The organism is Allobosea sp. NPDC003192, from assembly GCF_050275675.1.
Taxonomy (GTDB): Bacteria; Pseudomonadota; Alphaproteobacteria; order Rhizobiales; family Beijerinckiaceae; genus Allobosea.
On sequence record NZ_JBNNPK010000022.1, the window covers coordinates 1 to 54,550 of the forward strand.

Consider the following 54,550-nt stretch of genomic DNA (forward strand, 5'->3'; position numbering starts at 1 on the left):
ATCTGCTGATGGAGGTCTACGCGGCCGAGAAGGCAGGCATCCGTGCCGTGCCGAGCGGAGACCTTGCCCAGGATCTCATCGATCACACGAGCGCGCTCTGGGGGTTCTGGTGCGGTACGCCCTCGGGGCGCACCTTCCGGGCACTCCTGGCGGAGGCCCAGAGCGATCCCCACGCGCTCGCAGCGCTGCGCGAGAAATTCCTGCCCGAGCGGTTGCAGGACGTGCGCGGCCTCTTCGCCGCTGCGGCTGCGCGTGGCGACATCCCGGCCGATGAGATCGAGGCCAGGCTCGCGCTCTATATCGGCTTCAACTGGTTCTACGTGCTGACCGACCAGCTCGAAGCCGGGCAGGCCTCGATCCCGGCGGCGATGAGGTTGATCGCGGCGCCGACGCCGCGCTGAGATCAGGCGCTGGCGCCAGTTGCTACCATGTTGCGGCTCTTTGCGTCCCACACCGTCACCAGCCAGATCGCGAGGCCCGCGAGCGCGAGGCCGGCGCCGACCCAGCCGGTCGAGGTCCAGCCATAACCGGCAGCGATCGCCATGCCGCCGAGCCAGGGGCCCAGCGCGTTGGCGGTGTTGAAGGCGCTATGGTTCAGCGCCGCGGCCAACGTCTGGGCGTCTTGCGCGACATCCATCAGCCGCGTCTGCAAGGGCGTGCCGAGCCCGCCACCACAACCGATCATGAAGGCGACCACCGAGATCGCCCAGATATTGCCGGCTGCAAAGGGGTAGAGAGCCAGAGAGCCGGCGGTCCAGATCAGGATGATCGCGATCGAGGCCATCGGCATCCGGTCCGCCAGCCAGGCGGCGGCCAAAGTCCCGAAGGTCAGGCCGAGGCCGAAGATCGCCAGCACGACCGGCACCATCGCCGGTGCGACCTGCGTCACCTCGATCAGCGTCGAGGCGATATAGGTGTAGACCGCAAACAGTCCGCCGAAGCCGACCGCGCCGATGGCGAGCGTCAGCCAGACCTGGCGATGGCGCAGCGCACCGAGCTCGCGAAGCGCGCTGGCGCCAGGCTGCGGCTTGTCCTTGGGTGCGAACAGCGAAATCAGGATCACCGTGGTCAGCGCGAGCGCCGCGACGACGCCGAAACCCCAGCGCCAGCCGAGCACCTGGCCGAGCCAGTTCGCCAGCGGCACGCCGAGGATCGTCGCGATCGTCAGCCCGAGCATCACCCGGGCGACGGCGAGTGCGCGCCTGTTCGCCGGCACCAGCGAGGCTGCGACCAGCGCCGCGACGCCGAAATAAGCGCCGTGCGGCAAACCACTGAGGAAGCGGAACAGCAGCATCCAGCCATAGCTCGGGGCGAGCGCCGAGAGACCGTTGCCGAGAGCGAAGGCCGCCATCAACGCGATCAGCAGCGTACGGCGCGAGAGCTTCGTCGCCAGCACCGCGATGATCGGGGCGCCGACGACGACACCGGCCGCGTAGACGCTGATCACATGCCCGGCCGTCGGTTCGTCGATCCCCAGGCCCGCCGAGAAATAGGGCAAGAGGCTCATCACCGCGAACTCGGCCGTGCCGATGGCGAAGCCGCCCATCGCCAGCGCGAGCAGGACGAGGCCGACACGCGGCGCGGCAGTGGAGCGGGCAGGGCGCGCGAACGCATCTCCCGTGCTCGAGAGGCTCATGACGATATCCGGAGATGGATTGTTTTATGGCGCCGCGCGACACCGCGCATTGCACTGCAGCATATGCTCAGGTCATGCGTGAATCGCAAGAATTTCTTGGCTCAACTCAGCGCGAGGAAGATCGCCATGCGGTTTTCGCATGGCTTTGCGCTACTCCTCCAGCAGCGGGTAGCCCTCGAAATCCTTCAGCGCCTTCAGCGCGAAGGTGGTCGCGATCCGGGCGATGCCGAGCTGATTGTCGGCGAGCCACGCTCCGGTCAGTTCCTCATAGGCGGCGAGCGAGGGCGCGACGATGCGGGCGAGGTAATCGGCCTCGCCGCTGATCACCAATAGCTCGACGACATCGGGGCAGGCGCGCAGCACCTTCTCGACCCGTTCGCGTCGGCCGACCGAGTGATCACGCAGCGAGATCTGCGCGAAGGCGATGATGGCGTGGCCGGCGAGCTCGGGCGACAGCCTTGCGCCATAGCCGGCGATCAGCCCGGAGGCTTCGAGCCGGCGCATCCGCTCCAGGCAGGGCCGGGCCGAGAGCCCGACCCGTTCGGACAGGGCCTGATTGGTGATCCGGCCCTCCGTCCGCAGGATCGCGATGATCTGGCGATCGATCGCGTCGAGCTGGAGCGCCTTGCGCTTCACAGCCTGCCCTTGCCGGCGGCCCGCGCCTCGGCGATCAGGCAGAGCTCGAGGAACAGCACCTGCGCCGCGCATTGCGCCGTGTTGCTGGTCGCATCGTATTGCGGGGCGACCTCGACCACGTCTGCTGCGACGATGTTCTGCCCCTTCAGGCCGCGCAGGATGGCGAGTGCCTCGCGCGGCGTCAGGCCGCCGACCTCGGGCGTGCCGGTGCCGGGCGCGAAGGCCGGGTCGAGCGAATCGACGTCGAAGGAGACGTAAGTCGGCCCGTCGCCGATCACGGCGAGCGCCTTGGCGATGACCGCGTCGAGCCCCATGCGGTCGACTTCGTCGGCATGGATCACGGTCATGCCGGACTCGTAGGAGAACTCCCAGAGATATTCGGCGCCGCCGCGGATGCCGATCTGGATCACGCGCTCGGGATCGAGCACGCCGTCGAGCACCGCCTGCCGGAACGGCCCGCCATGATGGAACTTCGAGCCCTCATAGGGGCCGGATGTATCGCAATGGGCGTCGATATGGACCATGCCGACCGGGCGCTTCTCGCTGACGGCCTTCAGGATCGGATAGGTGATCGAATGGTCGCCGCCGACGCCGAGCGTCGAGACCCCGGCCTTCACGATCTGCTTGAAGGTCGCCTCGATGTCCTCGTGGCAGCTCTCCAGCGAGTAGCGCGAGCGGAACGGCACGTCGCCGATATCGGCCGCCTTGATCAGGTTGAACGGGGCAGTGCCGTTGACATGGTCCATCGGCCCCATGCGCTCGACGGCGCGGACAGCACGCGGGCCGAGGCGGGTGCCGGCGCGGTTGGTGACGCCGAGATCCATCGGCAGGCCGATGATCGCGACGTCGAGCCCGCCGAGATCGGGCCTGCTCAGGGCGTCCGGCCGATAGGGCGCGTTGATGAAGGTCGCGACGTCGGAGAACGGCCATTTGCGCCGGTCGCCCTGGAACTGCCCGGCGGCGACCTTGGCAAAGCGCGGATCATGGATGTCAGCGCCGCTCGCCCCGGCATAGCGCGCCCTGAGTTTCGCGAGTTTATCCTGGTCCATCGCTTGATCCCCGAGGTTTGAGCCAGCCGCGATAATGGGCGAGCAGGCCGAAGAAGGGCAAAGTGAGCTTCACGTCGAAACGGAAGCAGCCGTCCGCGTCAACCGTCTCATACGCCTCGGCTGACGGCATGAGAACGCGCGGCAAGGGCAGGCCGAAGACGCGCCAGGCGGCGATCGGCAGCGCAAGGCGCTCGCGGTCCCCCGCCGCAGCGAGCGTGAAGGAGAACGGACCGAAAGCCTCGCGCAGTTCGCCTGTCCGATCGAGGCTCAGGCGAGAGTGGAAGCGCTGGCCGGCGAAGTTGCGGGTCCAGATTTCGGCGGCGTCGTCGAACGAATCGCCTCTGGTGACGCTGACCGTCACCGGTAATTCGCTTCCTGCAGCGGGCAGGCCGAAACAGCGACAGAACAGTTCGATCGCTCGCCCCTCTCCACGGGTGACCTCGGCGCGCCCGTGCCAGACTGTCTCGGCATCGTTGGCGTGGAAGGCCCGGATAGCCGCCGGCATCATCGCCACAGCCTGCGCGCCGAGCACCGTCTCGAACAGGGCAGGGCCGACGCTGCGCTCGTCCTGGCTGGTGCTGATCGCGTAGGGCGTCATCTCGGTCTCGATCATGGCGAGGTCGAGCACCTCTGCGGCCGAGCGCGCGCCGGGGGCGATCACATCCGCGAGCAGCGCGCGCACAGCCGCGGCGGCCGCCAGCGTCGGCACCTGAGGGCCATCATCGTTCTCTGCCAGCAGCGACCAATAGGCGCGGCGTGGCCGCCCCTTTGCGTCGATGCCGGAAATGGCGACGCGCATGCCGCCGCGATCGGAGGTCCAGAGGCGGGTGACCTTCCGGGCTTTCACGAGGTAGGGCACGAGTGGCGCGAGATCGGCGACCGAGCCCCGGCGTCGCAACCAGGCGAGCAACGCCAGGCCCCATTGCTCGACGCCGGCTTCGAGTCCGGCGGAGAAGCTGACGCGGGAACGCACGGAGAGACCGGGGCCGAGTGTCTCGGCATCGACGGTTTCCACCGGAGCGACCCGGCGTGGGCCGAGGCCCGGCATGTCGATGACTTCGCCGACGCCCCAGGCGGGGATCGCCTGCAACTCGCCTTCGCGCCAGATCGGCACCGGCGTGCCGGCATAGCTCAGGATCGCGGCGATGACCGAGGGGCCGACTTCGCTGCGCCCCCCAGGCGTGATCGCGATGTCGATGCTGTCGAGGCGCTCCCAGCCTTCGCTCAGTTCCCGCGCTGCGGCGGCCGAGAGCGCCGGCGTCGAACTGGCACCTGCGAGCGCGACGAGGCCACGTTCCTTCGCCAGCGCATCGAGTTGCGGTCCGTAGCCGGTGATATAGCCGCGCGCATCGGCGAGATCGACCGCATGGGCGCCGAGCAGCAGCGCCGCGGTCGGCACCTCGTAGCCTTGCTGCTGGAACGGCCCGGAGGCGTCGATCACCAGCCAGGGCTGCAATGCGGCGAGGGCAGCCACGAGGCCCTTGTCGCGGTCGAGCGCGACGCCGCTGATCGGCGCGCTTGCCTTTGCCGCCAGCTCGCGGGCCAAGGCCAGGGCCTTGTCGGCGCTGCGCGAGGTCAGCACCAGATCGAGGCCGTCCATGCGCGAGAGATGGCGCGCCAGCCGCCGGCCGAAGACGCCGGTCGCGCCGATCAGCACGACGCGTTTCATGGGCTCTCCGGCAGGGTGAAGCGATGGCGCGTCGCCGGATCAGGCATTTCGCAGGACGCTTTCTGGCCGAAGAGCCGGTAGCGGTTGCGGGCGATGCGGTCGTAGAGCCAGTCGCGCCAGCGCTTCGGCAGCACCCGTCCGAGCAGGAGCAGGCGCGCCGGCCCGTTCAGACGGCAGGTCAGCGCCAGCACGCCATCGGATTTCGCCAGCGCCCGGCCGTTCTCGATGAAGAGGAAGCTGTCCGGCTCGTCCGGGTCGATGCCGTGCGCCTGCGCCAGCGCTCGGCCCTCGCGCGACTGGATCGCGACGAAGCGGATATCGTGGCCCCGCTCATGCCGCAGCGTATAGCGCACGCCGCCGGAGCAGAGGACGCAGACGCCATCATAGAGCCAGATCGGGGCGGCAGCGCTGGTCATCGGATCTCGTTCGCCGAAGCCCCGTATTGTCGGCATGTTCCGCAAAAGGGGAACCCGCCTTAGCGATGGCATTTCGAAGCGGGCGAAACGGCCTGCGCGCCGAGGTTGACCGGGGACGAAAAAAGGTCCATCGGCGTTTCATGCAGTCATGCCATGCTCTAGGTGCAATTGTCGAGCGCTCCGTGTCGGTTGACAATCCGTTCACGATTAGGGGGAGTGCTGCGCAAATCCTGTGCAAGTATAAATTCGAGGCGAGCCGACTAACCGTGGGTCAACCCGGAACACCGCCTTCGATCATCGCTGCATCACACCAAGGTCGTCCTACAAACATCGCCCGTGCCAGTGCTATTGCTGCATGGACGCGGCGATAAACGTCGAAACGAGGAGATGTCCCATATGAAGCGTCGTCAGTTCCTGCAGGTCGCCACAGCCGGCGCGGCCGCATCCGCTGTCGCCATGCCTGCGGTCGCGCAGTCCAATCCCGAAGTGAAGTGGCGTCTGGCGTCGAGCTTCCCGAAATCGCTCGATACGATCTATGGCGGCGCCGAGGTCATGGCGAAGATGGTCTCCGAGCTGACCGACGGCAAGTTCCAGATCCAGGTCTTCGCCGCCGGCGAGATCGTACCGGCCCTGCAGGCGGCCGACGCGGTCAGCAACAACACCGTCGAGATGTGCCACACCGTCTCGTATTACTATGTCGGCAAGGATCCGACCTTTGCGGTTGCGGCCTCGGTGCCGTTCGGCCTCAACGCCCGCCAGCAGAACGCCTGGCTGTTCCAGGGTGGCGGTAACGAGCTGTTCAACGAATTCTACAAGAAGTTCAACATCTACGGTCTGCCCTGCGGCAACACCGGCGCCCAGATGGGCGGCTGGTTCCGCAAGGAGATCAAGAGCGTCGCCGACATCAACGGCCTGAAGATGCGCATCGGCGGCATCGCCGGCTCGGTCCTGCAGAAGCTCGGCCTCGTGCCGCAGCAGATCGGCGGCGGCGACATCTACCCGGCGCTGGAGAAGGGCACGATCGACGGCGCCGAGTGGGTCGGCCCCTATGACGACGAGAAGCTCGGCTTCGCCAAGGTCGCGCCGTACTACTACTATCCGGGCTTCTGGGAGGGTGGCCCCTGCGTCCACGCCTTCGTCAACCTGGAGAAGTGGAACGCGCTGCCGAAGGCCTATCAGGCCGCGCTGACCGCCGCCTGCACCTATGCCAATACCCAGATGGCGGCGAAGTACGACGTGCAGAACCCGGCGGCGCTGAAGCGCCTCGTCGGCGCCGGCACGCAGCTGCGCCCGTTCCCGCAGGACGTGATGGAAGCCTCGCTCAAGGCCTCGAACGAGCTCTATGCCGAGATCTCGGCCAAGAACGCTGACTTCAAGAAGGCGATCGACGCGATGACCGCTTTCCGCGGCGACCAGTACCTCTGGTGGCAGGTGGCGGAGCTGACCTTCGACATCTTCCAGGTCCGCAACCGCGGCAAGTAACAGTTGCCAGTACGGCGACGCCTAGAAGCCCGGCCGCTTGGCCGGGCTTTTTTTGTTGGGTGGCGCGGTGCGCCAATACCAAGATGGGTTAGACCAAATACCTATGCGGAAATCGCATGGGGGCCATGTCTCACGCTTGCACTCGCGCCACATATCGCCTCTTCTGACGCTCTTGCGCGCGAACCGGAAAGACCGGCGCGCCTCGCATGCTCTGGGAGGAGCTCCTCACGATGAAGCGTCGTCAATTCCTGAAGGTCGCCGGTGCCGGCGGTGCCGCTAGCGTCATTGCCGCCCCGGCGATTGCGCAGTCCATGCCTGAGGTGAAATGGCGCGTCACCTCGTCCTTCCCGAAATCGCTGGACACGATCTATGGCGCCTCGGAGGTGCTGTCGAAGGCGGTTTCCGAAGCGACCGACGGCAAGTTCCAGATCCAGGTCTTCGCGGCCGGCGAGATCGTTCCGGCGCTGCAGGCTGCTGACGCGGTGACCAACGGCACGGTCGAGATGTGCCACACCGCCTCCTATTATTATGTCGGCAAGGATCCGACCTTCGCCTTCGGCACCGCGGTGCCGTTCGGCCTCAATGCCCGCCAGCAGAACGCCTGGTTCTACCATGGCGGCGGCATGGACCTGCTCAACGAGTTCTACAAGAAGCACAACATCTACGCGCTGCCGGGCGGCAACACCGGCTGCCAGATGGGCGGCTGGTTCCGCAAGGAAATCAAGACGGTCGCCGACCTGCAGGGCCTGAAGATGCGCATCGGCGGCTTCGCCGGCCAGGTGGTCAGCAAGCTCGGCGTCGTACCGCAGCAGATTGGCGGCGGCGACATCTACCCGGCGCTGGAGAAGGGCACGATCGACGCGGCCGAATGGGTCGGGCCGGCCGACGACGAGAAGCTCGGCTTCAACAAGGTCGCGCCGTATTACTACTATCCCGGCTGGTGGGAAGGCGGCGCCTCGCTGCACTTCTTCCTCAACACCGCGAAGTGGGACGCCCTGCCGAAGATCTACAAGTCGATCCTGACCACGGCCGCTGGCCTCGCCAATATCGACATGCAGGCGAAGTACGACGCCCGCAACCCAGCGGCGCTCAAGCGCCTGGTCGGCGGCGGCGCCCAGTTGCGGCCGTTCTCGCAGGAGATTCTCGAGGCCTGTCTCAAGTCGTCCAAGGAGGTCTATGCTGAGACCAGCGCCAAGAATCCCGACTTCAAGAAGGTCTATGACGCGATGTCCGCCTTCCGGGGTGATGAATATCTCTGGTTCCAGATCGCCGAATACACCTACGACAACTTCCTGATCCGCGCCCGCGCGGGCAACCTGCTCTGAGAAGAGGGCGAATGCCGGTTCGCCGGCCAACTTCTTGAAATCCCCGGCTGTAAGGCCGGGGATTTTTCGTTTCAGATGCTGCCGGCGCGCTCGATCACCAGCACGCGCGCGGCGCCGACCGGATGGGCGACATGGGCGTCGCCGTCCTGTGCATGGAAGATGTCGCCGCGGACCAGTCGCTGCACGCTCTCGACGCCTTGCGCACGGGTATGCATGTCGACCTCGCCGTCGAGGACGACGAAGACCTCGGGCCCATCGTTGACGTGCCATTTGTAGGGCTGGTCGGTCCAGTGCAGCCGGATGGTGGCGTCGTCGATGCGCTCGATGTCGAGCGCTTCCCAGGCGCGGCTGCCGGTGAAGTCCTGCGGCTTGATCGTCCTCATTCTCGTTCTCCATGGTGGAAGAGGCCTGGAATCTTCACCGGCGGCGCCGCCCATGCCATAGGCAAGACGCCGCCGGCGCCTGCGATCGGCAGTTTCTGGAGGGTTCTTGCTTGCGAAACGACGGTGATCTCGACGCCATCGACCGGAAGCTGCTGGCACTGCTCCAGGCCGATGCACGCGCCTCCTTCACGGCGCTGGCGCGCGATGCCGGGCTCTCGCGCACCGCGATCCAGGAGCGCATGGTGAAGCTCGAGCGCGATGGCGTCATTCTCGGCTACACTGTCAGGCTCGCCGACCGGCCGAAGGCGCCGACGACCCGCGCGATGCTATCGCTGCGCATCCGCACGCGCCCCTGTGCGAGCGTGCTCGATCGCTTCAGGAACTGGCCGGAGATCGTCGCCTGCTATTCGCTGGCCGGCCCCGTCGATGCCATGCTGATCGTCGAGACCGACGACGCACCAGCCTTGTCGCAACTGGTGGACAGGTTGAGCGCGGTGCCCGGTGTCGGCGAGATCGAGACGGCGCCGATCCTGGCCGAAAGCGCCAGGGCCGGCTGAGCCGCGGCTGCCCTAGCCCGGCCTTGTTCGAAGCGCTATCCTGCCGATCATCGCAAATCGGGGCACTCATGAAGCTGCCAATCGCCGTTATCCTCGCGACCCTGGCCCTGCCGACGCTTGCGGCCGCCCAGTCGATTGGCGAGCCGCTTCCCGGCCGCGGTCCGCTCAAGACGAAGCCGGCAGCCGCACGGCCGGTGCCGGCACAGGCGGCGCGACCCTGTCCGGAATACGGGCCGGGCTTCGTCCGCGTCGAGGGCTCCTCGGCCTGCGTCCGCGTCGGCGGCGGTGTTCGCGTCGAGTTCGGCAAGACCTCCAGCCGCCGCGGTTATGGCTCCGCCGCCGATGCTATGGTCTACGGCGAGGCCCGCAGCCAGACCTCCGTTGGCGAGCTCCGCGCCGTCGTCAGCGGTCGCGGCCGGATCGACAACAACCTCAACAACGGCTGGCAGCGCTGGTGAGCTGAGCGCCTTCGACAGCTCTCTAAAACGAAAGCCCCGGATCGTTGATCCGGGGCTTCGTCGTTCTGGCCTGCCGCCTATTGCAGGTTCAGCGTCGGCGGGGCGTTGAGATCGAGCCCCGGCAGTCCGCCGCCGGAGCCGCCGAGCCCTGGAATGCTGATGCTGTCGAGCTGCTTGTTGATCTGCTGCTGGTCGAGCTGCACGCCCGAGTTCTTGTAGTGCATCACCATCTGCGGGAAGAGCACGACGAGCGCGACCATGATGCACTGGATCACCACGAAGGGCACCGCGCCCCAGTAGATCTGCCCGGTCGTCACCGGCTCCATCATCTTGCCGGTGATCTTGTCCTTGTAGGGGTTTTTCGGCGCGACCGAGCGCAGGAAGAACAGGGCGAAGCCGAAGGGCGGGTGCATGAACGAGGTCTGCATGTTCACGCCGAGGATGACGCCGAACCAGATCAGGTCGATCCCGAGCTTGTCCGCCGCCGGGCCGAGCAGCGGCACGATGATGAAGGCGAGCTCGAAGAAGTCGAGGAAGAAGGCGAGCAGGAACACCATCACGTTGACGACGATCAGGAAGCCCGCCTGGCCGCCAGGTAGCGAGGTCAGCAGGTGCTCGACCCAGACATGGCCGTTGACGCCATAGAACGTCAGCGAGAACACGCGCGCGCCGACCAGGATGAACAGCACGAAGGCCGAGAGCTTGGCGGTCGATTCCGTCGCCTGCCGGAGCAGGTCGAAGGTCATGCGCTTCTTGCCGATGGCGAGCAGGATCGCGCCGGCTGCACCCATGGCGCCGCCTTCGGTCGGCGTGGCGACGCCGATGAAGATCGTGCCGAGCACCAGGAAGATCAGCGCCAGCGGCGGCACCATCACGAAGATGACCTGCTCGGTCATGCGCGAGAGCAGGTTGAGTCCCAGGAACTTGTTGACCAGGGCGATGACGAAGGAGACCGCCACTGCCACCGACATGGTCAGGATGACGAAGTCCGCGCCACCGCCGACCTTGGTGAAGTATTTCATGTAGCCGATGGCGATGGCGAAGGCGATGATCGTCACCACCAGCAGCGAGAAGCGGCGGGTCTTGCCGTCGGCGTCGCGCAGCGTCTGAGCCTCTGGCGGCAGGCCGGGTGCGCGCTCTGGTTTGACGATAGTGATCAGGAAGACATAGCTGGCATAGAGCGCGGAGAGGACGAGGCCCGGGATGAAGGCGCCCTCGTACATGTCGCCGACCGAGCGGCCGAGCTGGTCGGCGAGCACGATCAGGACGAGCGAGGGCGGGATGATCTGCGCCAGCGTGCCCGATGCCGCGATCACGCCCGAGGCGAGGCGCCGGTCGTAGCCGTAGCGCAGCATGATCGGCAGCGAGATCAGGCCCATCGAGATGACCGAGGCGGCGACGACGCCGGTGGTGGCGGCGAGCAGCGCGCCGACGAAGATCACCGCATAGGCGAGGCCGCCGCGGATCGGTCCGAAGAGCTGGCCGATCGTATCGAGCAGGTCCTCCGCCATGCCCGAGCGCTCCAGTACGAGGCCCATGAAGGTGAAGAACGGGATCGCCAGCAGCACGTCGTTGTTCATCGTGCCGTAAATGCGTTCCGGCAGTGCCTGCAGGAAGTTCTCCTGGAACATGCCGAGCTCGATGCCGACTACCGCGAAGAACAGGCCGTTGGCGGCGAGCGCGAAGGCGACCGGGTAGCCGAGCAGCAGGAAGATCACGAGCGCGGCGAACATCACCGGCGCCATGTTGGTGCGCAGGAAGTCACCGATCCCGGCGGCGTGAGCGTCGCCGGTATGCAGGCTGAAGAAAGCGGCGACGGTAAGCGCAAGCAGCACTGTTGCGGCGCGAGAGGAGCGGGCAAGGATCATCGAACGGGTCCGGGAAGCTGCAGCTTTGCTCACGAGGCGAGGCCTTCGGCCTTGGCCTGGTCGATCAGGCGTTGGGCTTCGGCTTCGGCGGCCGCGGCATGGCCGCCACCATGGGCGTCGTCGTCGAGCTTTCCGCGCATGATCGCGATCTGCTTGATCACCTCGGAGATGCCCTGCAGCAGCAGCAGGAAGAAGCCGATGATCACGAGGCCCTTGGCCGGCCATTGCGGCAGGCCGCCGGCCGAGAGCGACTGCTCGTTGACCTGGTAGGAGCGGATGAAGAACGGGCCGGAGTGGTAGACCATCAGCGCGCAGAACGGCAGCAGGAACAGGAGATGGCCGATCAGGTCGATCCATTGCTGCACGCGCTTGGGCAGCAGGTTGTTCACGATGTCGATGCGGATGTGCTCCTTCACCTGCAGCGTCCAGGAGGCGCAGAGCAGGAACACCGCGCCGAACAGCACCCATTGCAATTCGAGCCAGGCGTTCGACGAGACGTTGAACACCTTGCGGATGATCGCGTTGACGGCGGAGACGATGACGGCGACGAGGATCAGCCAGGCGACCGATCGGCCGATCTTGAGATTGAGCGTGTCGATCGCGCGGCTCAAAGCGAGGGGTGCGTCCACCTCAGTCCTCCCTGACCTCGTGGATTTCCGGCCGCATCATGCGGTTTGCGAAGGGCGGTTATACGAATGCTACATGCCGCACAACATTGCGCGGTGCAAGGCGCTGTGGATCAGTCCTTTCGCCTACGCGGCTCGCTGCGCAATGCGAGCAAGGCGACGACCAGCATCAGCCACATCATCGCCATCAGCGCCGGCGGCCAATGCGCCACCAGCGAGCTGATCAGCGCGGCTGCGAGTGCTCCCGAGCCGAGCTGGATCGCGCCGGCCAATCCGGCGGCCGAACCGGCGAGCTCGGGCCGTGCCGAAAGGGCTGCGGCGGTCGCGCCCGGTAGGGTCAGCCCGTTGCCAATCGCATTGATGGCTAGGGGCAGGAACAGGGTCAGCGGCGTCCACCAGGGCGTCAGCGAGATCGCGAAGGCGACGCTCGTGGCCGCGAAGGAGATGAGGAGGCCGATCCAGGCCATCTTTGCCGTGCCGTGCCTGAGCACCAATCGGGACATCGCGAAATTGCCCACCATGTAGCCGAAGGCATTGAGGATGAAATAGGCACCGTAAGTGTCGGAGCCGCGCCCCATGGTCTCGACCACGATGAAGGGCGCCGCGGCGATGAAGGCGAAGAAGGCGGCCGAGGTCATCGCCAGGGCGACGACGTTCCGGAGGAAGCTGCGGTCGCGCGCCAGTTCCGGAAAGGCCCGGAAGATGCCGGTGAGCGAGGCCCGCACCCCGACATTGGGCGCCGTCTCGGGCAGGCGCAGGCCGACCAGGATCAGTACGATCGCGGCGGTGGCGGCCATCGACCAGAAGATCATGCGCCAGCCGAGATTGGTCTCGATATGACCGCCGAGATAGGGCGTGATCATCGGTGCCACCACCATGACCATGGTCACGGTCGCGATCTGCCGTGCCGCCTGATCGCGGCCCGCCGTATCGCGGATGATGGCGCGTGCCAGTGCGAAGGTCGTGCCGGAACCGGCGCCTTCGAGCACGCGCGCGAACAGCAGGGTCCCCGCGCTGTCCGCAAGGGCTCCGAGCACGGAGCCTCCCATGAACACGGCGGTGCCGGCGATCACGCAGGGACGACGTCCGTAGCGGTCGGATAGTGGCCCGACGATCAGCTGTGTCAGAGCGACCGCGACCAGGAACAGGGTCAGCGTCAGCTGGATCGTCGCATAGCTGGTGGCGAAATTGCGGGCGAGTGCAGGGGTCGCCGGCGCCAGCATGTTGAGCGCGATCGGCTGCAGAGTCGAGATCGCGACGAGGACGGTGAGGGTCGGCTTCGCTGTCATAGCGGTTTGTCGCCCTGGGGCTTCAGCTGCGAATCGGGGCGGGCGCGCTGTCGGTGCAGGGTGTAGAGGCCGCTGCCGACGATCAGGGCGATCCCGGCGTAGGCGATGCCATCGGGCGTCTCGCCCCAGACCAGCCAGCCGATCAGCACGGCGATCGGGACGACGGAGTAGCGATAGCCCGCGACGACGCCGACATCAGTGTTGCGGAAGGCGCTGATGATGCTGAAGCTGCCGGCTGTGACCAGAAGCGCAGCGCCTGCGAGATAGGCGAGCTCGATCCGCCAGGGTGACTGCCAGGTTTCGAGCGCGCTCATGCCGACGCCCAGTAGCCCGACGACCACCGTTGCGGTCAGGGATACGACGGTCGATGGCACGTCGCTGCTGATGAAACGGGTCGTCAGATCGCGGATCGCCACGAAGCCGGCGCCGGCGAGCGCGACCAGCGCGGCTGCACTGAAGCCGTCCGCGCTTGGGCGCATCACGATCAGCACGCCAATGAAGCCGACCGTCAGCGCCAGGGCCCGTCGCCAGCCGACAGATTCGATCCGCAGCAGCACCGCCAGCAAGACGATGAGCAAGGGTGAGGCCATCACGATCGCCGTGATGTTGGCGAGCGGCAGCAAACCCAATGCCCAGATGAAGGTCAGTGCGCACAGTGCTTCGAAACCTGCGCGTGCCAGGACCACCGGCCTCAGCCCAAGCGGCAACTTGCGCCAGTCGCTCATGAACACGACCAGGGCAAGGCTGGCCGCCATGGCGAAGATGGTGCGCAGCGCCAGCGCCTGGCCGGCCGGGAAGACCTCGCGGGCGAGCTTCATCAAGGCGTCGTTACAGCAGAAGAGCGTCATCGCCGCCATCATGGCGATGATTCCGCGGCGGTTCTGGGCGGCGGTGGCCAAGGCGGGTCCTGTCAGGCTTCGCGTGCTGTCCGCTCGGCGGTTTCCGCCAAACGGCAAGCCGTCGCGGCGGATCGACGGTTCAGGCGTCGAAGCGGGAGAGGGAGAAGGGCGAGAGGTCGAAGGCGGAGCGGCCGGTCGTGGCGAGGTCGGCGAGGATTTCGCCGATCGCGCTGGCAAATTTGAAGCCGTGGCCGGAGCAGGCCGAGGCGAACACCGCCTGCGGCACGCCGGGCACGGCATCGATGACGAAGTCCTCATCGGGCGAGACGGTGTAGACACAGCCCTTCACCGTCAGCGGATCGCCATTGGCATCGGGGAGGTAACGCGCCAGGCATTCGCGGATCAGCCGGACCTGGTTCGGGCTCGGCGTCCGGTCCGGCTGGCGCGGATCCATCGGCTCGCGCGCGAAATGCGGGCCGCCGAGCTTGAAGCCGGGGTGCTCGTAGAGCGGAAAGCCGTAGAATGTGCCTTCCTCGGCGCTGAGCAGGAAGACGGGGAAGGCGTCCTCGCGGAACAGCTCGGGGCGACGCGTGGTGAACCAGCCGATCGCCTGGCGTACCGTCGTCATCGAGCGTGCAAGCTGCGGCACCGCGTCGGTGATCCAGCCGCCGGAAGTGATCACCAGGCGCCCGGCCGAATAGGTTGTTCGTTCGGTCCGGACGGTGACGCCGCCATCGGCGGTCGGCTGCCAGTCGAGCATTGGTTCGCCGGTGCGGATATCGGCGCCCTTCGACTGTGCCAGCCCGACATGAGCGTAGATCGCCTTCTCCGAGGCGACGAAGCCGCCGCCCGGCTGCCAGAGGCCGAGATGGCCTTCGGGTAGGTGGAAGGCGGGGAAGCGGCGCATGATCTCGTCACGGCCGAGCACTTCGTGCTCGAGATCGTGGTCGAGGCAGGATTGCAGCGAGGATTCGACCGGGCCGAGCCCTTCGGGTGCAAGATCGAGCGAGCCGGTGACGTGCAGCAGTTTCAGCCCGGCCGCTTCGCCGGTCTCAGCCCAGAGCTGATGGGCTCGCTTGACGATCGGCACGTAATGCGAGCCCTCGAAATAGGCGAGGCGGATGATCCGCGTCAGCCCATGCGAGGAGCCCATCGTATGGCCAAGGTCGAAGCGCTCGAGCCCGAGCACCTTGAGTCCGCGCTTGGCCAGGTGCCAGCAGGCGGCCGAACCCATCGCTCCGACGCCGGCGACGATCACGTCGTAATGCGATGAGCTCATCGACGATTCCTGAAGGTGCCGGCTTCGCCGCCGGTCGAAACGGCCTGCAATCTAGGCGGGCGGGCGATGACGGTCCATCCCGCCCGGTAGGCGGACGCATCTGCGTCGTGGGCAGGGGTGATGGCCAGGTCGCCTGGGAAATTGCGCCTTGCCGTGGCTGTCTCAGGCTTTTGTTAACCCTGTCGGCGCATGGTTGAGCATCCTGTCTCGCCCCGGGAATGCCTATGCTTGCTCGCTCCGTCTGGCGCCTGTTGGGCCGCGCCGGCCCCGCTGCCGCGCCGGCTGTGCCGCAAGTCGTCGTCGAGACGCAGCCGCAGCAGCCAGCTCCGCCCGAGACCTCGATCAGCGAGGCGATCAATGAGCTGGAGAGCGATGTCGTCGCCGCGATGCGCCGTCTCAATGACGGCCTCGACCAGGCCGAGCATTGTTCCGAGCGTTCCGAAGTCCGCTCCCGCGAGATTCGTGGTGGCATGGCCGAACTGCGCGAGGCGGCTCTGCAGGCGAGCGAGAACTCGTCGGCGCTGGCGACGGCGACCTTGCAGGTGTCGGAAGCGGCTGAGCGGGTCGGGGCCGCCATGTCCGGTGCACGTGACATGCTCGATAATGCCGCCGAGCGTGCCGCCGAGGCGACGGCGATGATCAACGGGCTCGCTGCCGCGACAAGCGAGATCCGCTCGATCGTCGACGCCATCGCCGAGATCGCCCGCCAGACCAATCTGCTCGCCCTGAACGCCACGATCGAGGCGGCCCGCGCCGGCGAGGCCGGCAAGGGCTTCGGCGTCGTCGCACAGGAGGTGAAGTCGCTCTCCCTCGGCGTCCGTGATGCGGTCGATCACATCCGCAATCAGGTCGACCGACTGAACCAGACGGCGCAGGGTTCAGCAGCTGTGGTCACCGACGCCTTCCGCCTCGTCGGCGAGGTCAATCCGGTGATGGCGACCGTCGGCGAGGCTTCGCAGGAGCAGGCGGCGGCCGCCGCCGAACTGTCGCGCAGTGCCGAGGCGACCGCCCGCTTCATCGAGACGGTGCGGGGCCGCGTTACCGAGGTCGACCGCGTTGCGCTCGCCGCCGCGCAAGAGAACATCGACGCCAGGCGGGCACTCGCCGAGGGCGCCCGCCAGGCGGAAGGGCTGCTGGAGCGCTTCGTGCCGACGCTGCGCCATACTGTCTTCGCCGACCGGCGCCAGCACGACCGCTTCCCGGCTGAGTGCCCGGTCAGGCTCGAATTCGGCGGGCGCGTCGTCGCCGGTCAAACCATCGATCTCGGCTTCGGCGGCGCCTTGCTGTCGGTTGTCGATACCGAGCTGAGAGCGCGGGCGCGCGGCACGGTCGTGATCGAGGGCCTGCCGCCGCTGCCCTGCCGGGTGATGGCGCGCAGCGATTTCGGCCTGCACATTGCCTTCGAGCGCGGCGACGAGGAAGCGCATGCGGCGCTGCATCGGCGACTTGGAGAGATCGAGGAAGGCTATCGCCCGCTGATCGAGCAGGCGCAGGAGTTCGCCCATCGGGTTGCAGCGCTGCTCGAAGCGGCGCTGCGCACCGGCCGTCTCGGCGAGGAAGACCTGTTCGACACCGACTACGTGCCGGTGCCGAATTCCAATCCGCGCCAGTTCGTCAACCGGGCGCTGCCGGTGCTGCGGGCGATCCTGCCTTCGGTGATGGAGCAGGCCAAGGCGAGCGATCCGCGCCTCGTCTTCACCTTGCCGATCGATCGCAACGGCTATGTCCCCGTGCATCACCCCGAATATTCGCAGCCGCAGCGGCCGGGCGATCCGGATTGGGATCCCGCCTATAGCCGCGACCGCCGCATCTTCGACGATCGCGCCGGCATCACGGCGGCGCGCTCGGCGCGGCCCTTCATCATCCAGTCCTATCAGCGCGACATGGGCAGCGCCGGCATCCAGTTGATGCGCGAGGTCGATGCGCCGCTGCGCGTCGCTGGCCGCCATTGGGGCGGTGTGCGCCTGGCCTATCGCATGGCGTGAGGCGCGGCTCCATTGGCCGCGCCTCACGCTGGCGGTCAGGCGGCAGCGCTGGCCGTGCACTGTGGACAGGCGCAGTTTTTTCCGGCGCAACCGGTGAAACCGGCACGGCGAGCAAACAGCTTGGCGAGCGGGCTGTCATGCTTCGCCGCGACACGCTCGGCCGCCAGCGCTCTGGCAAGCGAGTGCTCGCCCGAGCGGAAGGCCGCCTCGATCAGCGTCAGGTCGACGATGTCACGCTGCGCGTTGCTGCCGCCGAAGCGGATGGCGAGACTGCGGATCGGCCGGATCAGGCGCACCGTCTCGGCATAGCGCCCTTCGCCGAAGGCTTTCAGCGCCCGCACCAGCGGATAGCCGACCTCGCGGGTGAAGTCGGCATTGTCACCGGCTGACAGCAGCGCGATCCCCTGAGCCTCGATCGTCTGTTCGATCAGGTCGCGCCGGCCGGCTCCGACGAAGGCCATCACCGCGTGGAAATCGGTGAAGGCGTAGCCGCCGGCGCTCCAGCCCGCCTGATAGCGCTCGGTCAGCCTGTGCCAGCGCGGCCCGACATCGATGCCGCGCAGATGCAGTCGCCAGAGCATGGCCGAAGCGTCGATCAGATCCATGATCTGCGGCACGGCGACGCCCATGATCGGTCCATCGACGAGGGCAAGCACCTCGTCGATCTGTCCGAGTTCGAGATGATAGAGCGCCAGATGCCACCAGTTGTGCACGGCCAGGAAGCTGTCCGTCGTCCAGCTTGGCAGGTCCTCGCGCATGAAGGCGATACCTTCGTCATGGCGTCCCTGCATCTCGAGCACATGTGCGACGGCATGGCGCGCCCAGCCGTCGCTCGCCTCGATCGCCAGCGCGGCTCGGCCCTGGCGCTCGGCCTGGTCGTAGAGGCCGTTCTCCTCCAGGCCGAAGGCATGCATCGCCAGGAGCGCATGCCGGCCCGGCATGTCCGCCGACCAATTCGGCAGGGCGCGGGCGATCCTGTCCTTCAGCAGCCGGCCATTGCCGGTGAAGTAGTCGAGCTGGTGCCCGGCGATCAGCGCCAGCAGATCGTGCGGGTGCTCGATCGCGACGTCCTCGATCACGCGCGAGGCCTCGTGCCAGCGGCCGGCCGCGAGATGCGCGAGCGCCGCCAGATGGCCGCGTTCCTGGGCGGTCGCTGGCAGGGCTTCGCCGGCCTCGATCGCCGCGCGCGCGACCGGGATCGCGGCCGGAGCAGTGCCGAGCAGATAGAGCCAGGCCTTCAGCGCATGCGCCATGACGAAGCCGGGCTGCACCTCGATCATCCGGTCGGCGGCTGAAACAGGATCGCCTGCGAAGATCGAGAACAGGCGGACGGCGTCGGAATAGGCGAGGGCGGTGTCCTGGCTGGCGCCGGACAGGGCATGGCCGCGGATATCGGTGACGATCATGGTCATCTCTTTCGGTGAGGGAAATGAAACGGGCCGACTCAGCCCTGATGCAGCTCGACCGGCAGCTTGCGTTCGCGCAGCGGCACGCCGCCGACGGCGGCCTCGATGTCGAGGCGGGTGAGGCCGATATCGGCGAGCATGCGATCGTCGAAGCGGGCAAGTTCGAAGCTCGCCCGTCGGATCCGCCTGCGCCTGGCGCAGCGCTCCCGCCAATCCGCCAGCACGTTGGTCAGCCTGGCGAGCGCCGCCGGCCAGCGCGAGCCAACGCAGCTCTCGTCGGCGTGCGGATACTGGAATGGGCCGTGAATCTGGGAGAGCAGTTGGTTTCCGTGAATGCGCATCTGAGTTCTCCGAGGGGGCGCTCGTTCCGGTGGTGTGCCGGGCGGCGTCCGCCATGGCTTAGGCGGGAGGCGTCAGACGGGCGTGGAAGCGGCGTGAAACTTGCGATAAATCGTCGAGAACTCCCCGGGAGCAGGGCGCGGCGATGAAGAGCCCGATGGTCGGGTTGTGCGGGAACTCAACAGCGGTCGAGCTCGGATTGCTCGGCGGCTTCGAGTTGCGCGGCGCTGATGGCCCGGTGCTGGTGCTGCCGACACGCAAGGCCGAGATGTTGCTGGCCTATCTTTCTCTCCCGGCAGGGCAGGCCCATTCACGCGACAAGCTCGCCGCCCTGCTCTGGAGCGACCGCCAGGACGCACAGGCCCGCGGCAGCCTGCGCAATGCGCTTGCCGCCCTCCGCACCGTGCTCGGGCCCGATGCCGTCCGGGGCGAGCGCGACATGGTGGAGATCGAGCCGGCCCGTATCCATGCCGACATCGACCGCCTCGCGGCCGCGGCCGCCGGCGAGGCGGTCGTTGACGACGCGTTCCTGCAATTGGCCCTGCGGGCGGAGCTACTCGAGGGCGTCGTGCCGCCATCGGAAGGCTTTGCGGAATGGCTCTCCTTCGAGCGCACGCGCTGTGGCGGCCTCGCCGCGGGCGCGGCCCAGCGCGCCATCGCTGCGCATGAGCAGGCCGGCCGCTTCCCGGCTGCGATCGATCTGGCGCAGCGGCTCGTCGCACGCGACCCGCTGCGCGAACACAGCCAGCGCCTGCTCATCCGCAGTTATCTGGCGGCGGGCGAGCACTCGCGGGCGAGCGCGCAGTTGCAGAGCTGTCGTGAGGTGCTGGCGCGCGAGCTCGGCGTCGCGGTTTCGGACGAGACAGCCGCCCTGCTGCAGCCGAGCAACATCGTACGGGGTGCTGTAGGCCGGCCGGCCACGCCGCTGCCGGCAGTCACAGGTGTCGTTGATGGCCGCTTCCCGGTCGCGGTGCTGCCTTTCGCCAATCTCGGTGGTGATCGGGAGGAGGATTTCATCGCCGAGGGGTTTTCGGAAGACATCGTCACCGAGCTCTCGCGACGGCGGGAGTTCATGGTGATCGCCCGCCAGTCGAGCGCGCTGTTCTCGGGGCGGCCGGAAACGGCCTCGGCCGCGGCAACGGAATTGTCGGTTCGTTATGCCCTGACGGGCAGCTTGCGTCGCGCCGATGCGCGATTGCGCGTGACGGTGCAGTTGATCGACGCTCTCGGCAACCGCTGCATCTGGGCGCAACGCTATGATCGGGCCATCGCCGACATCTTCACCGTCCAGGACGAGATCGTGGCGAGCATCGTCGCCAGCGTCGATGCCGAGGTCCGGCATGACGAGCGCGAACGCGCCGCACGCAAGCTGCCTCGCGAGCTCGACGCCTGGGAGCTGTTCCACCGCGGCCTGTGGCATGTGTACCGCTTCACGCGCGACGACGTCTTGGCCGGCGAACAACTGTTCGAGCGGGCGCTCGAGCGAGTGCCCGACTTTGCGCTTCCTCATGCCGGCCTGGCCTATGCTGCCTTCGTCAAGGCGATCTGGTATTTCGTTGCCGATCCGAAGCCGGCCATCGCTGCGGGGCTGGTGCATGCCGAGCAGGCGATCTTGCTCGATAGCGACAGTGCCTTCGCTCATTTCGCGATTGGCCGCCTGCTGACCCTCTCGGGCGATCTCGACCGCGCTTTGCATCACCTCGCTTTGGCGGTCGATCTCAATCCGAGTTTTGCCCAGGCGCATTTCGGTTTGGCACAGGCGCAGATTTATGCCGCAAGGCCGGCGCAGGCGCTGGCCAGCATCGCGATCGCGCTGCGGCTCAGCCCGAAGGACCCGCTTGCCAGCATGATGCTGACATTGAGCTCCTTCTGCCACTATGGCATGGCCGACTATGCGCAGGCTGAAGCCGATGCGCGCCGAGCGACCCAGCTGCATCGGCGTGAAATCTGGTCGCGGCTCGCCTTGGCCGCGGCGCTTGTCGCGCTGGATCGCATCGACGAGGCGAAGGCTAGCGTCGCCGAAGCGCGCGGGATCGAGCCGTCGCTCTCGCTCGACAGTTTCAGCCGGTTGGTCGCTTCGGTGCCGCAGGAACTGCGAATGCGGGTCTGGGCCGGGCTGAAAGCCGCTGGGATCGCGCTTCAGTCCTGATGCCGCCCCGCCGCCAGGATCGCGTCGATCCAGCGCTGTGAGGTCAGGGCCTCCTCCCCAGTCACCACTGGATCGCGCCCGGCCTCGATCGCATCGAGGAAATCGGCGATCACGGCGCGATGCGCGTCATGCGGGAAGTCCATGATGTTGGCGCCGCTGCCGGTATTGCCCTCGGCTTCGACCACCTCGGATCGACCGTCGAGGAAGGAGAGCTGCAAACGCCCGCCGACCAATGCCGCATGGCCCTTGCTGCCGATGATCTCGATGCGCTCGGGATGGCCAGGATGAGCGGCGGTGGTGGTCACCAGCGTCACTGGGGCGCCATTGCCGGCCTCCAGCAGGGCGCCGACATAGTCTTCGGTCTCCATCCGATGGAGCGAGGTGGTGCGCACCTGCGCTGCGACCACCCTGGACACGCCGACCAGCGAGCGGAACAGGTCGAAGGAGTGGATCGCTTGCGTCAGCAGGACGCCGCCGCCATCGCGCGCCATCGTGCCGCGGCCGGGCTCGTCGTAATAGCTCTGCGGCCGCCACCACGGCACCTGCAACAGGCCTGCTTCGACGCTGCCGAGCTCGCCGCCATCGAGCGCCGCCTTGAGTCGCAGGCTCGCCGGCCGGAAGCGGTGCTGCAGCACGACGCCGAAGGCCTTGCCGGTCCGGCGTGCCGCGGCGACCAGTTCTTCGCCGCGCGCCACCGTCAGCTCCAGCGGCTTCTCGACCAGCACGTGCTTGCCGGCAGCAAGGCAGCGCGCGCCGACATCGCGATGGCTGGCGGGCGGCGTCAGCACGATCACCGCCTCGACGGCCTCGTCGGCCAGCACGGCGTCGATGTCGGTCGTGCCGGGGAAGGGGAACTGGGCGCGATAGGCGTCGAGGCGCTCCTGCGAGCGGCTGACGACGTGCCGGACAGCGACCCTGCCGGCCAGATCGACGAGGCTGCGCGAATGGGGCAGGGCGGCCGGCCCGAGCCCGATGACGGCGATGCCGAGCTTGCGTGTCACTTTGCCTCGGTCCCTCTGATCGGCAGGCGCACGGCCCGGTCCTGCGCATGCAGAGCGAGCCGGCAGACCGTGAACATGTGCCGCTGTGTTGCCGCGGTCTCGCTGCGGTCGGCGATGTCGGCGATCAGCGCGCGGAAATAGGTCAATGGCTCGCTGCTGGCGTCGATATGGCGGGTGCCGGCCCGGTCGACGAGGAAGAGATGGTCGGTGCCGGGCCGGCCGGCGATGTCGACATATTTTCTCAGCTCGATCGTGCCTTCCGTGCCGAGGATGGTCAGCCGCCCGTCGCCCCAGGTCGGCAGGCCGTCGGCGGTGAACCAGTCGACGCGGATAAAGCCGTTCGCCCGGTCGCTGCGCAGCAGGATCTCGCCGAAATCCTCGAAATCGGGCAGGTCGGCGAGGCCGAAATGGCCGGTGCCGGAGGCCGCGATCTCAGCATCGGGCGAGCCGGTGAAATGCAGGAACTGATCGATCTGGTGCGAGGCGATGTCGGTGAGGATGCCGCCGAAATAGCGCTTGTCGAAGAACCAGTCCGGCCGGATCGCTCGGTTGAGCCGGTGTGGCCCGAGGCCGACCGTCTGCACCACCCGCCCGATCGCGCCATCCGCGATCAGCTTGCCGGCGACGATCGTGGCCGGGACGATGAAGCGCTCGGAGAAGCAGACCGAGAAGATGCGGCCCGTCTCCGCGACGACCTTCTCGATCTCGGCAAGCTGCTCGAAGCTGGTGACGCCCGGCTTGTCGACCATCACGTCCTTGCCAGCCCGCATCGCCTTGACTGCGAGGGCGGCCCGCTCCGAGGGGATGCCCGCGCAGATGACGAGGTCGACCGAGGGATCGTCGAGCAGTTTCTCTGCTCGCGCCTCCCGCAACTGTGGGAAGCGCTCACGGAAGCCGGCGAGCACGCGCGGATCACTGGTCGCAGGGTCGAAGCCGGCGCAATCCGCGCCGGCCTCCAGCAGGCCACCGACCATATGGTAGATATGGCGGTGGTCGAGACCGATAGCTGCGAAGCGCATTTTACTTCGGCGCGTGGCCGACACCGATCTCCTGGTCCCAGCGCCGGAAGGCGGCGACCAGGCGTTCGGGCGTCAGTGGCGGACGGGTCGGCAGGCTGGCGATCAGCCCGTCATATTCGGGCCGGCCGAACTCCTTCAGCACGTCCTGGCTCTCCTTCGGCGCCATCGCCAGGGTCACTCCCTTGATCGCCGGGCCGGGATAGAAATAGCCCTTGTCATAGGTCGCCGCCTGCGATTCCGGCTTCAGCAGATGCGACATCAGCGCCAGGATCACCGGAATCTTCTCCGCAGCCACGCCCTTCGGGATGCACATGAACTGCGTGTCGGGAATCCAATGCGTATTGGCGATGGTGAAGACCTTGGCTTCCTTCGGCACGATGCCGAGCGCACGCGGATTGATGTCCCAGCCCAGCGTCGAGACGATGCAGTCGCGCGTGCCGTCGCCCAACTCCTTCATCGTCGCGGCGGTGCCGGTCGGATAGTAGTCGATCGCTGTTCCGAGCTCCTTGAGATAGGCCCAGGTCTTGGCCCAGCCGTTCATCGGATCGCTCGGATCGCTGTCGCCGAGGATGTAGGGCATGCCCTGCAGGAAGGTCCAGCCGGGACCGGAATTGAGCGGGCGGGCATAGGTGAAGCGGTTAGGGTTGGCCTTCACATAAGCGAGGAACTCCTCGGCCGTCTTCGGCACGGTCTTGACCTTGTCGGCCATGTATTCGAACAGCGGCCCGGACGGCGAATAGACGACGGCGACGCCTTCGTTCTGGCCGAAATTGCGCTGCATCATCAGCGCCTGCTCGTGATAGATGTCCTCGGCCTTCGGCAGGCTCGCCGTATGCGACTTCCAGACGTCGATCCACAGGCCCTGCTGGATGCCGTCCGACATCGCGCCCGGTCCCGTGAGCACCATGTCGATGTCGACGCGGTTGGCGTCCTGCTGCGCCTTGAGCTTGGCCGGCAGCTCCGGCGAGGGCGCGCGCGAGAAATTCAGGCGCGAGATCAGCTTCGGATTGTCCTTGGCGAACTTCTCGATAGCAGCCTGGGTGAGCTGCAGATTGCCGGCGACGTCGATGATGTTGAGCATCACCGGGCTTGCTGGCGCGCTCTGGGCGAAAGCTCCGCCGGCGGAGAGGGCGGCGAGGCTGGAAGCGCCGGCAATCACGCCGCGCCGTGTCGGATTGGTCATGGTACCTCCCTGTGCTGGCCTGCTTTGCTGCGGCCTTGCCGGTATACTAGTACACAAGTCGGTTCCGGCAAGATGCGACGAAAGCAGGGGGAGGGTGCGTGTCCGGGACAGGGCGCGCTGTCCTGGCTGCCGCCCTGGCCCGCGCCGTTAACCTCTGCACCGAACGCAGCCCCCCGATGCGGTGGCTGCCTCAGGTCTTAACATTCCCTTAGCGAGCCGGTTCTAGTCCTGGTTGTACGCCGCTCGAATCGATTTAAGCGGCGCTGGCTATGGAGGGGCTTGGTATGCGCGCGGGCTTGAAGGGTTTCGTGGCTGGGAAGCTATCTGGCACGGCCAGCCTGATGATCCTGATGCTCAGCTGCGGGCTGGGGTCGCGGGCGCTCGCCGCGACCTATTTCGCCAGCACCGACCAGCAGCTGCGCGATGCAATCGCCGCGGCCAGTCTCAGCTCCGATGTCAGCGCGACGATCGTGTTGACCCAGGACATCACGGTGACCGGCGGCGCTCTCGCCAACACGCCCGGCAAGTCGGTGACCATCGACACTCAAGGGTTCACTCTGACGGGGCTGCCGGCCGCTTCCACCACGTTCAACGGGAGTTTTTCGAGCGGCACGTTGACAATTGACGGCACGCTCGTTGGTGGGAACGCTGCTGGGGCCGGCTCCGGCCTTGTGATCAACAGTGGCATCACCACGGTCGGCAGCACCACCGGGCAGGTCGTCAACAACGGCTCGATCACCGGCGGCGCCGGCGCTTCCGGCGGCCTCGGCGTCTCGCTCATCAATGTCGTGACCTTCGTCAACAATGGCACGATCAGCGGCGGCACCGGGACCGGCGCTGGCGGTACGAACAATGCTGCCGGCGTCAACATCCTCAACACCGGCGCGACGCTGATCAATAACGCCGGAGCCGTCATTCAGGGCGGCAACAGCACTGCCGGCGGGCATACCGGCGCGGGCGTCTACCTGAGCACGACCAGCAAGGCGGCGACCATCACCAATTACGGCACAATCCGAGGAGGATCTGATCTCAGCGGTGCTAGCACCGGCAATGCGGCGATCGTGGCCCGCGGCGCCTCTGCTACCCCGGCGACAATCTACAATCTCGGCACCGGCGTCATCGAAGGCGGCAATGGCGCTGCCGCCATCACGAACAGCGCTTTTCCATCGGCGATCTCGATCATGAACAGCGGCACGATCCGGGCCGGCGCCGGCGCGGCCAATGCAATTTCGATGTCCAACCAGGCACTTGCGGTCACTCTCACTCTGGAGCTGCAGGCCGGCTCGGTGATCGAAGGCAATGTGCGCGCCAGCATCAATGGCCTCAACGACACCCTGCGCCTCGGCGGCGCCGACAACTGGACGCTCGACGGAAGCATCGGCAATACCACCCAGGACCAGTACCAAGGCTTCGACAAGCTGGAGAAGACGGGCGCGAGCACTTGGACGATAGCCGGCAGCGGCGATTTCTCGGGCACGACCAGCGTCAACGAAGGCGCGCTGATCGTGAACGGCTCGCTCGCCGGCTCGGCCGTGACGGTTGCGTCAGGCGCGCGGCTGGGTGGTAGCGGCACGGTCGGGACGACGACACTGGCCGCGGGCAGCCGGATCACGCCCGGCAACTCGATCGGCACGCTCACCATTAACGGCGCCTATGTCCAGAATGCCGGGGCGGTCTACGAGGTCGAGATCGATCCGGGCACGGTCACCTCCGACCGGATCGACGTGAAGGGCACCGCGACGCTCGCCAGTGGCGCGGCGATCCAGGTGATCAACTATACCGGCAGGGCCTTCGTCGCCGGCCAGCGCTACACCATCCTGACCTCGACCGGGCTGACCGGAACCTATGGCAGCACCGATCTCATGCTGACGCCCTTCCTCAGTCTGCGCAACGGCACCGACGCCACCAACGCCTATCTCACCGTGGTCCGGACGGCCACGGCCGGCAATGTCGGCGGCACCGGCAATGAGCAGGCGGTCGGCAATGCCGTCGACAGCCTGCCGAGTGGCAATGCCGTCCAGACCGGCGTCTACAACCAGCCGACGGTTGACGCCGCCCGCGGGGCGCTCGGCCAGCTCGCCGGCGAGATCCATGCCTCGGCCAGGACCGTGCTGGTCGACGAGAGCTGGCATCTGCGCGCCGCGGTCAACGATCGCCTGCGCACGGCCTTCGGCGCGGTCGGCGCCGCCCCGATGGCAACGCTGAACTATGGTTTCACCGCCGACCTCGCGCCGGCGGTGAAAGGACCGATGCCGAAGCCGCCCTCGGCCGAGCGCTTCGCCGTCTGGGGCCAGGGCTATGGCTCCTGGGGGCGCACGCGCAGCGACGGCAATGCCGCCAGCCTTTCTCGCTCGACCGGCGGCCTGCTGGTCGGCGCCGATGCCGCCGTCTTCGACAATTTGCGCCTCGGCGTCGTCGCCGGCTTCAGCCACAGCAAGTTCGACGTCAACGGCCGGCTCTCCTCGGGCGGGAGCGACAACTATCATCTCGGCCTCTATGGCGGCGGCCAATGGGGCGCGCTCAGCCTGCGCACCGGCCTGAGCTACACCTGGCACGACCTCTCGACCCGCCGCGGCATCGTCGCGGCCGGGCTCGGCGACACCTTGCGCGCCGATTACGATGCCGGCACGGCGCAGGCCTTCGGCGAGCTCGGCTATCGCATCGATCTCGGCCAGACCGCGCTGGGCCAGGTCGCGCTCGAGCCCTTCGCGGGCCTGGCCTATGTCGTGCTGCGCAGCGATCGCTTCAGCGAGCGCGGCACCGGCGCTGCAGCGCTGTCGGGCGCGAGCGACGACACCAGCCTCGGCTACACCACGCTCGGCCTGCGCGCCGCAACGACGACCCGCCTCTCCGGCATGGACCTGACCCTGCACGGCGGCCTCGGCTGGCGCCACGCCTTCGGCGATGTCGATCCGAAGACGACGCTCGCCTTTGCCGGCAGCAACCCGTTCGCCATCGCCGGCCTGCCGATCGCGCGGGATGCCGCTCTGGTCGAGGCCGGGCTCGATCTTGGGCTCGGTCCGAACGTCAGCCTCGGCGCCTCCTACACCGCCCAGCTCGCACAGGACGCCCAGGATCACGCCTTCAAGGCAAACCTCGCCGTCAGGTTCTGAAGGGACAAGAGGCAGCCGGCCGATAAGCACGTCAGAGCGCGCCCTCGCAGCTTTCGAATTCGCCCCAGACCTCCGCAATCTCGACAGCGTTCGAGATGAACGCTACGTCATCGTCAGGCTGGTAATCGGGTGGGGGGAATGCGCGACATCGGAGCCGGCCTGGCTGGCGCGCTCATTCTGTTCTTCGCCCGCTTCATCACGGCGGTGCGCGGGCGCTGGGACGGCGTCGCGCCGACCGACGAGCAGCGCATCTATTTCGCCAACCATGCCAGCCACGGCGATTTCGTCCTGATCTGGACCGTGCTGCCGCGCCGCATGCGCTTCGCCACCCGGCCGGTCGCCGGCAGCGACTACTGGCTGAAGAGCGGCCTGCGGCGCTTCATCGGCCGCGACGTCTTCAACGCCGTCCTGATCGACCGCGACCCCGCGACGCGAACGGCAGACCCGATCGTCCAGATGACGGAGGCGCTCGATGCCGGCTCCTCCCTGATCGTGTTCCCGGAAGGCACGCGCAACACCACGGATGCGCCGCTGCTCCCGTTCAAGAGCGGGCTCTTCCATCTGGCGCAGGCCCGCCCGAACGTGGCGCTCGTGCCGGTCTGGATCGACAATCTCAACCGCGTCATGCCGAAGGGCGAGTTCGTGCCGGTGCCGCTGGTCTGCACCGTCACCTTCGGCGCCGCTTTTGCCCTCATTGAGGCCGAGACGAAGCAGGATTTCCTGGCGAGGGCTGAGGCGGCGCTGCTCGCCCTGTCGCCGAAGGCGAGCGCGCCATGACGATGCCGCATCCCGACCTTCTCGCTGTGCTGGCTGGCTTGCTCGGCGTCCTGATCGTCGCGTCCACGATCGGCTATCTGCTGCAGCGCCGGCTGTCGCCCGATGGCTCGAACGCCGTGGTCGAGAACCTGAACGACCGCATCCGCGCCTGGTGGATCATGATCGTGCTGATGGGCCTGGCGCTGATCGGCGGCAAGACCGGCGTGACGCTGCTCTTCGGCTTCTGCTCCTTCGCGGCGCTGCGCGAGTTCATCACGCTGACGGACACGCGCCGCGCCGATCATTGGGCGCTGGCCGCGGCCTTCTTCGTTGTCTTGCCGGTGCAGTATTATCTGCTCTGGATCGACTGGTACGGGCTCTATTCGATCTTCATCCCCGTCTACGCTTTCCTGCTGATGCCGATCATTGCGTCGCTGCGCGGCGACACCGAGCATTTTCTGGTGCGCATCGCCGAGGTGCAGTGGGCGCTGATGATCTGCGTCTTCTGCATCTCGCATGTACCGGCGCTGCTCAGCCTCGACATCCCCGGCTATCAGGGGCGCAACGTCCTGCTGATCGCCTTCCTCGTCATCGTCGTGCAGATGAGCGATGTGCTGCAATATGTCTGGGGCAAGCTGCTCGGCCGCACCAAGATCGCGCCCAGGCTGTCGCCCTCCAAGACGGTCGAGGGCTTCATAGGCGGTGCGCTCAGCGCGACGGCGGTCGGGGCGGCCTTGTCCTGGATGACGCCGTTCACGCCGCTGCAGGCAGCGTTCCTGGCGCTGGTCATCGTGCTTATGGGCTTCTTCGGCGGGCTGGTGATGTCGGCGATCAAACGCGATCGCGGCATCAAGGATTGGGGCCATCTGATCGCGGGCCATGGCGGCTTCCTCGACCGACTCGATTCGGTGGTGTTCTCCGCGCCGATCTTCTTCCACCTCGCCCGCTATGGCTGGTCGACCACGTGAGCCCGCCGCTCGCGCGCCTGATGCGAAGCAGCATCGTGCATGTCGGCTTCGCCTTCCTCGCCATGGGCAGCTGGGCGGCTTTCGCCAACCGGGCCCATCCGATTCCGGCGCCGCTTCTCGCCGGGCTGATCCAGGGCACGCTGTCCGCGCTCATCACCCTGCTGCTGAAACGGGGCATCGAACATCTTGCGAGCCGGTTCAGCGGCCTGGCCGCGCTGCTGGCGCCGCCAGCGATCGCAGGATTCGTCTCCGCGAGCCTGCTGACCCTCATCCACACGATCGGCGGCACGCCCGAAATCGCCAGGACGATCGCCGTCCCGCTGACCGTCGCGACCAGCTATGCGGCGCTCTACAATCTTTCGCTGTGGCGCAGCAGGAAGGCCATGAACCATGGCGCAGAGTGATGATCGACGCCCGCTCGCGAGCCGCGACACAAGCTGGGCCCGGGGCATCGCGCGGCGGCTGAGCGCCAGCGGCATCACGCCGAACCAGATCTCGATGGCGAGCATGGCGATGGCGGCCTGTGCCGGCGCCGCCTTCTGGCTCGCAGGCTCCGCGGCGTCCGGGCCGCGCATCGCGTTGCTGCTTGCCGCGGCGCTGTTCTGCCAGCTCAGGTTGCTCTGCAATCTCTTCGACGGCATGGTCGCGATCGAGGGTGGCAAGCAGGCAGCCGACGGGCCGTTCTGGAACGAGTTTCCCGACCGGATTGCCGATATCCTCATCCTGACCGGCGTCGGTTACGGGATCGGCGCTCCGGCCCTGGGCTGGGCAGCGGCGGCTTTTGCCGTGCTGACGGCCTATACCCGTGAGCTCGGCCGCAATTGCGGGTTGCCGGCCGATTTCTCCGGCCCGATGGCCAAGCAGCATCGCATGGCGACGATCACCGCCGCAGCGCTCGTTTCGCTATTGGAGCCGCTTTGGCGAGGCCAGAACGAGGTGCTGGCGATCGCGCTCTGGCTGATTGCGGTCGGCGCTGCCGTGACCGCTCTCAGGCGGGCGGTGAACATCGTGCGCGGCTTGCGCGGGCGCTGAGGCCGACTGACTGCGGTGCGGGCGCGCTCAAAGGTCCAGCGCCTGCGAGAACGTCTTCAGGTACTTCATGCCTGTATCGCACATGATGGTGACGATGGTGGCGTCCGGCCCGAGCCGTTCGGCCAGCCGCAGCGCGGCCGCGACATTGGCACCGGTCGAGGTGCCGCAGAACAGACCTTCCTCGGCGGCCAGGCGAAACGCCATCGCCCTGGCCTCTTCCGTCGAGACCTGCTCGATCTCGTCGGCGATGCCGTCATGCCAGAGCGGCACGACATAGCCCGCGCCGATCCCGTCGATCTTGTGCGCGCCGGATGGCCCGCCTGACAGCACGGCCGATTCCGCCGGCTCTACCGCGACGAAGCGGATCCTGCCGTCATATTGGCGCAGCGTCTCCGAAGTGCCGCGCAGTGCCGCCGCCGTTCCGACGCTCTGGACGAAGGCGTCGATCCGGCCGCCGGTCTGCTCCCAGATCTCGTCGGCGAGCCTGGTATAGGCCGCCAGTTGGTCGGTGTTTTCCATCTGGGCGGTGATGTAGGCGCCCAGTTCACCCGCGATGCGGTGCGCCTCGGCGATCATGTCCTTGGTCAGCTTTTCGGTCTGCTTGCCGCTTTCGCTCGGCACGATCGTCAGCTTGGCGCCGAGCAGGCGCATATGGTCGAGCTTCTCCTTGGAGAAGGCGTCCGAGGTCACGAGGTGGAGCGGATACCCCTTCACCGCGCAGACCAGCGCCAGCGAGACGCCGGTGCTGCCGCCGGTGTATTCGACGACCGCGCCGCCCGGCTTCAAGCGGCCATCGGCTTCCGGCGCCTCGATCATCGCCAGCGCCATACGGTCCTTCATGCTGCCCGTCGGATTCCGGGCTTCCAGCTTGAGCAGGATGCGGGCGCCATTGGCCGGAACGACAGTGCGCAAGGCCAGCAGCGGCGTGTTGCCGATCGTGTCGAGAATGGTGGTGGGCGTGGGGTTCATCGCTGTCTCGTAAGATTGTCCGAGGGAAGGCGTTTTGGCTGCGCGCTAGCCGGCCTGGCCGAGAAGCGCAGCAGCGAAGACGAGCGTCGCGCCGAAGCCGGCCGCGAAGGCGAGCGTCCGGACGACCGGGATACCGGCGGCATAGACCACGTAGTGGACCAGCCGTGCCGCCAGATAGAGCTTGGCCGCGAAGAGCGTCGCCGCCGTGCTGATCCCGGCGAGGGCTGCGATCAGAACGAGTGGCGCGAAGACCGCGAGGTTTTCGGCGGCATTGGCATGCGCCCGCCGGGCGCGCTCGGCCCAGGCCGGGTCCGGTGCCAGGGACGGGTCCGGATTGGCCATCGCCGCCATGAGACCGCGGGTCATGATCCGTGCAAGCATGTAGGGGATCCACATCAGGACCGTCGCGGCGGCGGTCAGCGTCAGGCAATAGAGTTCCGGCGTGAGCTTCATGCTGCGTTCCCTGATTGCATTGATCGAGCGAGTGGCGGTCCGACGAGGACTATGGGCGGACGCTAGACCTGAGCAGGCGAGGTCACTATCGTCGTAAATGACAATCTTGAGGTCATTTACGCCATGCGCTTGACCGTGCTCGCCCTCGACGGCGTCTTCGATACCGGCCTGACGGTGCTGCTCGACACCTTCTCCACCGCGAACGAGCTGGCGGCGATGCAGGAGATCGATCGGCACCTGTTCGATGTGCAGCTCGTCGGTGTCAGCGGGCAGGTGCGCACCGCGATGGGGCTGACCGCATGTGCGGCCTTGCCGGATACGGCGCGCAAGCCGGACTGGGTGATCGTGCCGGCCTTGAACGCTAAGCAGCCGGATCAACTGGTCGAGGCGCTCGGTCGGCCTGATGTCGCAAAGGGGCTCGCTCACCTGCGCGGCTGGCAGGCGGAAGGGGTGGGGATGGCAGGGGCGTGCATCGGCACCTTCCTGCTGGCGGAGGCCGGGATTCTCGACGGGCGCGAGGCGACGACGACCTGGTCGCTCGCACCATTATTCCGCCAGCGCTATCCGCAGGTGAGGCTGGACGATTCACGCATGCTGGTTCCGTCCGACCGCCTGGTCACGGCGGGGGCGATGATGGGGCATCTCGACCTGGCGCTATGGTTGGTGCGTCAGGTAAGCCCGCACATGGCTGCGCTCGTCGCGCGCTTCATGCTGATCGACAAGCGTTCGTCGCAGGCGCGCTACATCATCCCCGACCATCTCGCCCATGCCGACCCTCTCATCGAGCGCTTCGAGCGCTGGGCACGCGCCAATCTGGCCGCCGGCTTCTCGCTACCGGCGGCGGCGAGCGCGCTCGCGGTCAGTGCGCGAACCCTGCAGCGGCGCACCGAGGCGGTGCTGGGCAAGTCGCCGCTCGCCTTCTTCCAGGACATGCGCGTCGAGCGTGCCCGGCATCTAGTCTCGATCGGGCAGAGCCTGGACGAGATCGCGGGAGAAGTCGGCTATGCCGACACGGCGACCTTGCGCACCTTGCTGCGGCGCCGGCTCGGCCGCGGCGTCCGGGAATTGCGGACCGAGACGCGCCTGTAAGGCTAGCCTCCCGTCACGCTCATATGCCGGCCGACCGCGGCACGCGGCTGGCGCCGGTCGATGACGAAGTCGTGGCCTTTGGGCTTGCGCGAGATCGCCTCTTCCATCGCCCGGTAGAGCAGGGCGTCGTCGCTCGAGGCGCGGATCGGTGCGCGCAGGTCGGCGGCGTCCTCCTGGCCGAGGCACATATAGAGCGTGCCGGTGCAGGTCAGGCGCACGCGGTTGCAGCTCTCGCAGAAATTATGCGTCATCGGCGTGATGAAGCCGACGAGCCCGCCGGTCTCGCGAACCCGGACATAGCGCGCCGGCCCGCCGGTCCGGTAGGGATCGTCGTCGAGCGTGTAGCGGTCCATCAGCTTGGCCCGCACCATCGAGAGCGGCAGGAACTGGTCGAGCCTGGCCGGCTCGATATCGCCGAGCGGCATCACCTCGATCAGAGTCAGGTCCATGCCGAGCCCGTGGGCCCACTGCATCAGCTCCTCGATCTCGTCCTCGTTGACGCCTTTGAGCGCGACCGCATTGATCTTGACGCGCAGGCCCGCGGCACGGGCCGCCTCGATGCCGGCGAGAACCTTGGAGAGGTCTCCCCAGCGCGTGATCTTGCGGAATTTCTCGGGGTCGAGCGTGTCCATCGAGACGTTGACGCGGCGCACCCCGCAATCGGCCAGCTCCTGCGCATAGCGGGCGAGCTGCGAGCCGTTTGTGGTCACAGTCAATTCGTCGAGCGCGCCCGAGGCCAGATGGCGCGAGAGCGAGCGGAACAGGTTCATGATATCGCGCCGCACGAGCGGCTCGCCGCCGGTGATGCGCAATTTGCGCGTGCCGCGCGAGACGAAGGCGGTGGCGACGCGGTCGATCTCCTCGAGCGTCAGCAGATCACGCTTCGGCAGGAAGGCCATGTCCTCGGACATGCAGTAGACGCAGCGGAAATCGCAGCGATCCGTCACCGAGATGCGCAGGTAGGAGATGTCGCGGCCGAACGGGTCGGTCAGCGGCGCACGCATCAAGGGCCTGATGGGGTCGTGCAGCACGGCGGCTGAAATCCTCGGGCGATCGCGGTCTTGCGGCGCAGTGCGCCTGCCGTTGCTCTGATATAGGAAGCGAGCATCGGCGGCGGCAAGCCCGCGGTCAAGCGGGCTGATAGTCGCAAGCCGTTCTGGAGAAACACGAAGATGTCAGATTGGCCGAGCGAGATTCGCCTCTCCAAGGACCGCCGCACGCTTCACGTCACCTTCGAGAGCGGCGAGAGCCATGCGCTTCCGGCCGAATTGCTGCGGGTCGAGAGCCCCTCAGCCGAGGTCCAGGGTCATGGCCCGACCCAGAAGCAGACCGTGCCGGGCAAGCGCGAGGTCGAGATCCTGAAAGTGGAGCCGGTCGGCCATTATGCCGTCCGCCTGACCTTCGACGACATGCACGACACCGGCATCTATGGCTGGGACTATCTGCGCGAGCTCGGCCGGAACGGCGAGGCGAAGTTCCAGGCCTATCTCGACGATCTCGCCGCGAAGGGGTTGTCGCGCGAACGGGGCAGGCGAGGGTGAGGGCAGGCCGCCATTCGGCAGCTCAATCCAGCCGCTGGTTGTCGACGAACCAGGTCTCGCCGCGATAGCGGATCTCGGACGCGCCTTCGCCGGCTTCCTCGTCGATGACGACGACCTTCGCGCCAGAAGGAAGGCGGATCGGGCAGAGCTTGCTCGCGCGTGCGCCGCGCGGGCTCAGCGACGCCAACCCGTATTCGCGCCACGCCGCCCAGCTGCTGCAGGCGAAGGCCGATTGGTTGGTGGTTGTCATGCGCTCGGCCGCGGTAACCGGGCCGGCCGCGATGAGGATGGCGGCGATCATGGCCGCTTTCGACATCCGCGACATGGTGATCCCTTTCACAAAACGAAAAAGGCCGGCGCGAAGCCGGCCTTTCGCAATCTCTGATCGTCCGTTCGCTCAGCGGGCGACGACGACGCGGGTGCCGACCTTGGCGCGCTCGTAGAGGTCGATCACGTCCTCGTTCAGCATGCGGATGCAGCCGGAGGAGACCGCCTGGCCGATCGTCTCCGGCTCGTTGGAGCCGTGGATGCGGTAGAGGGTCGAGCCGAGATACATGGCGCGGGCGCCGAGCGGGTTCTCCGGGCCGCCGGGCATGAAGCGCGGCAGGTCGGGACGGCGCTTCAGCATCTGCGCGGGCGGGGTCCAGCCCGGCCATTCGGCCTTGCGGGTGATGGTCTGCGAGCCGGCCCAGTCGAAGCCCGGGCGGCCGACGCCGACGCCGTAGCGGACGGCCTTTCCGTCGGGCAGCACGAAATAGAGGCGGCGCTCGCTCGTGTTGATCACGATCGTGCCGGGGCGATAGGTGCCGCTGAACGAGACCACCTCGCGCGGGATCGCGGTCGCCTGCGCCTTGGCAGGGTCGACATAGGTGACGAGCGGCTGGCGGGTGAGCGGATCGATTTCGGCGACGGCGGCAGTCGCCATGGCCGCGACGGCCGTGCCGGCGATCAGGGCCAAACGGAAGAAGCGGAGCATTGCGGCCTCGGAAGGGGATTGCGGGTTGGCGGGCGCGGAGAAAGGTGACGGAAAAACGTCAACAATTCCCCAAATCTCTGGCAGAGCGAAGGCTGTCGTTCAATCGATGCGCGTTCACATCGGCGCGACCTTTCGAGCTTTCGAAGCGCCCGTTGCGGGGTTGCAACAGGCGTAGGCTGCTGAGTGCTGCTTTGGCGCGATCTGGGCGGTTTTCGGGCGGAAGCGAGGCGGGCATGCCGGCGGCTCCCCTGAATGAAGGACGCGGCGCGATTTGCGGAGCGCTAATCAGGCTGCAGGCCTGGTTCGCCGTCCGCCGGGTGGCGGGGCAGCCCCTGGGCAATGCCGCGAAGTCGAGACACGAATGGCCAACGAAGTCGCAGTCCACGCGGTCTACCTCGAGGACTCCACCATGATCCACGCCTTCAACTTGAAGCAGGGCGGGCCTGATGCATTGCCGACCGGGCACACCGGCATCCCGAAGGGCTTTTCGCCCCAGAAGATCGTCGACAAGATCCTGGCCGCGGCGAATGGGAACAAGATCAAGATTCTGCGCCTTCTCGCGCATGGCGATGCCGGCGAGTTCGATTTCCCGGGGATCGAGGACCGCAGCTCGGTCTCGTCGAAATACACCCAATTGCGCAAGGCGTTCGCACCTCTGGCCCGGATCGAGGTCCATGGCTGTGGCTGCGCCAGCGAAGAGGAGTTGGACGGTGGCAAAGGCGAGTATACCGGCGATCGGAAGGGGCGAGGCCTGCTCTTCCTCTGGGCCGTGGCGAAGACCTTCAACGTTCCCGTCACTGGTGCCGTCGACACGCAGGGCGGCTGGGACGGCTGGGGCTATAGCGGGGTCACCGTCACCATTTCTCCCGCCGGCAAGTTCTACGCCCAGAAGCCGGGGCAGCGCTGGTGGGATCCGGGATCCGCAAACGAACAGGCCAGGCGCGAATTCGATCGGATCGAGACGCAATACATCAAGAAAAAGCTCTATGCGCAGGCACGCGCTGCGCTGCGCAATCTGATCCAGCTCTACCCAACGTCGAAGGAGGCGGCCGAGGCGAAGCTATTGCTGCCGGCGGACGCGATGGAACAGCCGAACAAGGGGCTTGCGACGAAGTTCGAGTAGAACTGGATGGCCTCGCGGTTTCGTGCGCCGCTCGCGAAGACCTCTCCGATTGCCGTTAACCTGGCGTTCGCCTATTCTTCGGATCGAGGGGCAACTTCCGATTGCAAAGCCGGGCCGGCTCTGGTCCGCTTCTGTGAAACGCCGGGAGGTTCGCCATGCCTGCGTGCCAATTCGATGCGGGGCCTGAAGAGTTGGCTGCCCTGGGGATAGCCTTTCACGAGGCCTGGCGTCATGTCGGCCCGATCTATGGGCCGTTCGAGAACCCACACCGCGAATGGCTTGCCCGGCTGATCCTCGGCTTGCGCCGTTCCGGCCATTCCGGCGACATCGCCTTGCTTGCAATCGAGCAGTTCATGGCGACAGCTCCGCTTGCCGAATGGGCTGACGGCGCGCGGAGCGCGCAGCAGCAAGCGGGACCGGTCGTGCGAAACTGAGCGCTTCCCGCGCACACCCGCCGCCGGAACTTCGCCGCAAGACTCCGGGAAAACGTTCCGGTGCGTGCCTGTTTTGCGGGCAACGTTGCCGTAATCTTCGCACGCAATCTGCGCCGTGCTGACCCGGTCCGATGCTCGGACCTGCGGTCGCGAGGAGCCGGTGAACCCGTCTCTCACTTGTCTGGCCTGATGCATCGGCGGCCGCCACGGCCGCCGCAAGGAGTCTTTGATGAAGCGTCTCATCCCGATGGTCGGCCTGCTGGCCCTGCTCGCAGCTCCGGCCATGGCGGCGGATCGTCGCGTGCCTGTACAGCAGTACCAGCCGGTCTATTCGCAGCCGCGCGCCTATAACTGGAACGGCCTCTATGCCGGTATTCATGCCGGCGCCGCCTTCGACCGTTTCGAGGGAACCGCAAAGAAGAGCCGCAGCGAGGTCCTGCTCGGCGGGCAGCTCGGCTACAACCTGCAGATGGGCGGCCTCGTCACCGGTCTCGAGGCCGATATGTCGATGAACGGCTTCGGCAAGGGCGCCAAGCGCACCGGCGGCACCAGCGCCGACATGCGCTATGTCAGCACGCTGAAGGCTCGTGCCGGCTTCGCCTTCGACCGCCTTCTGGTCTACGGCCTCGGCGGTGTCGCCTATGGCAGCTTGAAGGCGAGTGACGGGCTGGCCTCGAAGGAGAAGAGCAAGATCGGCTATGTCGTCGGCGCCGGCGCCGAATACGGCATCACCGACAACCTCTCCGCCAAGCTCGAATACAACTACGTCTCGCTCGGCAAGCAGAATTTCCAGTTCGCCAATGGCCGCACCCGCGTCGGCGTCAACGAGCACCTGGTCAAGGCCGGCTTGAACTACCGGTTCTGATCCTCGAATTCCGGGCCGGAAAACCAGCCCGGAGCGTCTTGCGGCCTGCCGGCCGCGCCCAGGCATGGATGGAGCATGATGCGTCTGGATATTTCGCCCCTATTCCGGCATCACGTTCCATCCGTGCACCCAGAACTGCCTTCCCCATGCGCGCCCTGATCGTCGAGGACGAGCCACAATTGATGGCTTTCCTATCCTCGCTCCTCACCAATGCGGGGCTCATCGCCGATCGCACGACCACGATCGATGCGGCGCTCGCCGCCCTGCGCTCGACCCCGTTCGACATCGCCATCGTCGACCGGCGCCTGCCCGACGGCGACGGCCTTTCGATCGTCAAGGCGCTGAGCGCGGCCGAGATGCGGCCCGCTTTTCTGATCCTGACCGCCCGCGATGCCAAGACCGACGTGATCGAGGGCCTGAACACCGGCGCGGACGACTATCTCGTCAAGCCCTTCGAGCCGGAGGAACTGCTGGCGCGGTTGCGCGTCATCCTGCGCCGGCGCCATCCCAAGCGCTCGCTGGTGATCACGGCCGGCAATCTCTCGCTGGATCTCGAGGGCCGCAGCGCTGCCGTCGGTTCGGAGATGCTCGATCTGCGCCGGCGCGAGGCGCTGATCCTGGAGGCGCTGGTCCAGCGCGTCGGCCGCGTCGTCACCCGCGATGTCCTGATCGAGGCGGTCTACGGCTTCGACGACCTGATCGAATCCAATACGCTCGAAGCGCAGATCTCGCGGCTGCGGCGCAAGCTCAAGGACGCGGGCGCCGGCGTCGAGATCACCTCGCTGCGCGGCATCGGCTACATGCTGCGGGTGTCCGAGCTGGCGCAGTAGTGCCTCAGCTGTCCGCCTCCCGTGGCGGGAAGGCGAGGCGCACCGTCGTGCCGCCCGCCGGCCGGGCGAGGATGGTGAGCGTGCCGCCATGGGCGGCCACGATGTCGCGCACGATAGTCAGGCCGAGCCCGGCGCCAGTCGAATTCGGCGACATTCGGTTGAACGGTTCGGTCACCTGCGTGCGGTCGGAGGCCGCGATGCCGATCCCGTCATCGCTGACTTCGACCACCACGCCATCGATCACCTTCACCAGGATCGTCGATTTTGCCTGCGCATGGCGCAGTGCGTTGTCGACGAGGTTGGCGATCGCCGCCCGCACGGTCGGCTCGTTGGCCTCGATCAGCGATTGGCGCTCGCCTTCCTCCTCCAATGCGATGTCGGCATCGTTGTTCAGGATCAGCGGTGCAAGATCGGCCAGCACGGCGCGGGCGATGCGATTGAGCTGCAGTGGCTCGAAGGGCAATTCGGTGCTGTGCAGCCGGGCGAGTTGCAGCATCGACGAGACGATGGTGGTCAGGCGACTGACATCGGTGGTGAGAGCGAGCCGCAGCTGATCGTTCGGCAGAGCGTCGATCCGGCCGCGCATCACGGTCAGCGGAGTTCGTAGTTCGTGCGCGACATTGTTCATGAAGCGCCGCTGGACCTCCATATTGCCGGCGATCTGGTCGAGCGCGGCATTGAGGGCCGTGGTCAGCGGCATCAGCTCGACCGGGGTCTCCTCGGTCGGCAGCAGGCCGCGCGGCGCCTTCGGGTCGATCCTTGCCGCGGCTTCGGCTGCGCTGCGCAACCGCTCGCCGATATAGGACACCGACATCGCGATCGCCCCGGCGATCAGCAGGCCGAACACCACCGAGATCGCCAGCGCCGAGCCGGCCATCGCCCGCAGATAATAGCCGAGGATCAGGTCCCAGCCCGGCACACCCCCGCCCGTGGCGACGATGACGCGGATGCCGTCTTTCTCGATCACGTCGAAGGCGAGCGCATTGTCGCCGCCGACGCGCATCTGCGCGGCGATGGTCGGGCCGTCGAGCCGGATGTCTATCGGCAGGCCGGGGCGCAACTCCGGTGCATACTCGACGACGGAACGTCCGTCGGAGACCAGGTACCAGAGCGAGGGGCTGGCGCGCTCGATCCGGGCGAGGCCGGCGGTCTTCTCGACCTGCAAGGCGTTGCCGGAGGGGGCACGAACGCTTTGCTGGATGATCTGGGAGGTGACGTCGTTGCGCAGGGCGCCGGGATCCTCGGTGATCAGGGCGAAAGCGATGACGGCGCCGATGAAGGCGGTGAACAGGACGATGCCGAGCAGCGACAGGCGGATGGTGAGGGCGCGCGACAGGGAAGTCATGGCCGGCATACGCCGCTATGCCAGGCTGTCTCGGCCGGCCGGCCTGTCGGCCATGCCCGGCGCAGGATCGATGCAGCGTTGCGAGTCGTCACGGAACCTCGATGCGGGTATGGCTTGCCGAACCGGGCGCTCGCCTCTTCCTGTCTCTGCATGGACCGTATCGCCATTGCCGTTCAACTCTCTTCCGGAGCTGCCGGCCTGATGCATGCGCGGCGTGTCATGTCGAGACGGTCCGGCCTGGGCCTCGTGCTCGCTGCGCTGCTCGCCTTCGTGCCGGGCCTCGCGCTCGCACAGGGAGGTGTGATGAAGGGTGAGATCCGGGCCGGCCAATTGCCGACGACCTCGCGACAGGACATCTCCAAGCTGGTCGAGGGTGTGTTCGACACCGCTTCCAAGACGGTCAGCATCCCGATCGAGCGTTCGCTCGCGCTCTTCGGCGAGCCTAACGCCTATATCATCGGTGGCGAGCTCAGCGGCTCCTTCGTGCTCGGTGGCCGCCATGGCAGTGGCGAATTGCGCTTTTCCGACGGGCTTCCGGCGCCGGTGACCTGGTCGGCCCTCTCGGTCGGGATCGGGCTCGGCGCAGATTACGGCCGGGTGATCATGCTGGTCTATGGGCTGGACCGGCGCGAGGACGTCTTCGGCACCTATGCCAGCCTCGGCGGCAGCGCCCATTTCCTCGCCGGCGCCAACGCCACCATATTGGCCTCCTCGCGCGCCCGGATCGTGCTGATCTCCTCCGGTCTCGGCCTGCGTTTCTCCGGCGATCTCAGCCGCATCGTCATCGAGCCGGCGGGGGCACCGGAGCAGCTGCGACCGCCCGGTATGATCTGCGGCTCGCCCGCCGAATGCGCGGCGCCCGGCCGCTGACAGGTTTCGGTTCGTCAGGGCTTCGCTCCTAGCGCCGGCGTTCGAGCAGGCGATGCGCAGTGGCATGGAGCTCGTCGAGCTGGCTCGCAATCTCCAGCGCGATCAGGCCCATCTCGCGCTCATCGGCTGCCCGACGGACATAGAGCGGCTCCGACCAGAGCACGCAGCCGCGGCCGAAGGGCAGGGCGATGCTGGCCCTGTCCCAATTGTCGAGATCGACGCGGGCGCTGGTCACGGCGGCGAAGAGGTAGATCGGCCGTCCCGTTGCCCGTGCCAGCTGGACCGCGCCCTTGCCGGCGACGCGGGCGATCTTCGGAACATCGGCGGTCAGGACGAGGCTGGTGCCTTCACGCAGCGCCTCGCGCATCTCGAAGAATGCGGGGATGGCGCGCTTGGCCTTGATCTTCGGGCGGCTCTGCGTGCCCGAGCCGCGTATGACGCGAAAGCCAGCCCGCTCCACCGCCGAGGCGACAACCGCTCCGTCGAAATGCAGCGAGGTCAGGATCGCAACCTGGGCCGCGCCGTCGAGCGCCGCCAGGCTCAGCATCTGCTGGCCGTGCCAGGTCAGGGCGATGAAGGGTTCATGGCTGCGCTCCCAGGGCCTCGCGCCCGGGATCGCCGGCTTGAAGCGCGTCGTTCGCTGGACGAAATCGAGGTAGCTGTGCAGGGCGCGGCCGGCGAACGCCGCAGATTGCCCAGTGCCGAATCGCATGCTCCGCTCTCCACGGTGGCTCCGAGGGAGGGATCGGTGCGTCGGCTTGCTCCAACATTGCGCGCGGCACTTTTGCCGCCGATTCAGCGCATCATGAACTTGACGATACGGGCGACGAATTCCTCGTCCTGCCCGGCAAAACCGTGATGCGCGCTGAAGCGGCAGGGATTGGCCTCGTCGGCCTGTCCGCCGCTCATCCATTCGACCTGGACCCGTCCGCCGGCCCAGGCCTTGAACGGGGCGACGCCAGCGGGCAGCGTCAGGCGACAGCGATCCTCGCGATGATGCAGCGCGAGCGTGCGCGGCAACCGGTTCGGCGTCCCCATGATGCTCTGGACGGTGGTGTCGCCGGGCCCGGACGCCCTGCTGAGGAGGCCCGAGGTCAGGACGAGCCTGTCCGGCATAGCGCCCTCCACAAGTCCTTGGGCGGCACGCTGCGTGCCCATGCTGGTTGCGACCACGATCACCGGGCGCTTGATCGCGGCCATATGGTCCACCGCGGCCGAGAGATTCGTCCCGAGATCAGCAAGCAGCACATTGTAGCCCTGCGCAGCGAAGGCGTCCCGGTTGCGGATCAGGACATTGTCGCCGGCCTTGCCGAAGCGCGCGCCGTTGCCGACCTCGAGCCGGCCATCGCCGCCCGTCAGGAGAATGACACTACCCTTGGGGGCCGGGACGCGAATGAGAATGCTGCGGACGCCGGCGATCGTGACGGTCTCGCCGCCCTTGACTGTGATCGGCATCTCGGCTCGGCCCGGCGACGGGATGGCGAGGCTCGATAGGATCGCGAGCGCGCCGAGGGCGCGCAGGATACGCTGCTGATATCCGGACATGTCGTAGGTCACCCATTCATCCGAGACGGCGCGGACCTCGCGACTCGAAGCTGTCGTGTCCGCGCGCTCTGCCTAGGATTCGGTAGCTATATTGCACCAAATGTGCAGGCGGTGCTCCCGAGAGCCGCAGGCTTCGGCCTCTCCGTTCAGGACAGCGAATTGGTGATCGCCGAAGCCTGCGATCCGCGCTCGCCGCTTCGCTTGCGCATGATTGCATACTTGTATTGTATGCATGTTGGGCGCGTTGGGAGGCTCGCTGCGGCGCGAAAACAAGCGACAACAGCATTTGGGCGAATGGCAGCACCGACCTGGCCGGCCTCGGTTCGGGCTGTTGCCGAGCTCCGCCTCGGACCCGGCGTCGCCTCACCGATAAAAATCACCCCAAGGGAGAAAGACCATGCCCGAGATGACGCGCCGCGCCTTCTCGCTCGCTGCCGCATCGGCCACGCTGGCTCCGTCCATCGCGTCGGCCCAGGCCAAGACGATCAAGCTGCTGCTCAACACCTCCTATAGCGGGCCGGTCTCCTTCCTGCTGCTCGCCGCGGACAAGGGCTATCTCGGCGAGGCCGGCCTCAACGTCGAGTTCTCGCCGGGTGACGGCGCCGCCGCCGTCGTGCCGAAGGTGCGCGCGCCCACCTACGATGCCGGCTATGGCGACATCACCGCGCTGATCCAGCGTATCGCCATGTCGCCGCCGAACGAGGGCCCGGTCGCGATCTGGACCACCTTCAACTCGGTGCCCTTCACCATCGCGGTGCCGGCGAGCGGCCCGATCCATGTGCCGAAGGACCTGGAGGGGCGCTCGATCATCGGCGACACGCATGACGCGGCGCTGGTGACTTTCGACATGTTCTGCAAGTCGACCGGGATCGATCAGTCCAAGGTCAAGGTCGTGCCCTCGGGCAAGCCGATGGCCATCCAGGTCTCGGAGATGCTGAAGGGCAGCGGCATGGACGGCGCCTTCGGCTTCGTCAACACCATCATCGCCTCGGTGGCGCCGCTCGGCATCGACGGGCGCAAGGAATTGCGCTTCCTGACCTATGCCGAGCATCTGCCAGACATGTACGGCAATGGCCTGTTCGTCACGCGCGAGCTTTACGCCGACAAGGCGGCGCTGTCAGGCATGGTGCGCGCCTTCAACCGCGCTTTGGCAGATGCCATCGCCAATCCGGACATCGCCATCGAGACGCTGACGAAGCGCAAGGTCGCGATTGCGCCCGAGGTCAACCGCACGCGCCTGGTCGGGACCTTCGCCGCGGAGATGGCCCATCCCGAAGGCGCGCGCATCGGCGTCGGCGACATGGACGACGGGCGGCTCGGCCGGCTGATCGATCTCATCGTCGAGGCCAAGAAATTGCCGCGCAAGCCTTCGGTCCGCGAGGTCTTCGACCGCTCGTTCCTGCCGCCGGACGCGGAACGGATCCGTACGCTCGCTCGCGCGAAGTGAAGCGTGGGGCGGTTCGCGATTTCCAGAGGAAAATGGTGGGCGGCACAGGGATCGAACCTGTGACCCCTCCCGTGTGAAGGGAGTGCTCTACCGCTGAGCTAGCCGCCCGGACCGCGCTGTTCCTAGTGGGGTCGGCTTGCGCCGTCAAGAACGCACAGCAAGCACCGGCTCGCGATCGGTCAGCCGGCGCACCGCTTGCGGCAGCTCGCTGAAATGCCGGATCACCAGATCGGGCGCGAGCGCCTCGACCGGCACGTCCGTGTAGCCGAATGGCACGCACACCACCGGGATGCCGGCGGCGCGCGCGGTGTCCACGTCGGTGCGCGAATCGCCGACCATGACTGCGCGAGCCGGATCGGCTCCGGCCTGCGCGATTGTCTGCGTGAGATGGCGCGGGTCGGGCTTGAAGAAGGGGAAGCTGTCGCGCCCGGCGATCGCGGCGAAGCGCTCGGTCAGGCCGACCGCATCGAGAAACAGCTTCGTGTGCAGGATCGGTTTGTTGGTGCAGACGGCGAAGACGAAGCCGTCCGCCGCGAGCGCATCGAGCGCAGCGACGACGCCGTCATGGACGTAGCTGTGGTTGGCGATCCCGCCGGCATAGATTGTCAGGAACTGCTGAAAGAGCTGCTCCAGCGTCTCCGTCTCGAGCGGCCGGCCGCTGACCTTGAAGCCGCGCTCGATCAGTGCCCGTGCGCCGGCGCCGACCAGTTCGCGTGCCCGCTCGATCGGCAACGCCGCCAGCCCCTCCTGTTCGAGGATGACGTTGAGCGTGTGCATGATGTCAGGAGCGGTCTCGGCGAGGGTGCCGTCGAGATCGAAGACGACGATCGGGGGAAGCGACATGAGCGATCCTGTAGCGTGGCCATCCGCATAAAGGCTGCTGGGAGCCGGTTGGCAAGCGCTCCCGCGAGGGGCTGGGCAACAGCGGCGTTATGGCGTCGTCGCCGCGCCGCAATCGCGGTGATACGGCTTTCCCGCCGTGGTAGGGTGCGGGCGAATCGTCGAAAGGGGTCTTATCGGTGTCGAAACTGTCGAGCTGTTCCAGAGGCACCCTAGGCCGGGCGCTGGGCGCCGGCCTGTTCGTCCTGCCGGTTTTCGGGGCGGCATCGGCTGCGCCCTTCGAGTTCGCGCCGGCCCCGCAGACCGACCTCAACCGCGTCTACCGCATCGACAAGGCGACCGGCGAGGTCGGGGCCTGCCAGTTCCAGCTCAAGGAGGGCGGCGTCGGCGTCACCGTCTGCTTTCCGGCGGGGGACGGGGCCGGCCCGCAGGCGCCGAGCGACTATGTCCTCGTCCCGTCGCGCCATGAGCGCGAGGGCGGCATCTTCCGCGCCAATGTCCGCACCGGCGAACTCAGCGTCTGCTACGTCTTCGACGACAAGGTCGTCTGCACGCCGATGGCGAAATAGCGGCTGCTGCCGGGCCGATGGCCGAACGGTAACTGCAATCTGCGCACCGCCTGCATGCGGCGTTTTGCTATCGGCAAGCGCGGCTCGCGCGTGCTAGAGCCCCGGCAACCCGCTCATCACGCCGGAGGCTCAGATGCTCGCGCTCAAGGATCCCTCGCTGCTGCGTTCGCAGTGCTTCATCGACGGTACCTGGATCGGCGAAGGCGTCGATGTGGTCGACAATCCGGCAACTGGGCAGGTCCTCGCCAGGGTGCCGCGCTTCGGCGCCGACGAGACCACTGTTGCGGTCGAGGCTGCCTCCCGCGCCTTCAAGCCCTGGGCGAAGAAGTCGGCCAAGGAACGTTCGGTCATCCTGCGCAAATGGTTCGAGCTGATCATGGCGAACCAGGAGGACCTGGCGCAGATCATGACGGCCGAGCAGGGCAAGCCGCTTGCCGAGGCCCGCGGCGAGGTCGCCTATGCTGCCTCCTTCGTCGAGTTCTACGCCGAGGAAGCCAAGCGCATCTATGGCGAGACCATTCCCTCGCCCTTCCCGAATTCGCGCATCATCGTGGCAAAGCAGCCGGTTGGCGTCTGCGCCGCGATCACACCCTGGAATTTCCCGGCGGCGATGATCACCCGCAAATGCGCGCCGGGCCTGGCGGCCGGGTGCACCTTCGTGGTCAAGCCGGCCCCGGACACTCCGCTGACCGCGCTGGCGCTGGTCGCGCTCGCCGAGCAGGCCGGCTTCCCCAAGGGCGTGATCAACATCGTCACCGGCGAAGCCCAGGCGATCGGCGGCGTGATGACCTCCCATCCGGCGGTGCGCTTCATCGGCTTCACTGGCTCGACCCCGGTCGGCAAGCTCCTGATGCAGCAGGCCGCCTCAACCGTGAAGAAGGTCGGGCTCGAACTCGGCGGCAATGCGCCCTTCATCGTCTTCGACGATGCCGATCTCGACAAGGCGGTCGAGGGTGCGATCATCGCCAAGTTCCGCAACATGGGCCAGACCTGCGTCTGCACCAACCGGCTCTTCGTGCAGGACGGCATCCATGACGACTTCGTCGCCAAGTTCGCCGGCGAGGTCGCCAAGATGAAGGTCGGCAACGGCGTCGAGGTCGGCGTCGTGCAGGGCCCGCTGATCAATGAGCGCGCGGTCGAGAAGGTCGAGCGCCATGTCGCCGACGCGGTCGCCAATGGCGCCAAGGTCATGGTTGGCGGCCATCGCCACGCACTCGGCCGCACCTTCTACGAGCCGACCGTCCTCGCCGGCGTCACCACCAAGATGCTGGTCACCACCGAGGAGACCTTCGGGCCGATCGCGCCGATCTATCGCTTCAAGAGCGAGGACGAGGTCGTGGCGATGGCGAACGACACGCCCTTCGGCCTTGCGGCCTATTTTTACACCAAGGATCTCGGTCGCGCCTTCCGCGTGGCGGAGGAGCTCGAATACGGCATGGTCGGCATCAACTCGGCCATTCTCGGCACCGAGGTCGCGCCTTTCGGCGGCGTCAAGGAGTCCGGCCTCGGCCGCGAGGGTTCCCTCCACGGCATCGAGGAGTTCGTCGAGATCAAGTACATGCTGATGGGCGGGCTCGGCGCGTGAGCGAGGATCTGAAGAAGGCCGCCGCGCTGGCGGCACTGGAGCTGGTGCGGCCTGGCATGCGGCTCGGCCTCGGTACCGGCTCGACCGCCAAGCACTTCGTCGACGGCCTCGGCGCCAAGGTCGCAGCCGGGCTGAAGGTGATCTGCGTTGCCACTTCGGAAGCGACGCAGGCACAGGCGATCAGCCTGTCGATCCCGATGTCGACGCTTGACGAGACGCCTGAGCTCGACCTGACCATCGACGGTGCCGACGAGCTCGACAGCGCCCTCAACCTGATCAAGGGCGGCGGCGCCGCGCTGCTGCGCGAGAAAATCGTCGCGGCCGCCTCGAAGCGCATGATCGTGATCGCCGACACCGGCAAGCAGGTCGAGACGCTCGGCCGCTTCCCGCTGCCGATCGAGGTCGTGCCTTTCGGGCTCGAGGCGACGCGTCGGGCGGTCTCCGCCGCGATTGCCTCGGCCGGCGCGCAGGGCGAGCTCAAGCTGCGCAAGCACCCGGACGGTTCGACGCTGCTGACCGATGGCGGTCATTACATCCTCGACGCGCATCTCGGCCGCATCGAGCTTCCCGAAGTGCTGGGATTGGCGTTGAATCAGGTGCCTGGCGTCGTCGAGCATGGGCTCTTCCTCGGTCTGGCGACGGCAGCTTTCCTCGCCGGCGCCGATGGCGTGCGTGTCCTCGGCGACCCGGCTGCAGGGCGTCGCTGACGGCCTGCCGAACGGCATGTTCCAGCCGCAAAAGTGGTTTCCACTTTGGCTGGACATGTTCTAAGAGCGGCCGGCGGTTCGTCCGGTCAGGGACGCTTCCGCAGCAGAACAATGGAATCGCCGCATTCCGGACGATCGACGAAGGGGTAACCGCATGATCCGTCACAGCCTGGCTGGCGCGCTTCTCTCGCTCGCATTGTTCGCCGTGCCCGCTTCGGCGCAGCAGGCGCCGACGCCGGAGCATCTCAAGGCCGCCCGTGAGCTCGTGATCTCCACCGGCCTGTCGCAGTCCATCGACTCGATCTACGGCGAGTTCGTTGCCAATGTCCGGCAGAATCTGGCGACTCGGCCCGAGCTGAAGAAGGACATGGAAGAGGTCCTGACTACGCTCAAGGCCGAGGCGGATGTACGCCGCGACGAAATGGTCGATTCCTCCACCCGGATTTTCGCCAGCAAGATGACGGAAGCCGATCTCAAGGAGGTCTTGGCCTTCTTCAACTCGCCCGTCGGCCAGCGCTACAATGCCAACCGTACACAGGCGCTCGAGGAGGTCTACGCGCTGTTGCAGCCTTGGACCGTGGCGACCAGCAACCGGCTCTTCGACCTGTTCAACGCCGAGATGCGCAAGCGCGGCCATCAGCTCTGAGCCATATGCTTCGATCGGAGAAAGAGGCCGCCGGGCGAACCGGCGGCCTCTTTTGTTTCAGATGAGCCTCAGTTCACCGGGCCGGCGCCGCCGATGTCTTCCATCGTCGGGTCGCTCGGTCGCACGCCGGTGGCCCGGTTGACCATCACGGTGACGAACCAGAGCACGACGCCGATCCCGATCAGTATGCCGGCGATCTTGTACTGGACCGGGTCGCGCCCGGTCCACGGGCCGGCGAAGAAGGCGCAGAAGATCGCGCCTGCGATCGGCAGGATCGTCGGCGTGCGGAAGTGTTGATGCTCGACCGTGTCCTTGCGCAGCATCAGCACGGCGATGTTGACGACCGTGAAGACGCAGAGCAGCAGCAGGGCCGTCGTGCCGCCGAGCGCCGGCACCTCGCCGACGAAGGTGATCAGCGCGAAGGCGAGCAGTGTGGTGAAGCCGATCGCGATATAGGGCGAGCGCCGCGTCGGGTGCACCTTGCCGAGCACCGGCGGCAGCACATGCTCGCGGCTCATGCCGTAGACCAGCCGGCTCGCCATCAGCATGTTGATCAACGCGCTGTTGGCGACCGCGAACATGGTGATGAAGCCGAAGATCCAGATCGGGAAGTTCGGCGCGCCGGCCGCGACCACCTTGAGCAGCGGCGTCTCGCCTTCGCCAAGCTGTTCGGGCGAGACCAGCGTGATCGCCGAGACCGAGACCAGCACGTAGATCGTGCCGGTGATGACGAGGCCGGCGAGCAGGATCTTCGGGAAGGTCCGCGTCGGGTCCTTGGTCTCCTCGGCCATGTTGACCGAATCCTCGAAGCCGACCATGGCGAAGAAGGCGAGGGTGGTCGCTGCGATCACCGGCCAGAACAGGCCGCCGTCGCCCGCCGGCTTGAACTGGGTGATGCGCGAGACGTCGCCCTGGCCGGCGGCGATCGCCCATAGGCCGACGAAGATCACGATCAAGAGGCCGGTCAGCTCGACGCAGGTCAGCACGACGTTGGCCTTCACGCTCTCGCCGACGCCGCGGAAGTTGATCGCAGCGACCAGCGCCATGAAGGCGAGGCCGACGATGGTGATGCCGATGCCGCCGGCGAGATTCAGCCCGAAGGCGTGTGACATGTTGGCGGCGAAGGCGCGCGAGGCGGTCGAGGCCGAGGTAATGCCGGAGCACATTACCGCAAAGGCGACGATGAAGGTGATGAAGTGGACACCGAAAGCCTTGTGCGCATAGAGCGCGGCGCCGGCAGCGCGCGGGTATTTCGTGACCAGCTCAAGATAGCTGAACGCCGTGATCATCGCGACCACGAAGGCGACCAGGAAGGGCAGCCAGACGACGCCGCCGACCTGCTTCGCCACCTGCCCAGTGAGCGCGTAGATGCCAGTGCCGAGAATGTCGCCGACGATGAACAGCAGTAGCAGCCAGGGGCCCATCACGCGATGGAGGCTGGGTTCGGCTTCTGCTTGCGGTGCGGCGGAAGGGGACAGCGTAGCGTCGCTCATGGTTCATCCTCGCTCGACAGGCCGGACGGCCGCTGAAGAGGAGAACACAGTCACGCCATATTTGTTCAAGCGCAACCGGGGCGTGCTGCCCCGGTCGCGCCTAACGTTATCAGTCTTCCGCCGCCTTGAACTTGTTCAGCCCACTCATCACGAAGGGGGCCACCAGCGCGATGAAGGCGATGCCGAGCAATGTCGCGGAGATCGGATTCTCCAGGAGGATCATCGGATCGCCGAGGCTGATCTGCAAAGCGCGGCGCAATTGTGCCTCCGCCATCGGCCCGAGGATCAGCCCGACCACCATCGGCGCGACCGGATAGTCGTAGCGCCGCATCAGATAGCCGAGATAGCCGAAGCCGAAGAGCATGCCGAGTTCGACCGGGGAGGGGTTGACCGCGAGCGTGCCCATGGTCGCGAAAACCAGGATGCCGGCATAGAGCCAGGGCTGCGGGATCGCCAGCAGCCTGACCCAAAGCCCGATCAGCGGCAGGTTCAGGATCACCAGCATGACGTTGGCGATGAACAGCGAGGCGATCAGGCCCCAGACAAGATCAGGCTTCTCGGCGAAGAGCAGCGGGCCCGGATTGAGCCCGTATTGCTGGAAGCCGGCGAGCATGATCGCCGCGGTCGCCGAGGTCGGCAGGCCGAGCGTCAGCAGCGGCACCAGCGTGCCGGCGGCCGAGGCGTTGTTGGCGGCCTCCGGTCCGGCGACGCCCTCGATCGCGCCCTTGCCGAACTCCTCCGGATATTTGCAGAGCTTCTTCTCGGTCGAGTAGCTCAGGAAGGTTGGGACCTCGGCGCCGCCGGCTGGCAGCGCGCCGATCGGGAAGCCGAAGGCGGTGCCACGCAGCCAGGGCGCCCAGGAGCGCTTCCAGTCCTGCTTGTTCATCCAGAGCGAGCCCTTGATCGGGATGATCTCCTCCGGCTCGCGCCAGCGCTTCGAGGCGACGTAGAGCGCTTCGCCGACCGCGAAGAGGCCGACCGCCAGCGTCGTCACCTCGACGCCGTTGAGCAGCTCCGGCACGCCGAAGGTCAAGCGTGCCTGACCGGTCAGCTTGTCGATGCCGATCAGGCCGAGCAGCATGCCGAGGAACAGACTGGTCAGGCCACGCAGCGGGGAATCACCGAAGGTCGCCGACACCGTGACGAAGGCGACGATCATCAGCGCGAAATAGTCCCAGGGGCCGAACTTGACCGCGAGCTCGACCAGCCAGGGCGCGAGGAAGGCGAGGCCGATCGTGGCGATCAGGCCGGCGACGAAGGAGCCGATCGCCGCCGTCGCCAGCGCCGGGCCGCCGCGGCCCGCCTTGGCCATCTTCGAACCTTCGAGCGCGGTCGCCAGCGAGGCGCTTTCTCCGGGGGCGTTGAGCAGGATGGCGGTGGTCGAGCCGCCATACATGCCGCCATAGTAGATGCCGGCGAACATGATCAGCGAGCCGGCCGGGTCGAGCTTGAAGGTCACCGGCAGCAGCAACGCAACGGTCAGCGCCGGGCCGATGCCCGGCAGCACGCCGACGGCAGTGCCGAGGAAGACGCCGATCAGGCAGAACAGCAGCTTGGAGGGCTCGAAGGCGACGGAGAAGCCGTTGGCGAGCGAGAGAAGGGTGTCCATCTTGCGTGCTCCCTCAGCTCAGCAGGGCTTCGAGCGGCCCGGCGGGCAGCGACAGGGTCAGCAGTTTGAGGAACACCACATAGATGACGGTGCCGAGCACCGCCCCGATGACGATGTCGACGATGAGTGCATCGCGCCCGAAGCCGCGCGCCGTGCAGGCGAAGATGATCGCGGTGGCGATGATGAAGCCGCCGCCGAGCGCGATGCAGGCGACCAGCCCGACGAGGCCGCCGACGATCCAGAGCAGCGCCTTGCTGTCGGCCTCTTCCGGCTTCGGCAGGCCGTCCTTGAAGGCGACGATGAAATGCGCGAGCCCGAGCACGGCGAGCCCGGCGCAGACGACATAGGGCATCGCGGTCGGTCCGACGCCATAGTTCGAGGTGATGGTCTGGCGCGAGGCATCGAAGGCGACGATCGCCGCTGCGGCGAGCAACAGGAGCCCGACGATAAGAGCCGGGCGGTCGATGGAGCGGGACATGGGCGCGACCGTCTGTCTGGAGCGAAGGTGACGAAGGGCGGGCGGCCTCGCGGCTGCCCGCCCTCGATGTTTGGTCTCAGGAGGGCCTTACTTCACCAGGCCGACATCCTTCATGACCTTCTCGACGCGGGCGGTCTCGGTCTTCAGGAAGCTGTCGAATTCGGCGCTGGCGAGATAGGCGTCATCCCAGCCGCGGGCCTTGAGGATCTCGGCCCATTCCTTCGACTTGACCAGCTTGTCGACTGCGCCCGAGAGGTCCTTCTTCTGCGCGTCGCTGAGGCCCGGAGGGGCAACGACCGAGCGCCAGTTCAGCAGCTCGAGATTGACGCCGCCTTCCTTCAGGGTGGGGGCATCGGGAGCGTTCTCCAGGCGCTTGCTGGCGCTGACGCCGATCACGCGCAGCTTGCCGGCCTTGATCTGGCCTTCGAACTCGCCATAGCCGGAGATGCCGGCGGTGACGCGTCCGCCGAGCATCGCCGCGAGGGCCTCGCCGCCGCCCGAGAACGGGATGTAGTTGATCTTCTTCGGATCGCCGCCGGCGGCCTCGGCGAAGAGCGCGGCGAGGATGTGGTCGGCGCCGCCGGCCGAACCGCCGGCCCAGGTGACCTTGGCCGGGTCGGCCTTGACGCGGTCGGCGAGGTCCTTGGCGTTCTTGATCGGCGAATCCGTCGGCACGACGATGACCAGCGCCTCGGCGGTCAGCCGGGCGATCGGCGTGGTCTGAGACAGGTTCACCGGCGACTTGTTGAGCAGAATGGCGCCGACCATGACGAAGCCGTTGACCATCAGCTGATGGCCGTCGCCCTTGGCGCCGATCAGCTGGGCGAGGCCGATCGTGCCGCCGGCGCCGGTGACGTTGGTGACCTGGACGCTCTTGGCAATGCCTGCCGCAGTCAGCGCCTGCTGCATCGAGCGCGCCGTGCCGTCCCAGCCACCGCCGGGCGCGGCCGGGGCCATGATCTTCAGCTCCATCTGGGCAAAGGCGGCCGTGGTGAGGCCCGCGAGAGCGACGGCGGCTACAGCCCCGCGCTTGAAGAAGGACGTGAGCATAGTTACCTCCCGAGTGGCGCGCTTGGCGCACCGATTGTCGACGCTCGCCTGTGGCACCGCATCGGACCGCGGATCAATTGCGCCTGATTGCATAATCACAAGTCAAGATGTTTCGCTCCGCAGCCCAGCGAGCGCAGGAAAATTCGACGCGAGGCGGCTGGTGACATCGTCGAAGGTCGCAAGTCTTGACGCGGCGGCGGTCGCTTCTCGCGCCGGTTCGGACGGCGCCGTTCCCCCTAGGCGCGGCATCTCCCATCGCGTAAGCCGCAGCGCATGAGTCAGATCTTCCCGCCGGCCAACTCCAGGATACAGTCCGCACAAGGAAGCGAGCCTGCGGCAGCGCGCGCGCTGCGTAGCGCGGGCGCGATTTGTCTCGTGCTGATGCCGCTCGCCATGTGGCTGGCGAACCGCTCGGCCCCGCTCATGCTGGGGCTCGCCGCCGGGGCTTTCCTTGGGGCTGCTCTGCTGTCGGAGCCGGCCATGGCCATCTTCGGGCGCCTGCGGGCCTTGCTCACGGCGCCGATAGCGATGGTGGTCGCTGCCTTTCTCGCCTGGTCGCTGGTCTCCATCGGCTGGAGCCACAACCCATCCATGTCCGTGCGGGCCTGGGGCGAGCTAGTCCTGCCGATCGTGTTCGCGCTTGCCATCGCCGCGTCGAGGCAATGGCGCCGGAGCCCGGCTCTGCTCCGGTCGCTCGCGGTTGCGCTCATCGTCGCGTCGGGGCTTCTGGTCTTCGAACTTGCTTCCGGCTTGTCTCAGCGTTCCGCGCTCGGTTCGGGCAAGATGATGAGCTTCGTCTTCAACCGTCCGGCAATCGTCCTGCTTCTGCTGGCTGTGCCGACTGTCCATGCGCTCTGGTCGCGGCCTGCCGGCTGGTTTGATCGCGCTCTGGCGGCCCTGCTGGCGGTGATCGTGGTCGTCTTCGTCTTCCGCTCCGACAGCGAGGCCGCCAAGCTCGGCACGCTGGTGCTGGTGCTCTGCTGGATCTTTGCCGCGGTCGCGCCGCGCGTCGCGCTGATGGCGACGGCGCTGGCCTTTGTCCTGACCTTCGCGATTGCTCCGGTGCTCGGCCCGACGGCTGAGCGGCTGGTGCCGTCCTTCGTACTCAATCGCCTGGACGTCATGAGCGCGCAGGCGCGGATCGACATCTGGGACAGCTTCGGGGAGGTGGCGCGGGCGCGGCCGGTCGCAGGCGCCGGCTTCGGCACGTCCGCGACCATGCATCTGCATCCCGTCGCCCCCCAGGTCTCGGTGGAGCATCGGACGCTGCTGGAGGTCGGTCATCCGCACGACATGCCGCTGCAGGTCTGGGCCGAGACCGGCGCTGTCGGGGCCGGCCTGCTGACGCTGGCTGGCCTTCTGCTGTTCGCCTGGCTGCGGCGTCTGCCGGCGGCCGAACTGGCGCCGCGCCTGGCCCTGTTCGCGGCGGCGTTCTCGATCGCCACTGTCGGGCACGGCGCCTGGCAGGGCTGGTGGATCGCCGGGCTCGGCGCCGCGACGATCTTGTTCCACACGGATGCCGCATCGCGGCAGGGAGACAGCCATGGCTGAGTTCGACGTCGATCTCTTCGTCATCGGCGCGGGATCGGGCGGGACCCGCGCCGCCCGCATTGCCGCCGGCCA

At 67.0% G+C, this 54,550-nt stretch carries 55 protein-coding genes and 1 tRNA gene (1 of these 56 cut by a window edge); 26 read left to right on the forward strand and 30 right to left on the reverse strand.

Annotation, left to right across the window (positions count from 1 at the left end; genetic code table 11):
* The coding region (locus ACQKLX_RS24385) for a TetR-like C-terminal domain-containing protein (RefSeq protein WP_427364146.1) at positions 1 to 401 on the forward strand (401 nt) is incomplete at its 5' end.
* A gap of 2 nt (positions 402 to 403) precedes the next feature.
* On the opposite strand, the gene ACQKLX_RS24390 is transcribed toward ACQKLX_RS24385, so the two are convergent.
* The 5 genes from ACQKLX_RS24390 to ACQKLX_RS24410 form a co-directional block, all read right to left on the reverse strand.
* A complete protein-coding gene (locus ACQKLX_RS24390; RefSeq protein ID WP_427364147.1) occupies positions 404 to 1,636 on the reverse strand; it encodes an MFS transporter in 1,233 nt (410 codons plus the stop codon).
* Between the two features lie 150 nt (positions 1,637 to 1,786).
* A complete protein-coding gene (locus ACQKLX_RS24395; protein WP_427364148.1) occupies positions 1,787 to 2,272 on the reverse strand; it encodes an Lrp/AsnC family transcriptional regulator in 486 nt (161 codons plus the stop codon).
* On the reverse strand, positions 2,269 to 3,321 hold the full coding sequence (gene speB / locus ACQKLX_RS24400) for an agmatinase (RefSeq protein WP_427364149.1): 1,053 nt from the start codon (positions 3,319 to 3,321) through the stop codon (positions 2,269 to 2,271). Before speB ends, ACQKLX_RS24395 begins: the two co-directional genes overlap by 4 nt.
* A complete protein-coding gene (locus ACQKLX_RS24405) occupies positions 3,308 to 4,990 on the reverse strand; it encodes an SDR family oxidoreductase (RefSeq protein ID WP_427364150.1) in 1,683 nt (560 codons plus the stop codon). Before ACQKLX_RS24405 ends, speB begins: the two co-directional genes overlap by 14 nt.
* Complete coding sequence (locus ACQKLX_RS24410; protein ID WP_427364151.1) at positions 4,987 to 5,406, reverse strand: thiol-disulfide oxidoreductase DCC family protein; 420 nt, start codon at positions 5,404 to 5,406, stop codon at positions 4,987 to 4,989. The genes ACQKLX_RS24405 and ACQKLX_RS24410 overlap by 4 nt, the downstream gene beginning before the upstream one ends.
* 396 nt (positions 5,407 to 5,802) lie before the next feature.
* Between ACQKLX_RS24410 and ACQKLX_RS24415 the strand changes: the two genes are divergently transcribed.
* A complete protein-coding gene (locus ACQKLX_RS24415) occupies positions 5,803 to 6,888 on the forward strand; it encodes a TRAP transporter substrate-binding protein (RefSeq protein ID WP_427364152.1) in 1,086 nt (361 codons plus the stop codon).
* A gap of 230 nt (positions 6,889 to 7,118) precedes the next feature.
* A complete protein-coding gene (locus ACQKLX_RS24420; RefSeq protein ID WP_427364153.1) occupies positions 7,119 to 8,213 on the forward strand; it encodes a TRAP transporter substrate-binding protein in 1,095 nt (364 codons plus the stop codon).
* Positions 8,214 to 8,284: 71 nt separating this feature from the next.
* Here ACQKLX_RS24420 and ACQKLX_RS24425 read toward each other — a convergent pair whose 3' ends face one another.
* Positions 8,285 to 8,596: a cupin domain-containing protein gene (locus tag ACQKLX_RS24425; protein ID WP_427364154.1), complete on the reverse strand. Its 312-nt coding sequence runs from the start codon at positions 8,594 to 8,596 to the stop codon at positions 8,285 to 8,287.
* 110 nt (positions 8,597 to 8,706) lie between these two features.
* On the opposite strand from ACQKLX_RS24425, the gene ACQKLX_RS24430 reads away from it, so the two are divergent.
* Together ACQKLX_RS24430 and ACQKLX_RS24435 are read left to right on the forward strand one after the other, a co-directional pair.
* Positions 8,707 to 9,153, forward strand: coding sequence for an Lrp/AsnC family transcriptional regulator (locus ACQKLX_RS24430; RefSeq protein ID WP_427364155.1), 447 nt, complete (start codon positions 8,707 to 8,709; stop codon positions 9,151 to 9,153).
* 68 nt (positions 9,154 to 9,221) lie between these two features.
* Entirely contained in the window at positions 9,222 to 9,611 is a 390-nt protein-coding gene (locus ACQKLX_RS24435) for a hypothetical protein (protein WP_427364156.1), read from the forward strand.
* A 77-nt stretch (positions 9,612 to 9,688) separates the two neighbouring features.
* On the opposite strand, the gene ACQKLX_RS24440 is transcribed toward ACQKLX_RS24435, so the two are convergent.
* The 5 genes from ACQKLX_RS24440 to solA all read right to left on the reverse strand — a co-directional run bounded on the left by ACQKLX_RS24440 (position 9,689) and on the right by solA (position 15,512).
* Positions 9,689 to 11,356 carry a TRAP transporter large permease gene (locus ACQKLX_RS24440; protein WP_427364247.1) on the reverse strand — a complete coding sequence of 556 codons (1,668 nt, stop codon included), beginning with the start codon at positions 11,354 to 11,356 and terminating at the stop codon, positions 9,689 to 9,691.
* A gap of 152 nt (positions 11,357 to 11,508) precedes the next feature.
* Positions 11,509 to 12,108, reverse strand: coding sequence for a TRAP transporter small permease subunit (locus tag ACQKLX_RS24445; protein ID WP_427364157.1), 600 nt, complete (start codon positions 12,106 to 12,108; stop codon positions 11,509 to 11,511).
* Positions 12,109 to 12,218: 110 nt separating this feature from the next.
* Positions 12,219 to 13,394, reverse strand: a complete 1,176-nt coding sequence (locus ACQKLX_RS24450) for a multidrug effflux MFS transporter (RefSeq protein ID WP_427364158.1) — start codon at positions 13,392 to 13,394, stop codon at positions 12,219 to 12,221.
* The gene (locus tag ACQKLX_RS24455; protein ID WP_427364159.1) at positions 13,391 to 14,293 is read right to left on the reverse strand and encodes a DMT family transporter; all 903 of its coding nucleotides are present in this window, start codon (positions 14,291 to 14,293) and stop codon (positions 13,391 to 13,393) included. The genes ACQKLX_RS24450 and ACQKLX_RS24455 overlap by 4 nt, the downstream gene beginning before the upstream one ends.
* Before the next feature lie 79 nt (positions 14,294 to 14,372).
* The gene (solA, locus tag ACQKLX_RS24460; RefSeq protein WP_427364160.1) at positions 14,373 to 15,512 is read right to left on the reverse strand and encodes an N-methyl-L-tryptophan oxidase; all 1,140 of its coding nucleotides are present in this window, start codon (positions 15,510 to 15,512) and stop codon (positions 14,373 to 14,375) included.
* A 224-nt stretch (positions 15,513 to 15,736) separates the two neighbouring features.
* Between solA and ACQKLX_RS24465 the strand changes: the two genes are divergently transcribed.
* Positions 15,737 to 17,497: a methyl-accepting chemotaxis protein gene (locus tag ACQKLX_RS24465; RefSeq protein ID WP_427364161.1), complete on the forward strand. Its 1,761-nt coding sequence runs from the start codon at positions 15,737 to 15,739 to the stop codon at positions 17,495 to 17,497.
* A gap of 35 nt (positions 17,498 to 17,532) precedes the next feature.
* Here ACQKLX_RS24465 and ACQKLX_RS24470 read toward each other — a convergent pair whose 3' ends face one another.
* Both ACQKLX_RS24470 and ACQKLX_RS24475 read right to left on the reverse strand, forming a co-directional pair.
* Complete coding sequence (locus tag ACQKLX_RS24470) at positions 17,533 to 18,903, reverse strand: tetratricopeptide repeat protein (protein ID WP_427364162.1); 1,371 nt, start codon at positions 18,901 to 18,903, stop codon at positions 17,533 to 17,535.
* A 38-nt stretch (positions 18,904 to 18,941) separates the two neighbouring features.
* Complete coding sequence (locus ACQKLX_RS24475; RefSeq protein WP_427364163.1) at positions 18,942 to 19,244, reverse strand: DUF1127 domain-containing protein; 303 nt, start codon at positions 19,242 to 19,244, stop codon at positions 18,942 to 18,944.
* A 143-nt stretch (positions 19,245 to 19,387) separates the two neighbouring features.
* Here ACQKLX_RS24475 and ACQKLX_RS24480 point away from each other — a divergent pair, with 143 nt between their 5' ends.
* Positions 19,388 to 21,391 (forward strand): BTAD domain-containing putative transcriptional regulator, encoded by a 2,004-nt coding sequence (locus tag ACQKLX_RS24480; protein ID WP_427364164.1) that lies wholly within the window; start codon positions 19,388 to 19,390, stop codon positions 21,389 to 21,391.
* On the opposite strand, the gene ACQKLX_RS24485 is transcribed toward ACQKLX_RS24480, so the two are convergent.
* From ACQKLX_RS24485 to ACQKLX_RS24495, 3 genes are read right to left on the reverse strand one after another with little or no spacing between them, the layout of a single operon-like run.
* The gene (locus tag ACQKLX_RS24485) at positions 21,382 to 22,392 is read right to left on the reverse strand and encodes a Gfo/Idh/MocA family protein (protein ID WP_427364165.1); all 1,011 of its coding nucleotides are present in this window, start codon (positions 22,390 to 22,392) and stop codon (positions 21,382 to 21,384) included. The two genes, ACQKLX_RS24480 and ACQKLX_RS24485, sit on opposite strands and share 10 nt — an antisense overlap.
* Positions 22,389 to 23,411: a Gfo/Idh/MocA family protein gene (locus tag ACQKLX_RS24490; RefSeq protein WP_427364166.1), complete on the reverse strand. Its 1,023-nt coding sequence runs from the start codon at positions 23,409 to 23,411 to the stop codon at positions 22,389 to 22,391. The genes ACQKLX_RS24485 and ACQKLX_RS24490 overlap by 4 nt, the downstream gene beginning before the upstream one ends.
* A 1-nt stretch (position 23,412) precedes the next feature.
* Complete coding sequence (locus ACQKLX_RS24495; protein ID WP_427364167.1) at positions 23,413 to 24,594, reverse strand: ABC transporter substrate-binding protein; 1,182 nt, start codon at positions 24,592 to 24,594, stop codon at positions 23,413 to 23,415.
* A gap of 308 nt (positions 24,595 to 24,902) precedes the next feature.
* Between ACQKLX_RS24495 and ACQKLX_RS24500 the strand changes: the two genes are divergently transcribed.
* From ACQKLX_RS24500 to ACQKLX_RS24520, 5 genes are all read left to right on the forward strand, one after another.
* Positions 24,903 to 27,707 carry an autotransporter outer membrane beta-barrel domain-containing protein gene (locus ACQKLX_RS24500; RefSeq protein ID WP_427364168.1) on the forward strand — a complete coding sequence of 935 codons (2,805 nt, stop codon included), beginning with the start codon at positions 24,903 to 24,905 and terminating at the stop codon, positions 27,705 to 27,707.
* A 138-nt stretch (positions 27,708 to 27,845) separates the two neighbouring features.
* On the forward strand, positions 27,846 to 28,484 hold the full coding sequence (locus tag ACQKLX_RS24505; protein ID WP_427364169.1) for a lysophospholipid acyltransferase family protein: 639 nt from the start codon (positions 27,846 to 27,848) through the stop codon (positions 28,482 to 28,484).
* Entirely contained in the window at positions 28,481 to 29,431 is a 951-nt protein-coding gene (locus ACQKLX_RS24510; protein ID WP_427364170.1) for a phosphatidate cytidylyltransferase, read from the forward strand. Before ACQKLX_RS24505 ends, ACQKLX_RS24510 begins: the two co-directional genes overlap by 4 nt.
* Positions 29,432 to 29,451: 20 nt before the next feature.
* Positions 29,452 to 29,835: a hypothetical protein gene (locus ACQKLX_RS24515; protein WP_427364248.1), complete on the forward strand. Its 384-nt coding sequence runs from the start codon at positions 29,452 to 29,454 to the stop codon at positions 29,833 to 29,835.
* Positions 29,822 to 30,463 (forward strand): CDP-alcohol phosphatidyltransferase family protein, encoded by a 642-nt coding sequence (locus tag ACQKLX_RS24520; RefSeq protein WP_427364171.1) that lies wholly within the window; start codon positions 29,822 to 29,824, stop codon positions 30,461 to 30,463. The genes ACQKLX_RS24515 and ACQKLX_RS24520 overlap by 14 nt, the downstream gene beginning before the upstream one ends.
* A gap of 27 nt (positions 30,464 to 30,490) precedes the next feature.
* On the opposite strand, the gene ACQKLX_RS24525 is transcribed toward ACQKLX_RS24520, so the two are convergent.
* Together ACQKLX_RS24525 and ACQKLX_RS24530 are read right to left on the reverse strand one after the other, a co-directional pair.
* Positions 30,491 to 31,432: a PLP-dependent cysteine synthase family protein gene (locus tag ACQKLX_RS24525; protein WP_427364172.1), complete on the reverse strand. Its 942-nt coding sequence runs from the start codon at positions 31,430 to 31,432 to the stop codon at positions 30,491 to 30,493.
* Positions 31,433 to 31,477: 45 nt separating this feature from the next.
* Positions 31,478 to 31,885, reverse strand: coding sequence for an MAPEG family protein (locus ACQKLX_RS24530; RefSeq protein WP_427364173.1), 408 nt, complete (start codon positions 31,883 to 31,885; stop codon positions 31,478 to 31,480).
* Between the two features lie 123 nt (positions 31,886 to 32,008).
* Here ACQKLX_RS24530 and ACQKLX_RS24535 point away from each other — a divergent pair, with 123 nt between their 5' ends.
* Entirely contained in the window at positions 32,009 to 32,974 is a 966-nt protein-coding gene (locus ACQKLX_RS24535; RefSeq protein WP_427364174.1) for a GlxA family transcriptional regulator, read from the forward strand.
* 2 nt (positions 32,975 to 32,976) lie between these two features.
* Here the strand turns inward: ACQKLX_RS24535 and moaA are convergent, their stop codons facing one another.
* Entirely contained in the window at positions 32,977 to 33,978 is a 1,002-nt protein-coding gene (gene moaA / locus ACQKLX_RS24540) for a GTP 3',8-cyclase MoaA (RefSeq protein ID WP_427364249.1), read from the reverse strand.
* A 168-nt stretch (positions 33,979 to 34,146) separates the two neighbouring features.
* On the opposite strand from moaA, the gene ACQKLX_RS24545 reads away from it, so the two are divergent.
* Positions 34,147 to 34,515: a gamma-butyrobetaine hydroxylase family protein gene (locus ACQKLX_RS24545; RefSeq protein WP_427364175.1), complete on the forward strand. Its 369-nt coding sequence runs from the start codon at positions 34,147 to 34,149 to the stop codon at positions 34,513 to 34,515.
* 22 nt (positions 34,516 to 34,537) lie between these two features.
* Here the strand turns inward: ACQKLX_RS24545 and ACQKLX_RS24550 are convergent, their stop codons facing one another.
* Positions 34,538 to 34,816 carry a hypothetical protein gene (locus tag ACQKLX_RS24550; protein ID WP_427364176.1) on the reverse strand — a complete coding sequence of 93 codons (279 nt, stop codon included), beginning with the start codon at positions 34,814 to 34,816 and terminating at the stop codon, positions 34,538 to 34,540.
* Between the two features lie 96 nt (positions 34,817 to 34,912).
* Positions 34,913 to 35,491 (reverse strand): L,D-transpeptidase, encoded by a 579-nt coding sequence (locus ACQKLX_RS24555; RefSeq protein WP_427364177.1) that lies wholly within the window; start codon positions 35,489 to 35,491, stop codon positions 34,913 to 34,915.
* Between the two features lie 361 nt (positions 35,492 to 35,852).
* Between ACQKLX_RS24555 and ACQKLX_RS24560 the strand changes: the two genes are divergently transcribed.
* The 4 genes from ACQKLX_RS24560 (at position 35,853) to ACQKLX_RS24575 (ending at position 38,743) form a co-directional block, all read left to right on the forward strand.
* The gene (locus tag ACQKLX_RS24560) at positions 35,853 to 36,614 is read left to right on the forward strand and encodes a hypothetical protein (protein ID WP_427364178.1); all 762 of its coding nucleotides are present in this window, start codon (positions 35,853 to 35,855) and stop codon (positions 36,612 to 36,614) included.
* Positions 36,615 to 36,769: 155 nt separating this feature from the next.
* The gene (locus ACQKLX_RS24565) at positions 36,770 to 37,048 is read left to right on the forward strand and encodes a hypothetical protein (protein WP_427364179.1); all 279 of its coding nucleotides are present in this window, start codon (positions 36,770 to 36,772) and stop codon (positions 37,046 to 37,048) included.
* 229 nt (positions 37,049 to 37,277) lie between these two features.
* Positions 37,278 to 37,913, forward strand: coding sequence for an outer membrane protein (locus ACQKLX_RS24570; RefSeq protein WP_427364180.1), 636 nt, complete (start codon positions 37,278 to 37,280; stop codon positions 37,911 to 37,913).
* Positions 37,914 to 38,059: 146 nt separating this feature from the next.
* On the forward strand, positions 38,060 to 38,743 hold the full coding sequence (locus tag ACQKLX_RS24575) for a response regulator transcription factor (RefSeq protein ID WP_427364181.1): 684 nt from the start codon (positions 38,060 to 38,062) through the stop codon (positions 38,741 to 38,743).
* A gap of 4 nt (positions 38,744 to 38,747) precedes the next feature.
* Here ACQKLX_RS24575 and ACQKLX_RS24580 read toward each other — a convergent pair whose 3' ends face one another.
* Complete coding sequence (locus ACQKLX_RS24580; RefSeq protein WP_427364182.1) at positions 38,748 to 40,088, reverse strand: sensor histidine kinase; 1,341 nt, start codon at positions 40,086 to 40,088, stop codon at positions 38,748 to 38,750.
* Between the two features lie 219 nt (positions 40,089 to 40,307).
* Here ACQKLX_RS24580 and ACQKLX_RS24585 point away from each other — a divergent pair, with 219 nt between their 5' ends.
* Positions 40,308 to 40,958, forward strand: a complete 651-nt coding sequence (locus ACQKLX_RS24585) for an EipA family protein (RefSeq protein WP_427364183.1) — start codon at positions 40,308 to 40,310, stop codon at positions 40,956 to 40,958.
* 28 nt (positions 40,959 to 40,986) lie between these two features.
* On the opposite strand, the gene ACQKLX_RS24590 is transcribed toward ACQKLX_RS24585, so the two are convergent.
* Both ACQKLX_RS24590 and ACQKLX_RS24595 read right to left on the reverse strand, forming a co-directional pair.
* The gene (locus tag ACQKLX_RS24590) at positions 40,987 to 41,670 is read right to left on the reverse strand and encodes a lysophospholipid acyltransferase family protein (RefSeq protein ID WP_427364184.1); all 684 of its coding nucleotides are present in this window, start codon (positions 41,668 to 41,670) and stop codon (positions 40,987 to 40,989) included.
* Positions 41,671 to 41,753: 83 nt separating this feature from the next.
* Positions 41,754 to 42,503: an alpha/beta fold hydrolase gene (locus tag ACQKLX_RS24595; RefSeq protein ID WP_427364185.1), complete on the reverse strand. Its 750-nt coding sequence runs from the start codon at positions 42,501 to 42,503 to the stop codon at positions 41,754 to 41,756.
* A gap of 397 nt (positions 42,504 to 42,900) precedes the next feature.
* On the opposite strand from ACQKLX_RS24595, the gene ACQKLX_RS24600 reads away from it, so the two are divergent.
* Complete coding sequence (locus ACQKLX_RS24600) at positions 42,901 to 43,950, forward strand: ABC transporter substrate-binding protein (RefSeq protein ID WP_427364186.1); 1,050 nt, start codon at positions 42,901 to 42,903, stop codon at positions 43,948 to 43,950.
* Positions 43,951 to 43,983: 33 nt separating this feature from the next.
* On the opposite strand, the gene ACQKLX_RS24605 is transcribed toward ACQKLX_RS24600, so the two are convergent.
* Positions 43,984 to 44,058, reverse strand: a tRNA-Val gene (locus ACQKLX_RS24605).
* A gap of 36 nt (positions 44,059 to 44,094) precedes the next feature.
* Entirely contained in the window at positions 44,095 to 44,793 is a 699-nt protein-coding gene (locus tag ACQKLX_RS24610; RefSeq protein ID WP_427364187.1) for an HAD-IA family hydrolase, read from the reverse strand.
* 221 nt (positions 44,794 to 45,014) lie between these two features.
* Here ACQKLX_RS24610 and ACQKLX_RS24615 point away from each other — a divergent pair, with 221 nt between their 5' ends.
* From ACQKLX_RS24615 to ACQKLX_RS24630, 4 genes are all read left to right on the forward strand, one after another.
* Positions 45,015 to 45,359 carry a hypothetical protein gene (locus ACQKLX_RS24615; protein ID WP_427364250.1) on the forward strand — a complete coding sequence of 115 codons (345 nt, stop codon included), beginning with the start codon at positions 45,015 to 45,017 and terminating at the stop codon, positions 45,357 to 45,359.
* A 133-nt stretch (positions 45,360 to 45,492) separates the two neighbouring features.
* Complete coding sequence (locus ACQKLX_RS24620) at positions 45,493 to 46,944, forward strand: NAD-dependent succinate-semialdehyde dehydrogenase (RefSeq protein ID WP_427364188.1); 1,452 nt, start codon at positions 45,493 to 45,495, stop codon at positions 46,942 to 46,944.
* Entirely contained in the window at positions 46,941 to 47,651 is a 711-nt protein-coding gene (gene rpiA, locus ACQKLX_RS24625; protein WP_427364189.1) for a ribose-5-phosphate isomerase RpiA, read from the forward strand. The genes ACQKLX_RS24620 and rpiA overlap by 4 nt, the downstream gene beginning before the upstream one ends.
* 154 nt (positions 47,652 to 47,805) lie before the next feature.
* Entirely contained in the window at positions 47,806 to 48,297 is a 492-nt protein-coding gene (locus ACQKLX_RS24630; RefSeq protein WP_427364190.1) for a DUF2059 domain-containing protein, read from the forward strand.
* Positions 48,298 to 48,365: 68 nt separating this feature from the next.
* Here ACQKLX_RS24630 and ACQKLX_RS24635 read toward each other — a convergent pair whose 3' ends face one another.
* From ACQKLX_RS24635 to ACQKLX_RS24650, 4 genes are all read right to left on the reverse strand, one after another.
* Positions 48,366 to 49,790 carry an APC family permease gene (locus tag ACQKLX_RS24635; RefSeq protein ID WP_427364191.1) on the reverse strand — a complete coding sequence of 475 codons (1,425 nt, stop codon included), beginning with the start codon at positions 49,788 to 49,790 and terminating at the stop codon, positions 48,366 to 48,368.
* A 109-nt stretch (positions 49,791 to 49,899) separates the two neighbouring features.
* Positions 49,900 to 51,399, reverse strand: a complete 1,500-nt coding sequence (locus tag ACQKLX_RS24640; protein ID WP_427364192.1) for a tripartite tricarboxylate transporter permease — start codon at positions 51,397 to 51,399, stop codon at positions 49,900 to 49,902.
* A gap of 13 nt (positions 51,400 to 51,412) precedes the next feature.
* Positions 51,413 to 51,877, reverse strand: a complete 465-nt coding sequence (locus ACQKLX_RS24645) for a tripartite tricarboxylate transporter TctB family protein (RefSeq protein WP_427364193.1) — start codon at positions 51,875 to 51,877, stop codon at positions 51,413 to 51,415.
* Positions 51,878 to 51,964: 87 nt separating this feature from the next.
* A complete protein-coding gene (locus tag ACQKLX_RS24650) occupies positions 51,965 to 52,927 on the reverse strand; it encodes a Bug family tripartite tricarboxylate transporter substrate binding protein (RefSeq protein ID WP_427364194.1) in 963 nt (320 codons plus the stop codon).
* A 381-nt stretch (positions 52,928 to 53,308) separates the two neighbouring features.
* Here ACQKLX_RS24650 and ACQKLX_RS24655 point away from each other — a divergent pair, with 381 nt between their 5' ends.
* Together ACQKLX_RS24655 and gor are read left to right on the forward strand one after the other, a co-directional pair.
* Positions 53,309 to 54,478 (forward strand): O-antigen ligase family protein, encoded by a 1,170-nt coding sequence (locus ACQKLX_RS24655; protein ID WP_427364251.1) that lies wholly within the window; start codon positions 53,309 to 53,311, stop codon positions 54,476 to 54,478.
* On the forward strand, positions 54,471 to 54,550 hold the beginning of the coding sequence (gene gor / locus ACQKLX_RS24660; protein ID WP_427364195.1) for a glutathione-disulfide reductase. 1,294 nt of this gene lie beyond the right edge of the window; only the first 80 of its 1,374 coding nucleotides appear in the window; the start codon lies at positions 54,471 to 54,473; its stop codon lies beyond the right edge, outside the window. The genes ACQKLX_RS24655 and gor overlap by 8 nt, the downstream gene beginning before the upstream one ends.

Bases quoted from the DNA above. Each gene is read 5' to 3' on its own strand.
- ACQKLX_RS24480 (WP_427364164.1), top strand. From the start codon at position 19,388: ATGAAGAGCCCGATGGTCGGGTTGTGCGGGAACTCAACAGCGGTCGAG.
- ACQKLX_RS24410 (WP_427364151.1), bottom strand. From the start codon at position 5,406: ATGACCAGCGCTGCCGCCCCGATCTGGCTCTATGATGGCGTCTGCGTC.
- ACQKLX_RS24450 (WP_427364158.1), bottom strand. From the start codon at position 13,394: ATGACAGCGAAGCCGACCCTCACCGTCCTCGTCGCGATCTCGACTCTG.
- ACQKLX_RS24425 (WP_427364154.1), bottom strand. From the start codon at position 8,596: ATGAGGACGATCAAGCCGCAGGACTTCACCGGCAGCCGCGCCTGGGAA.
- ACQKLX_RS24575 (WP_427364181.1), top strand. From the start codon at position 38,060: ATGCGCGCCCTGATCGTCGAGGACGAGCCACAATTGATGGCTTTCCTA.
- ACQKLX_RS24520 (WP_427364171.1), top strand. From the start codon at position 29,822: ATGGCGCAGAGTGATGATCGACGCCCGCTCGCGAGCCGCGACACAAGC.
- ACQKLX_RS24645 (WP_427364193.1), bottom strand. From the start codon at position 51,877: ATGTCCCGCTCCATCGACCGCCCGGCTCTTATCGTCGGGCTCCTGTTG.
- ACQKLX_RS24595 (WP_427364185.1), bottom strand. From the start codon at position 42,503: ATGTCCGGATATCAGCAGCGTATCCTGCGCGCCCTCGGCGCGCTCGCG.
- ACQKLX_RS24515 (WP_427364248.1), top strand. From the start codon at position 29,452: ATGCGAAGCAGCATCGTGCATGTCGGCTTCGCCTTCCTCGCCATGGGC.
- ACQKLX_RS24590 (WP_427364184.1), bottom strand. From the start codon at position 41,670: ATGCGATTCGGCACTGGGCAATCTGCGGCGTTCGCCGGCCGCGCCCTG.
- ACQKLX_RS24465 (WP_427364161.1), top strand. From the start codon at position 15,737: ATGCTTGCTCGCTCCGTCTGGCGCCTGTTGGGCCGCGCCGGCCCCGCT.
- ACQKLX_RS24600 (WP_427364186.1), top strand. From the start codon at position 42,901: ATGCCCGAGATGACGCGCCGCGCCTTCTCGCTCGCTGCCGCATCGGCC.
- ACQKLX_RS24405 (WP_427364150.1), bottom strand. From the start codon at position 4,990: ATGAAACGCGTCGTGCTGATCGGCGCGACCGGCGTCTTCGGCCGGCGG.
- ACQKLX_RS24525 (WP_427364172.1), bottom strand. From the start codon at position 31,432: ATGAACCCCACGCCCACCACCATTCTCGACACGATCGGCAACACGCCG.
- ACQKLX_RS24585 (WP_427364183.1), top strand. From the start codon at position 40,308: ATGTCGAGACGGTCCGGCCTGGGCCTCGTGCTCGCTGCGCTGCTCGCC.
- ACQKLX_RS24565 (WP_427364179.1), top strand. From the start codon at position 36,770: ATGCCTGCGTGCCAATTCGATGCGGGGCCTGAAGAGTTGGCTGCCCTG.
- ACQKLX_RS24420 (WP_427364153.1), top strand. From the start codon at position 7,119: ATGAAGCGTCGTCAATTCCTGAAGGTCGCCGGTGCCGGCGGTGCCGCT.
- ACQKLX_RS24470 (WP_427364162.1), bottom strand. From the start codon at position 18,903: ATGATCGTCACCGATATCCGCGGCCATGCCCTGTCCGGCGCCAGCCAG.
- ACQKLX_RS24510 (WP_427364170.1), top strand. From the start codon at position 28,481: ATGACGATGCCGCATCCCGACCTTCTCGCTGTGCTGGCTGGCTTGCTC.
- moaA (WP_427364249.1), bottom strand. From the start codon at position 33,978: ATGCGTGCGCCGCTGACCGACCCGTTCGGCCGCGACATCTCCTACCTG.
- ACQKLX_RS24610 (WP_427364187.1), bottom strand. From the start codon at position 44,793: ATGTCGCTTCCCCCGATCGTCGTCTTCGATCTCGACGGCACCCTCGCC.
- ACQKLX_RS24570 (WP_427364180.1), top strand. From the start codon at position 37,278: ATGAAGCGTCTCATCCCGATGGTCGGCCTGCTGGCCCTGCTCGCAGCT.
- ACQKLX_RS24390 (WP_427364147.1), bottom strand. From the start codon at position 1,636: ATGAGCCTCTCGAGCACGGGAGATGCGTTCGCGCGCCCTGCCCGCTCC.
- ACQKLX_RS24545 (WP_427364175.1), top strand. From the start codon at position 34,147: ATGTCAGATTGGCCGAGCGAGATTCGCCTCTCCAAGGACCGCCGCACG.
- ACQKLX_RS24620 (WP_427364188.1), top strand. From the start codon at position 45,493: ATGCTCGCGCTCAAGGATCCCTCGCTGCTGCGTTCGCAGTGCTTCATC.
- ACQKLX_RS24640 (WP_427364192.1), bottom strand. From the start codon at position 51,399: ATGGACACCCTTCTCTCGCTCGCCAACGGCTTCTCCGTCGCCTTCGAG.
- ACQKLX_RS24495 (WP_427364167.1), bottom strand. From the start codon at position 24,594: ATGACCAATCCGACACGGCGCGGCGTGATTGCCGGCGCTTCCAGCCTC.
- ACQKLX_RS24635 (WP_427364191.1), bottom strand. From the start codon at position 49,790: ATGAGCGACGCTACGCTGTCCCCTTCCGCCGCACCGCAAGCAGAAGCC.
- ACQKLX_RS24505 (WP_427364169.1), top strand. From the start codon at position 27,846: ATGCGCGACATCGGAGCCGGCCTGGCTGGCGCGCTCATTCTGTTCTTC.
- ACQKLX_RS24580 (WP_427364182.1), bottom strand. From the start codon at position 40,088: ATGACTTCCCTGTCGCGCGCCCTCACCATCCGCCTGTCGCTGCTCGGC.
- ACQKLX_RS24435 (WP_427364156.1), top strand. From the start codon at position 9,222: ATGAAGCTGCCAATCGCCGTTATCCTCGCGACCCTGGCCCTGCCGACG.
- ACQKLX_RS24490 (WP_427364166.1), bottom strand. From the start codon at position 23,411: ATGCGCTTCGCAGCTATCGGTCTCGACCACCGCCATATCTACCATATG.
- ACQKLX_RS24655 (WP_427364251.1), top strand. From the start codon at position 53,309: ATGCCGCTCGCCATGTGGCTGGCGAACCGCTCGGCCCCGCTCATGCTG.
- ACQKLX_RS24650 (WP_427364194.1), bottom strand. From the start codon at position 52,927: ATGCTCACGTCCTTCTTCAAGCGCGGGGCTGTAGCCGCCGTCGCTCTC.
- ACQKLX_RS24535 (WP_427364174.1), top strand. From the start codon at position 32,009: ATGCGCTTGACCGTGCTCGCCCTCGACGGCGTCTTCGATACCGGCCTG.
- solA (WP_427364160.1), bottom strand. From the start codon at position 15,512: ATGAGCTCATCGCATTACGACGTGATCGTCGCCGGCGTCGGAGCGATG.
- ACQKLX_RS24530 (WP_427364173.1), bottom strand. From the start codon at position 31,885: ATGAAGCTCACGCCGGAACTCTATTGCCTGACGCTGACCGCCGCCGCG.
- speB (WP_427364149.1), bottom strand. From the start codon at position 3,321: ATGGACCAGGATAAACTCGCGAAACTCAGGGCGCGCTATGCCGGGGCG.
- ACQKLX_RS24630 (WP_427364190.1), top strand. From the start codon at position 47,806: ATGATCCGTCACAGCCTGGCTGGCGCGCTTCTCTCGCTCGCATTGTTC.
- ACQKLX_RS24415 (WP_427364152.1), top strand. From the start codon at position 5,803: ATGAAGCGTCGTCAGTTCCTGCAGGTCGCCACAGCCGGCGCGGCCGCA.
- ACQKLX_RS24555 (WP_427364177.1), bottom strand. From the start codon at position 35,491: ATGCTCCGCTTCTTCCGTTTGGCCCTGATCGCCGGCACGGCCGTCGCG.
- ACQKLX_RS24475 (WP_427364163.1), bottom strand. From the start codon at position 19,244: ATGCGCATTCACGGAAACCAACTGCTCTCCCAGATTCACGGCCCATTC.
- ACQKLX_RS24550 (WP_427364176.1), bottom strand. From the start codon at position 34,816: ATGATCGCCGCCATCCTCATCGCGGCCGGCCCGGTTACCGCGGCCGAG.
- ACQKLX_RS24560 (WP_427364178.1), top strand. From the start codon at position 35,853: ATGGCCAACGAAGTCGCAGTCCACGCGGTCTACCTCGAGGACTCCACC.
- ACQKLX_RS24440 (WP_427364247.1), bottom strand. From the start codon at position 11,356: ATGGCGCCGGTGATGTTCGCCGCGCTCGTGATCTTCCTGCTGCTCGGC.